Below are 55,381 nucleotides of genomic sequence, written 5' to 3' on the forward strand. Positions count from 1 at the left end.
AGCAAGTCCCATGGGTGAATGAACTCTCGGAAGGTCTGTCGCCAGATGATATTGCGACAGCGCAAAATGTTGTTGACCGTCTTAAATCACGTCTCGAAGAAGCATCAATGCGACAAGATCAGAGCCCGTCTCAAAGCGGACGTTCATAGAGAGCGCAGCATCGGTCATTTTGGGCTCGAAGCAGTCATCCGACGGCATTAGCGATGAGACTGGTTTGTGGTTGCGAGCGGTCATTGGGGCCGCTCTCAGGATTGGTCCGACATCGGCCCTCCCAGCAATATTCAACGAGTTTTCAAGCTTGACGCTGAGGTTCTACCGCCGTCTGACCCTCTCTCGATTGCGCTCCCGACGTTCGATGTTGATCCGGTGGTCCCGGCCCAATGCCCGGTAGAAGCCCGGTCCCTTGGACCAGTTCAGAAAATGGGCAAAGCTGTCGACCTGATCGTCGTTGCGCCCGCGTGGAAAGGACTGAAGCTCTCGTTTGAATACCGGCAGCCAGGGTGCGTCTGCAGGCAGATACACCTTGCCCTCTTCGACAGGACCGCAAGCGGACTGGAACCGGGTTTCCTTGTCTTTGTCGGGTTTAATGCGTTCGTAGCGCCGACGGTTATCACGAAACAATTCGTCCAGAAGCGGTTTGCCGGAGGCCGCATCTTCGATCAGAACACGATCGGGATCCCAACGACCGACAAGCTGCAGTGCCTTGGCTTTTAGGTCTTGGTAGTCTACCTGCCCGCGCCAGACGTCGAGAAGGTACCACGCGTTTTCTCGGAACCCCCAGGTCGTACAGGCCGAGAAGTCGGATCGCGGATCCGCAGACATCCCCGTATCCCAGCTTTGAACAACCAGTTGGAACCAGCGACGATCTTCGACGGTCTCATAGGTGCCGAACCACTCCCAGCGCAGCGGCGAGCCATCTGGCGCAATCGGGTTCTGCTGATACTGGCAATTGAACACAGCTGCGCCCATTTCACGACGTTTTGTATCCAGCGTGTTCTGATCCAAACGGGACGGGCACAGGAGATCACCCGGTTTGCGGCACATGACCCTTCCACGCCCGAGAGGCACCTTCTCATGTTCTTCGGCGATGGCAGGCAGATTCAGGTGCCGATAGGTCCCACGTTCAAGCAGATAACCCGGCGGATCCATCTCGTGCAGCCGTTGTGCAACCATGACCACGCGCCCTTCGGCCGGGTTGTCGAAGCGCGACAGCAAGGTCCCCTCAATGAACTCCTGTGCCTTGACCAGCTCGGCCTCGGAGCCCGCATCTCCAGCTTTCAGCAGGTCATCGATGATGATGTAATCAGCGCCATGACCGGTGACAGAACTTCCGATGGAGACAGCCTTACGGCTGCCTCCCTTTGTGGTGCGGATTTCTTCTGAGGTGTTGCCCTTTTTAGCCAAGACCGTTTCAGGGAACATTTCCCGGTACCAGCGCGCAGACATGATCCGACGACAATCCTCGGAATGTTTACGCGCCAGATCCAGCCCGTAGCTGGCAACAATGATTTTGGCGCTCGGTGAGTGCCCAAGAAGATAAGCGACATATGCAACGGCAACGGTGACCGATTTCAGGCAACGCGGCGGAATGTTGATGATCAACCGCTTGTTCTCGCCGACGCGAACGTTGTCCAACTCATGGCACATAGCACGCACATGCCAGGCCGGATCAAAGCCGCGGTCAGTCCCCTGGTGCAGCGTGCCAAACACACGCCACACGAAGGGAAAGAAATTATCCCGGCAAACCTCGCGAGCGACCTGCTGGACCATTTTGGGATCAGGAGCTGACATCATTGGCCTCCTCATCTTCCGGACCGCCGTCACCATCCGGGTGACTGGAAAAGAAATCCCGGAGGATGTCGTAGTCGACAGCGTCCGGCTCAACCGCACGGACGGTTTCTTGCGCGTCCATGTCACTTGTGTTGAACAGATCTGCGTCCAGCTTCAGCAGCGCCATCAACAATTTCGTGTCGCCCTTCAACGCGCCAGCCGTGAGCCGCTTGGCAATTGCCTCCGCCTTGGAAATCCGGATTTCGTGGCTGCCTTCGCGAACCGTAATCTTGGTTTCCAATTCACGTTTCAAGCTGGCATTCACCCCTTTGGCACCTTTCGGCCGCCCTTTCGGATTGCCGGATCGGCCTTTCTTGAATTGGGTTGCTTTAGGCGGTTTGCCGTAGCCCACTTCGTAATCTTTCGTATCGTCAGACATGATCCGCCTCCTGCTTCGAGGCGGTGTCGCTGGCCGCAGAACGCGCATCGAACGTTTGCCCCGTGACGGCATGCACGGCGCTCTCACCGGTCATCTCCTGCCAACGACGGATGGCGACGTCGACGTAAACAGGGTCGAACTCAATAAGCCGCGCCCGGCGTCCGGTTTTCTCAGCGGCCAGCAAGGTTGCACCGGACCCGCCAAAGGCGTCCAGCACGACATCGCCGCGATGACTCACATCCATGATGGCATCCGCGACCAGGGCCGTTGGCTTCACCGTGGGATGATCAGCGAGATCCGCTTCACGCCCTGCCCCAAAGCTGTTCACACCGGCATAGTCCCAGACATTGGTCCGGTTGCGACCATGTTTTCCCAGTTCGACATTGTTGACATGTGGCGCACCGGGCTTCTTGAAGATGCAAACCAGCTCGTGCTTGGACCGATAAAGGCTGCCCATGCCTCCGTTGGTCTTATTCCAGACACAGAGATTGATGAGTTCCAATCCACCTGCCTTGCCGGCCGCAATCAACTCTTCAATGTGACGCCAGTCCATGCAGATCATCGCGATGCCTCCGTCCGGCAAGCAGTCAAACAGCCGGTTGATCACGTCGGTGAGAAAGTTGCGGAACTCGCTGTCCGACATTTCTCCCGACGCCATGGCAAATTCGCGATGATCGCCGCCGGTGCCACAGCGGACATGCCCATTGACCGGTACGTTATAAGGAGGATCGGTGAACACCATCTGCGGGCTCTCGCCATCCAGGAGCATCTCATAGCTCTGAGCTTGCAAAGCATCCCCGCAGAAGATGCGGTGATCTCCAAGAATCCAGAGGTCGCCCGGCTGCGTAATTGCCGGTACCGCGGGGTCAGGCGTCTCAACAGATTCCGCTTCAGTCTTCGTGGCCTCATCCGTGCCATCGATGATAATGTCGATCTCCGGCGTTTCGAACCCGGTGATATCCAGATCAAAGTCCAGTTCACCATCAAGGCTGAGGTCCGTCAGCTCGGCAAATTCGATCTGCAGCGCTGCTTCGTTCCAGTCCGACAGTTCCGCCAGCTTGTTATCCGCGATGCGCAAAGCACGAACTTCTGCATCTGACAGGTGACCCGCGACAACCGTCGGCACGGACGTCAACCCCAGAGCCTTGGCGGCCTCATAGCGGCCATGGCCCGCGATGATTGTGCCCGAACCATCCAACAGGATCGGGGTGACAAACCCAAACTGGGCCACCGATGCCTTCAGTTTGTCGACATTCTTGGCCGCGTGCACGCGGTTGTTGTTGGCGTAGGGCTTGATCTGGCTGATCTGGGATTGGATAACTTTTTCGGCCATCCAGATAGGCGTATTGGACGCCTGAACGTCGCTGTGTGTGTTTTTGGCAGGCATAACCGCCTCCTTTTGCGTGACGCCGCGCGGACGTCGAGATGGAGGGATCGCGTTGGAAAATCGGAGAGAGCACAAATCGCAACTCCCCGGACCAATCGATCCGAGACGTTGCTCCTTTGAATGCTCTCTGCGGAAACCTGTGTTCCAATGAGTGCTGCCTGCGGGAGCAGTTTCCCGCCCTGATAGTACGGGCGATTAGGTCGAATGTAGGTGCCATCAATACGAGACGCAACCCCCCAAACTAAAAGTAACCAATTAAGATTGTTGCCGAATAATCGGGGGTACGGCAGCGTCGCACTTCAAAACACACGCCTCCAGTAATCGTTTCAGAAAGAGCTGGACTGTTGACGTAAACCACGCATCACTGAACCTACGCCCGAGCCATTCGGGCGCTCCTCAGTACCAGGGTTCGGCATTCCGCCAGCCCCAGATCAGAGGAGACAATATATGTCCAAATCCAATCAAACCAAAATTGACCGGGTGCAAGCTTTGTTGCGTCGCCCGAGCGGCGCCAGCCTTGAGGCGCTCTGCAAAGCAACGGAGTGGCAGCCTCATTCGGTCCGAGCAGCTCTAAGCGGTCTGCGGAAAAAAGGCGCAACGATTGAACGGCGGACATCCGACAAACCAAATGGACCATCCATATATCACCTGACGGCGGGAACAGGAGAAGAGACATGACCAAGACCAGCGATGTCGCCGATCTCGCCGCCATGGGTCGATCGGCTCTGGTCACGCTTTGGCAGCAACTGTTTGATCAACAAGCCCCCGCCATGCTCAGCCAACCCTTCATGCGCCGTTTCATTGCCTTTGAGATGCAGTCCCGCCGTCATGGCGGGCTACCCCGGCAGGTCAAAGTCACGCTGGAAAAGGGCTCTATGAAGAAGCCCCGGCCTACATGCCCTGCCCTAAAACCCGGCGGGCGCCTACTGCGCGAGTGGAATGGCGTGACCCATGTAGTCGACGTTACAGATGACGGCTTCACTTGGAACGGTCGGTCCCATCGCTCGCTCTCGGCCATCGCCAGAGAGATTACCGGCACGCATTGGTCAGGGCCGCGTTTCTTCGGACTCTCTGGCAAGGGGGCCAAATGAGCCCGCGCCGCAAAACCCGATGCGCCATCTACACGCGCAAGTCCTCCGAAGATGGTCTGGATCAGGACTTTAATTCGCTGGACGCGCAATTTGAGGCCTGCGCAGCCTATGTCGCCAGCCAGCGACACGAAGGCTGGACCCTACTGCCCGGGCGCTACGATGACGGCGGCCTGTCCGGCGGTACACTCGAACGCCCTGCCCTTCAACGCCTGCTTGATGAGATCGATGCCGGGCGTATTGACATGGTGGTGGTCTACAAGATTGACCGGCTGACCCGGTCGCTTACCGACTTCTCCAAGCTGGTCGACCGGCTGGAACAGGCAAACTGTTCCTTTGTTTCGGTTACACAGGCCTTCAATACCTCATCTTCCATGGGCCGGTTGACCCTGAATATGCTGTTGTCCTTTGCTCAGTTTGAACGGGAAGTCACCGCCGAACGTATTCGCGACAAGATTGCAGCGTCTAAGAAAAAAGGGGCTTTGGATGGGTGGCAACCTGCCTCTCGGCTATGACCGCCACCCCAATCCAAAAGCAAGAACGCTGGTGGTGAATGAGGAGGAGGCCAGAACGGTCCGACATCTCTTTGGGCTTTATGACGAGCTGGGTTGCCTGCGCAAAGTAGAAGAACGGGCAACAGCAGAAGACCTGCGATCAAAACGGGCTGTTCGGTCGGATGGCAGCATAAAAGGGGATTATCTGCTGTCACGGGGTCAGATCTATTACCTGCTGCGCAACCCGGTTTATCTCGGAAAAATTCGCCACAAGAATAAGATCTGGGACGGACAACATACGGCGATCATCGACCAAGGCGTTTGGGACCGGGTACAGGAAAAAATGCGACAGGCCTCCAATCGCTCCCGTGCACGCGGCGGCTCCGATACGCGCCAACACTCCAATGACCCCGGCGCCTGGCTCACCGGTCTGCTGCAGGACGAAACAGGTAATCGGTTGACGCCAACCCACACCACGCGCAAAGGCCGACGGTTGCGCTATTACGTCTCCAATCGACTGATCTCGGGTGGCAAGGATATCTCCGGCTGGCGACTGCCCGGCCCGGCGCTGGAACACGCAGTCATTGATGTCATCGTCAGACATCTGCAAGACGCCGCCGCCGCGCACCAGGTGCTGGCGCAACCGGAGGCCGGGTCAACGGAGGCAGTTCAGACTTCAGCTGCGGATTTAGTAACTCGGCTTCGAGGCCAAGGCGCTCAGGTCGGTGCTGATATTCTGGCCAACGGCAGAATTGCACGCGGACAGATCGACCTCGAATCGAACCCTAAAACTCTGGCAAGCGCACTTGGCATCGCGGCCGATCATCTGAACCCGGATCTCACACACATCACCTCATCCTTCGATCTGCGACGACGCGGCGTCGAGGCCAAGGTCATCGCTGGAGACATGGCACCCCAACCCGATCCCCACCTCCGGTCCATGCTGATCCGCGCTCATGGCTGGGCGCGTGATCTAAAAGCCGGCGTTCAACTGATGGAAATTGCCCGCCGCAAAACCTCCCCGGCGCCTTCATCCGTACCCGTGCTCAGCTCGCGTTTCTTTCACCGAAGATTCAGGTCGCGATTCTCGACGGCGCTCAGCCGACCGAATTCACACTCAAGCGTCTTGTCAGCATGACCCACCCACTAGACTGGTCTGAACAGGAACGCCTGTTCGGCTTCTGACATCTCCAAGTCCTTCGTCCCTGTTACAGGGTTTGCCCTCCCTGATCCGTAGGCACAATTCCCTGTTCCCACGAGAAAATTCCCTGTTCCACCTTTTAGGGAATTTGCAACATAAACCTCTGGAAAACATGCAGTTCCGATAGGGGAAATGACGGAACTCAGACCTGTTTCACGAAAATTCCCTGTAAATTGCCGGGTATCAGGGAAATCCCGCCCAAAGCGACCCCGCCAAAATGCGACACAGAGACTGCGGCCGGAATTGCGCTCTGAGCGTGCGATCTGCTCCGTCTCTGATTGAAAGCGCATGCGCCAACTCGCGGGAATTACGGCACAATTCCGGGTCAGAAAACACAACTGAAGTGAGACAGGTATGAGTGGCGGGGAGACAGGGATTCGAACCCTGGGAACGCTCTCACGTTCAACGGTTTTCAAGACCGCCGCATTCGACCACTCTGCCACCTCCCCGCGTGAGGCTGGGTCTATGACGAGTTGAGCGCAGAGGCAAGCCATAAAGCGGGAAATCTTGCCGTAGCGAATGTAGCAGTCTTTCCATGGCCCGATGCCCGCGCTATGATCTGCGGGAAAGACCGCACAAGACTGGCAACAAGAACCAGCAATGACGCGGTGGGGCGCGGCCGGAATGGCCTTGTCAGGCAAGGGATTGAGAAAATGGAGCGAGCTACGGGCACACGCTTTGGGCCACAACGGCTGGCAATTTTGGTCGTGACGATGGCAGCATTGGCTGGATGCGAAGAAGGGCTACTTACTACAGAGGACCCGCCTGAGGATACGGCCGCCGAAGATGCGGACAACACAAACCGGTTCGAACTGTTCCCCGAGGCTGCCGCGACCAATCAGCGCGATGTTGAAGCCCCCGAGGTTTTTCAGGTCACCGAAGCAGGATTGTGGGACGGGCGGCCATCGCTGGGTGGTATCTGGGTGGCGCATCCCGATGTGACTCAACCCGAGCGGGTGCTGATCAAGAATACAGCCAACAACAAATCGGTAACGGGTGCCCTGTTCCGCCGTGAGCGGAATTTGCCGGGACCCGCGCTGCAGGTCTCGTCATCCGCTGCCGAGCAATTGGGAATGCTGGCTGGTGCTCCAACCAGGGTGCAGGTTGTCGCGTTGCGACGTGAGGCTATTGAAGAACCCCCTGCACCTGTCGCCGCGGAACCTGTCGAAGAGACAGATAGTGCAGAGAGTTCGGAAACAACCGACACCGCAGAAGCGTCGGAAACGGGCGCTGCTGAAAAGCCTCAAAAGCGGAAATGGTGGCAGAAAAAGCCAAGCGACGAGACTGCAGTCGCAGCAGCTGGCGCAGCAACCGCAGCTGCTGCCGAGACCGAATCCCCTTCGTCAGAAACACAGACGGCAGCATTGTCGGATCCCGAACTGACGGCACCGGCTGAAAAACCGGCCAAGCGCAAGTGGTGGCAAAAGAAAGACCCTAACGCTATCACCGAAACGCCTCTGGACCCGATTGCCGGAGCGGCAGCGGCCATCGAGGCCTCTGAACCAACGGCCGCGGCACCATCGACGGCGAGTGCTGCGACGACAAGTGGGTTGGCAAAACCTTTTGTTCAGGCGGGCACCTTCAGCGTAGAATCCAACGCCAAGAGCGCGGCGGACAAGATTCGGCGCAATGGCATGGCCGCCGAAGTCATGGAACTGAAAAGCGAGGACAAGTCGGTCTGGCGCGTTTTGGTTGGACCCGTTGCAACCCGCGCGGAACGCCGAGCGATGTTGAACGATGTGAAAGATCTTGGGTTTACCGATGCTTTCACGGCAAAGAACTGATCAAACAGGAGGCCCATGATGCTTTCCGCTTTGCGATCCACCACACTGGCCCTCGGGTTGGCGCTGTTGGCACTGCCCGCCCATGCCTTCGACACCACCGCGCGTGCGGCTTATGTGATGGACCAGAAAACCGGCACTGTGCTGTTGTCTAAAGACGCCGATCAGCCTCTGCCTCCAGCGTCCATGTCGAAGCTCATGACGCTTTATGTGGCGTTTGAAGCCTTGCGCGATGGCCGTTTGACGCTGGACGAAACTTTGCCCGTCTCGGAACATGCAATGAGCTATGGCGGCTCGACCATGTTCCTGAACACGCAGGATCGTGTCCGGGTCGAGGATCTTTTGCGCGGGATCATCGTGCTTTCGGGCAATGACGCCTGTGTCGTGATCGCCGAAGCGCTCAGCCCCGACGGAAGCGAAGCCGGATTCGCCCGTTTCATGACTCAGCGGGCGCAGCAGATGGGCATGAACAACTCGAACTTTGCCAATTCCAACGGCTGGCCTGCTGCTGGGCACATGATGTCAGTGCACGATCTGGCAGTTCTGGCCGACCGGCTGATCACCGATTTCCCCGAGTACTATCCCCTGTTTGCCGAAGAAGAGTTCGAATTCGATGGCCGCGCGCCCTCGAACGCGCGGAACCGCAATCCGCTGCTGAAGCTGGATATCGGGGCCGATGGCCTCAAGACTGGCCATACCCAAGAGGCAGGATATGGTTTGGTCGGTTCTGCCAAACAAGGCGACCGACGGGTTGTCTTTGTACTTTCAGGGCTCGACAGCACTGCCAAGCGCGCAGAGGAGGCTGAGGCCGTGGTTAACTGGTCGTTTCGAAATTTTGTCGAGAGGACAGTTGCCAAATCAGAAGAACCGGTAGCCCAGGCCAAGCTTTGGATGGGGGCGGAAAAGACTGTGGGATTGGTGCCCGAGGGTGATCTGACCTTGCTGTTCCCCGTTTTGGGCGACAAGGACATCAAGGCCGAGGTTGTCTATGACGGCCCTATCAACGCACCGGTCAGCAAAGGCCAGCAATTGGCCGAGCTTGTGATCCAACCCGAGGGATTGCCCGAAATCCGCCGCCCGCTGGTGGCGGAAAAGGATGTTCCCTTGGGCGGGTTTGTCGTGCGTATGTTGACCGTGGGTGGCATCGTTCTGAAAGAAGTGATCAACACCCCGCTGGAGCAAATGTGACAGCGCGCGGAACGTTTCTGACCTTCGAAGGCATTGACGGATCAGGCAAGTCCACGCAGGCGCGCCTGCTGGCCGAGCACTTGCGGCATCAAGGCCGCGACGTCGTTCTGACGCGCGAGCCCGGCGGATCGGACGGGGCAGAAGAAATTCGCAGCCTTGTGCTGCAGGGTGATCCGGACCGCTGGTCGGCCGAGACCGAGATCCTGCTGTTCACCGCTGCCCGGCGCGATCATCTTGAGCGCACGATTGAACCCGCGTTGGCAGAGGGCAAGGTTGTGATCTGCGATCGCTTTGCCGACAGTACCCGGATGTATCAAGGTCTGTCGCGCGGCGATCTGCGGGGTTTGGTGGATCAGTTGCACAGCTTGATGATCCGGCGAGAGCCAGATATGACCTTGCTGATCGATATGGACCCGGAAACAGGCCTGTTGCGCGCCAAAGGTCGTCAGGGCACCGAAGAACGGTTCGAAGATTTCGGTTTGGATCTTCAACAACAGATGCGGGCAGGTTTTCTGGGTCTGGCTCAAGAATTCTCTGACCGTTTCCACGTGGTCGACGGCAATCGGGACATGGACAGCGTTGCGCGGGATGTGACAGATATTGTCATGACGTCCCTGCAATTGAGCTGACATGAGCGACGATATCCAAACACCGGATCAGGCCCCTGGTGCCCCGCATCCGCGCGAAACTCTCAAGCTGTTCGGACAGGATGCGGCCCAAGAGGCGTTTTTAACCGCGTATAACTCGGACCGGCTGCACCACGGCTGGTTGCTAACGGGGCCGCGCGGCGTGGGCAAGGCTACCCTTGCCTGGCGCATTGCACAGTTTTTGTTGGCCACACCTCCGGCAGATGAAGGCGGGTTGTTTGGTGCCCCTCCTGCGCCTGAGACGTTGGACATCGACCCGGACCACCCCGTCGCACACCGTATCCAGGCGGGGGCCGAGCCCGGCCTTTCCGCAATCACCCGGTCCGTCAACGATCAGGGACGGCTGCGCAACGAAATCGTTGTCGATGACATCCGCAAACTGGGCAAGTTCTTCGGCCTGTCCTCTGCCGATGGTGGTCGCCGGGTTGTTATCGTCGATTCAGCGGATGAAATGAATGTCAGCGCCGCCAATGCGCTGCTGAAAATGCTCGAAGAACCCCCAGCGCGCACGACGCTGCTGCTGGTTTCACACCAACCTTCGCGCCTGCTGCCGACCATCCGTTCGCGTTGCCGCACGCTGCGGCTTTCACCCCTTGGCGCAGATGACATGCAGGCCGCGCTAGCGCAGACCGGCACAGAAATCCCTAGTCGGGCCGAGCATTTGGCAGCCCTCGCCGCCGGTTCAGTGGGTGATGCCGTCCGCTTGATCAATCTCGGCGGGCTAGAGCTTTATGCCGAGCTGATTGCAATTCTGGGCTCCCTTCCCCGGCTCGACCGCCAGCGCGCCCTGAAACTGGCAGAAGCGGTTGCTCAGCGAGGTGCTGCGGAACGGTTTGATCTGCTGCTTTCGCTGATCGACGTTGCGCTCTCGCGTTTGGCGCTGACAGGTGCAAAAGGTGCCGCCCCCATACCCGAGGCCGCCCCGAATGAGGCTGAAACTCTGTCGCGCCTCTCTAACTCGCAGCACAAGGCCCGCCAATGGGCGGAGGTCGCCGCGCTCATCACGGCGCGCGCACGACACGGGCAGGCGGTGAACCTTGACCCTGCCTCGCTTGTCCTAGATACGGTGTTCAAGATACAGGAAACCGCCGGTCACAGCTGATGAGCCTCACCCCCGAAATTACCGACAGCCACTGCCATCTGGATTTCCCTGATTTCGACGGTCAGTTGGATGATATCGTCGCCCGCGCTGCCGAGGCTGGCGTGACCCGCATGGTGACCATCTGCACCCGGCTGCGCAACGAACCCGCTGTGCGCGCCATCGCCGAGGCTCACGCCCCAGTCTTCTACGCTGCAGGCACCCACCCGATGAGCGCCGCTGATGAGCCGATGGCCACGGTCGATGAGCTGGTCGCATTGGCTAAGCATCCCAAGTTCGTGGGCATTGGGGAAAGCGGGCTTGATTATCACTACACGGCCGAGTCGGCAGATGTTCAGAAACAATCGCTGCGCATCCATATCGAGGCCGCCCAGCGCACTGGCCTGCCATTGATCATCCACGCGCGCGCTGCTGATGACGACATGGCCCGCATTCTGACCGAAGAGCATCGTAATACGCCCTATTCCTGTGTCATGCATTGTTTCTCTTCATCGGCTGAACTGGCCCGGGCCGCGCTTGATCTGGGCTTTTACCTGTCCATGTCCGGCATCGCGGCCTTCCCAAGAAGCCAAGAACTACGCGATATCTTCGCTTCAGCTCCGGTTGATCGTATTCTGGTCGAAACCGATGCGCCCTATCTTGCCCCCCCACCATATCGCGGTAAACGGAATGAGCCCGCCTATACCGCACACACCGCCCGTAAAGGGGCTGAGGTCTTCGGATTGGATTACGCAGATTTCGCCGCAAAAACGCAGGCCAATTTTGATCGGCTCTTCACTAAAGCCGCCACATACAAGGCGGCTGCATGAGCGAGCTGCGCCTGACAATTCTGGGCTGCGGGTCATCCGGTGGCGTCCCCCGTCTCGGGGGACATTGGGGCGATTGTGATCCGGAAAACCCGAAAAACCAGCGTCGGCGATGCTCGTTACTGGTCGAACGGGACGGGCCGGACGGGACTACGTCGGTTCTGATCGACACCTCACCGGATATGCGTAGCCAATTGCTGGACACCGGGACTGGGCGATTGGATGGTGTCGTCTATACGCATTCCCACGCGGACCACATGAATGGGATCGACGATCTGCGGATGATCGTTTTCAATATGAAAACCCGCGTCCCCGTCTGGGCCGATGGTGACACGCAGAACGATCTGCTCAGCCGGTTTGGCTATGCCTTCGTTCAGCCCGAGGGATCGCCCTATCCGCCCATACTCGACCTCAAGACAATCAATGGGCCGTTCGAAATTCCCGGCCCAGGCGGCACGATCCCGCTTCGGCCATTTCGCGTGAACCACGGATCGATTGATGCGCTTGGTTTCAGAATGGGAAACATCGTCTATCTGCCTGATGTAGCAGAGCTTTATGATGAGAGCATGACTGAACTGGCGAATCTGGACTGCCTGATTATTGACGCTCTGCGTCGTTCCCCGCATCCGACACATGCCCATCTGGAAAAGACGCTGGAGTGGATCGACCAATTGAAACCAAAACGCGCCGTTTTGACCAACATGCATATCGATCTGGATTATGCGACGGTCGATGCGGAAACACCGGATCATATCACGCCTGCCTATGATGGCATGGTGATCCGGCACGCCCTGTAAGGCATGCTGCTGCACGCGCTTACGATACCCCGTATGGCGCCGCCATGTTACAAAGCCTGATTGATGTCATCCTGCCGGTGTTTCTGGTCATCGGTGCCGGATACACGGCGACGAGGTTCGGCTATTTTCGCGAAACCCATATCGATGGGTTAATGAGTTTCACGCAGAACTTTGCCATTCCCTGCCTACTGTTTCTCGCCATTGCCAATCTCGATCTCGGCACCAGCTTCGATCCTCGGCTTTTGGTCAGTTTCTATTCAGCAGCTGGTCTGTGTTTTGTCGCTGGTATGATCGGTGCGCGCCTGATCTTCGGACGAGCGTGGGAGGATTCGGTTGCTATTGGATTTTGCTGTCTGTTTTCAAACTCGGTCCTCTTGGGGTTGCCTATTACCGAGCGCGCCTATGGGGTCGAAAATCTAGTTGGCAACTTCACAATCATCGCGTTCCACTCACCCTTTTGCTATTGCCTCGGCATCACGGTGATGGAGGTGCTTCGAAACCGCGGAAACGGCGGAGTGCGGATGTTGAAATCCGTGCTGTCGGCCATGTTCAAGAATGCACTCATTCTTGGGATCTCGTTGGGGTTTGTCGTAAACCTCACTGGACTGGCCATACCCGGAGTTGTGGACGAAGCCTTGAACCTGATCACCCGCGCGGCCTTGCCCGGTGCCCTGTTCGCGCTGGGGGGCGTGCTGGTTAAGTACCGACCCGAGGGCGATCTGCGTACCATTATTTTCGTCTGCTGTATCTCATTGATGCTGCACCCGAGCCTGGTTTGGTTCTTCGGGTCATCTCTGGCGTTGCCGCAAGACCTGTTCCGCTCGGGCGTTCTTACCGCAGCGATGGCGCCGGGGATCAATAGCTACATCTTCGCAAACATGTACGGACATGCCAAACGTGTGGCCGCGTCGTCGGTTCTGATCGGAACGACCGCGTCAATATTGACGGTCTGGTTGTGGCTGACTCTACTGGGATGACGAAATTGCCAACACCGCATTGACTCTGCCCACCAGCAATACATCTATCGCAGAACCTATCCGGAGCCCTGCATGACACACGCCGTTATCGTCGCCCATGGCCAACCCTCGGACCCTGCACCTGCAGAAGCTGCGCTAGCAGCCTTTGCGCGAGAGGTAGATGAGTTATGTCAACGGGTTTCGGTATCGTCGGCCACATTGGCAGCCCCGCAGGCGTTGGAAAATTGCCTTGATGGATTGACCAGCGACACGGTTATCTACCCCTTATTCATGGCGCGCGGCTGGTTTGTCACCAGCGCTCTGCCAAAGCGGATTGGCCAGCGTTCTGTCACGATTCTGGACCCCATGGGTATCGATCCCGAACTGCCTGCCCTGATTACAGCGGCCATACATCAGGAACTGACGAACAGGGTTTGGAGCGCGGCGGACACAGATCTTGTGATCGCTGCACATGGCTCGGGCCGCAGCGCCAATCCGGCCATTGTCGCAAAGGGTTTCGCCGAGAATCTGGGTCGGCTTACCGCGTTCAATAGCATTCGCACCGGGTTCGTTGAGCAAACCCCATCAATTGCGGACGCCGCCACCGGGTGCGGTGGCAAGGCGCTGTGCCTGCCGTTTTTTGCCTGCACCGGAGGCCATGTTTTGGAAGATGTACCCGAGGAACTTGCCCGCGCCAGCTTTCACGGACACGTAATGCCCGTGATTTCAGAGCTTCCTCAGGTCAAGCGACACATCGCGGTGATGTTGGATACACTGTAGCGAAGCAAAGGGGGGCCACCTGCGTCAACCGGAATGCTGCGCATCCGATAGCTCGCAATAGAAACGGTGGCAGGATCGCCCGCTTCGTTTCGCTGCGTATAAAGCCAGATCGGCGGCATGAAGAATATCTTCGGCCTTGGGCACTTCGAATTGTGTCGAGAGTGCTGTACCAATACTTGCCGATATTCGGCAGGTTGCCCCATCGAACTGCATCGGCTTGCACAGGCGTGAAATCAGGCGCCCTGCAATACCATCAAGCTTTGTACGATCGTTCATGCCCTTAAAAATCAAGACAAACTCATCACCCCCGACTCGGGCAACTGTGTCGTCGCTGCGTGTGACGTCCAGCATGATCTTTGCAGCTTGCTGCAGAACATAGTCCCCTGCAGCATGCCCCAATCGATCATTGACTGATTTGAAGAAATCCAGATCCAGATGCATCATTGCAAAACTCGATTTCGCCGAAATCAAATGCCCTAGAATATGATCCATCGCACGTCGATTTTTCAGCCCGGTCAACGTATCCGTGTAGGCTTGTTCTTCTGCCGCCAGCATCGCACCTTGCAGACGCAAGTTCAGCGAGCGTGACGCTTCCATCGCGGCAGAATTTGCCTCGACCAGATACAACAATTCTATGGCCAGATCAGTGCCCGGGAAATCGGTGCTGGTCAGAGAATAGTCGCGTACCGCATCCAGTATCGAAATTCCAAACGACAGGTTGATGACCGCCCCGCTTCCGCCAGGAAACGGCGCGATCAGACCTTTGAACGCCGTCTGCGGCTGGTCTTGAAACCTGAGATGCAATTTTCGGTCCGGCACCGTCATTAGCGCAGCAATTGTCTTGATGGATCGGGGGCGCACCAGTTCAAAGATATCCAGAAAATTTTGGCCCGCCATCGGTTGATCCGGGCGCAGTTTCTGCAGGGTTGGTCCAACCTGCTCGACCCGACCCTTGCCATCAACAAGAACGAACATCGGGCACAAGGTGTCCAGCAACTGTCCAAGCTCCGCGGTCTTGATCATGATTTACGTGCCCCGAGATCAAAGTGACGCCCTTCGGCAAACGCGCTTTCGATCAATGTGATCGAAATCACCTCGGCCCCGCTTTGGTGACCTTCATTGGATAGGATCACCAGCGCGCCGTAGTCATCCGCCATGGCGCGCAGCACACCGGTCATGACGCTGGAATATCCCGGCAAATCAGCAGAGCAGTGCAAGTGATATTCTCCGGGTGAATGTTCCTGCAATTCCAAATCAGGCAACCTCAGATCCGACACGGCAAGGCGGACACGATCCGACAGGTCATCAAGCGAATGCAAAAATTCCAAATAGGTTACCCCGCCAAAACGCAATAACCTGCGTAGATCTTCCATGTTCGAGTGTGAGACCAGATAAGTGCCCAAATCCTCAAGAAATTCGGATTTTGGGCGGTTCAAGTCAGCGCACAAAGCGTCGAGCACTCGGGTCGATATCTCCGTGTCATAGATCAACATCGCCTCGAACTCGTCAAATCCCAGCCCGGCCGTATGAGTCGCGCGCAACCAGCATTGACGCCCGTAGGTGGCGCAGACAAAGGATTGGATCGCCCTGTTGATCAGCCCGTGCATGTGTCGCCTCAGATTGAAAGACACTCTCAAGTGATCGCAGAAAGCTTAACAAACACCCAAAATCCGATACGGGATTATGAGAATCCGATCTAATCCCAAACTGAAGGGCGGATTGGGCAGCGATCAGAAATCGGTCGGCGCACCGCCTTCGGCCTTGCGGCGCTCAACAAACTCGGCCAGCTCCTCGCGGATCGCCTCATCCATCTTCGGGGCTTCGAAATTGTTCACGATCTCCTTGAACATCCGATGGGCACGTTCCGCAGTCCAGATACCACCAGCTGCTTCCCAGGCTTCGAAGTTTTTCCAGTCACTCAGGAACGGCTGATAAAATGCGGTGGTATAGCGATCTTGCGTATGTTGGATGCCAAAGAAATGCCCGTCGTTTCCAACAGACCGGATCGCTTCAAGGGCGATGTCATCCGGGCCCGTCGCTGTCAGTTCCGGCTGCATATACCTCTGAATCTGCTGAAGGATTTCGCAATCCATGATAAATTTCTCGGGGCTTGCGATAAGGCCTCCTTCCAGCCAGCCTGCCGCATGATATACCATGTTGGTGCCTGACTGCACCGCCGCCCAAAGGGAATTCGAGGTTTCCCAAACCGACTGCCCATCGGGCACATTTGCCGCGCAAACGCCCGAGGACCGCATAGGCAAGCCATAATACCGTGCCATCTGCCCAGTCATCTGGGTCGAGCGCATGTATTCCGGTGTCCCGAATGCAGGCGCACCGGATTTCATATCGACATTCGAAGTAAAGGTTCCGATCACGCATGGAATACCCGGGCGAACGTACTGAAACAACGCAATCGCGCACAGCGCTTCGGCAAGCGATTGTGCCACTGCGCCAGCCATCGTCACAGGGGCCATCGCCCCGGCCAGAGTGAAAGGCGTCACGACAATTGCCTGCCCACGCCGCGCCAGCCGTAGGCAGCCATCGATCATTGGATGGTCGTGTTTCAACGGTGAGGTCGAGTTGATGTTAGTGTACATCCGGGGCGTGGCCTCGAATTCCTCGTGGCTCAGGCCACCCGCGATACGCACCATCTCCATCACGTCTTCGACGCGCTCTTTCCCCAGCGAATAGGCATGCATTGCCTTATCAGTCAGGGTCAGCTTGTCATAAAGCACATCAAGGTGCCGTATGCTGGCGTGGATATCGACCGGCTCAACCGGATATCCACCTGCAAAGTGGATACAGTTGAAGTATTGCGTCAGCTTCAGCAGGTCCTGACACATCCGCCGGGTGCCGGGCACTTTTTTTCCGATTTCCATGTCCCAATAATTTGGTGGGGATGAAACATTGCCGAACAGAATGGTCTTGCCACCAATCTTGATCTGATGCTCCGGGTTGCGCGGCGTGATGGTAAATTTGCTGGGCGCCTTGCCCACCATTTCCATCACGAAATCCCGGTCCATGCGGACGTTGTCGCCGGAAATTGTACAGCCCGCCTTGCGCAGGATCCCGATGGCTTCCTGATTGTAGAACTCGATGCCGATCTCTTCGAGAATCCGCATGGCACCTTCGTGAACCGCTTCGATCCCCTCGGGTCCCAACGGCTCGATTGGCTTGTCGATGTTTGTGGGCGGGTTCCAGGGCATCTGCTCGATCACCGCCGCGCCGCGCCTTGCGGCTGCACCCGCGCGTCCACCACCGCGACGTTTGCGTGTCTTGCTCTCAGCCATCACCATCCTCCGCGCTTTCACTCCTATGAAAGCCCCGAAGATTCAGTATCGCCGTTCTGTCTGCGACAACAGTTGTCGGTTTTATTATCCAACCCGGCGATTTGGAACCGAGGTTATTCGGTTTTCGACAACCAGCCGGGAATGTGCCCGATGTTGGGCAAGACGACATCCGCCAGCGGTTCGAGTGTTTTGGCCGTCGCCATGCCGGTCAGAACCCCGATGGTGACCATCCCTGCGGCGCGTCCCGCCTCTAGATCGTGAAGACTGTCACCAACCATCGCAACACGAGATGGCGCGACCTCGACATGCTGAGCAAAGGCCAATAGCTGCCCCGGACCTGGCTTGTAACCATGTCCGCTGTCATATCCGGCTACAAAATCAAAATGGTCTCGCACACCAACGGACTGCAGGTGCTGCAGGGCCGGCATTTCAGCATCGTTCGTCGCAACGCCCAGTTTCAGCCCGGCGCGACGCAGCTCGGCAAGGAATGGTGCCAAGGGAACGGCTTGGATCTGCTCTGCGTTCGCTGACGCCCGGTTGAGTGTTTCGATCAGGTGCCCCAGAGATACCTCAGGCAAATGCGGTGTCAGAGCTGCAGCAACCTCATCGACCGTTCCGGCGATGACTACGCTATTCGGGTCGTAGCTCTCTTGTTCAAAATCAAATCCGATGGCCTTCCCCAACTCGGTCGCGCGCTGCACATCTCCATCAGAGAGCTGCAGCATCGCGATACGCCCGAACGCACCCCAAGTGGCTGCAAAATCAAAAAGAGTACCGTCCTTGTCGAACACGAGGGCGTCGATTGCCATGAAACAAATTTCCTTTGGGTTAGGTCCAGTGCATATCCGAAATTCCGGACAACGCGGCACGGGCTTGACCCGGCTCTTCGTAGAGCACGGAATTGGCGTCACAAAAAGCGATCACCCATGAATCGTCAAGCAGCAGAAAGTCCAACACAGACCCAAGAAATTCAGCCTCACCCGCACGGTCGCGCAAATCTTGTTCCGAGGCACCTGTCGCCCCCAGGAAAACGGGCAGCAACTCATCATTTCCCACCAGCCAGCCCAGCACATTCAGGGCCAGAGTTTCAGCGGAATTGGCGGAGATCGGCATAAACTGGCCTCGGACACTGTGTTGGAAAGGGTTTGTTAACCAGACTCATAAACACTTTAGCAACGCATGCAATCAAACGGTGAATGGCTATGTCTGTACAAGGCACCATACTCGTCCTCGACGGTGTTTCGACCAATCGCATAATGCTCAAGGTTCAGTTGACGGCCGCCTGGTACCATGTCGTGCAGGGTGAGAAACTGGCCGGGCTTGGTGCATTGCTGCGGCGGACACGGCCTGATCTGGTTCTTACAGCGCAAACTCTGCCCGACGGAAGCGCTGCGGATGTTAAGAAAGTGATGGCGGCAGATCCTGCTCTGATCGATGTGCCGATTGTTGCGATTGCACCGCAAAACGACAAAGCAGCGCGTTTGAAGGCACTGTCGGACGGGCTGGATGATGTGCTTGGCTATCCGTTCAAGGATACACTTCTATTGGCCCGCGTGCGCAGCTTGTTACGTGCGCGCGCCGAACGGCAGGAATTAAACATCGAAAGTTCGGCCCAAACCATTGGCTTTGGCGAGGCGCCACAGGTGCTGATCGCCCCGCCATCGACGGCAGAGATCGCGATCCTGACGCAAACAGTTCGAACCAGCGCGTTGTGGAGTAATGCTCTGACCCATCAAACCCGGCATCGTGTGACCGGCCATACTCTGCCTGATCTCAAAGGCATCCTGTCCGGGACGATCCCGGACGCGATTGTTGTTGAGCTTGCACCGAATAGCTCGGGGCGGAACCTACTGGCAGATCTTCGGTCGCGCGGTGCGACACGAAATACGGTGCTGATCGGTGTGTTGCGGGATTATAATCCCGCACTTGCGGCCGAGGCGCTGGACCGAGGCGCTGATGCGGTCTGCATGGGCGGGTTTCAGACAGATGAGATATGCTTGCGGCTTGAAACTTTGATCGCCCGCAAGACCCGAGACGACAGATTGCGAGCGACATTGCGCAGGGATTTGGCCGAATCCCTGATCGATCCGCTGACGGGACTGTTCAATCGCCGCTATGCGATGCGCGCGCTGGACCAGATCGCGCATCAGGCCCCAGAAACGGAACACGGATTCGCCGTGATGCTGGCCGATCTGGACCACTTCAAGGCAATCAATGACCGTTACGGTCACGCCGCGGGGGATTTGGTTCTGACCGAAACCGCGAAAAGGCTGCGAGTCGTGATAGGAAAAACCGGTTTTGTCGCGCGTATCGGCGGCGAAGAGTTCATGATCGGGCTACCGAATACCTCAACCGACCAAGCGCTGAAGCAAGCGAAACAGATTTGTGAAACAATTTGCGAAAAACCTTTTCAGCTGCCGGATCGTCCGGCCCCAGTACCCGTAACGATCAGCGTGGGGGTGAAATTATGTACCCCGCCCGAACTCTCTCATCCAGGCGAAGCAGACCCGGTCGGTCGATTGATCAGCTCGGCGGACAAAGCACTTTATGCCGCCAAAAAAGCGGGCCGCAACCAGGTACAGATTCGGCAAAGCGCAGCGTGACTAGTCAGTCCCGTTTTTTGTGTTTGCGCGGGCCGCGTTTAACCACGTCCTCCAGCCGGTCCGCGTAAGCGGCACGTTGGTCATCATTCATGGCCGAGATCTGGGCCAGCCATTGCTGATGAAGCGCAGTCTGCAGATCAGCAGTTGCTTTCGACTGCTGTGCCAAAAGACTCGCAACCGCTGCGGGATCGAAAGGCACGGCCCTAAGCACTTGACTGAGAGCAGTAAAATCCTGCTTGCGCCGATGTGATCCTTTTCCGCGCAGGTCCGACAACTCACCCCTCAGAGCCTTTCGATCCGACTTTGGCAGCGCATAATACAGCGCCGGGCCAAATCCCGGAGGCGCATCGGCATGAGCGCTTCCTTTAAAGCGCAATGCCGCACCCAAAATGACTCCGACAATCAGCAGATTCAAAGCAAGAGAGACAACCAGCAATATCGGCATCCATTTGCGTTTGGGTGCGGGATGATCGCTCATTCTGCATCCTCCAGATAGTTTTCGTCTAAATTCAGATCGGCCATCAGATAGGTCGTCTCTTGTGAGATGAAATAATCAACAGGGTCCGGCAAGAAGGTCGGCGCGGAGAACCCGATCCAGACGCCAGCTGCGCTTGCCGCCACAAGACCGCTCAACCCTTGCCACCCCCCGATAACGCCTATCTTTTGCCGCCATGTCCGCCGCTGCGGTCTTGCAGTCCGGGCCAGACGTATGGCTTCGGCATCCGTTTCGATGCGAACAGCCAGATCGTCGGGAAGCACATCCCGCGCCGCACGCGCCTGTGCAAACAGATGGTCGAGTTCGTTATCTTGATCAGCCATGTTCGTACCCCAGTTCATCCCGACGCCCCGCCAGTATCGCGGTAAGAGATCGTTTGCCACGCGCGGTCAGGCTTTCAACCGCCTCGACCGAAATATCCATGATCCCCGCGATTTCGGGATTGGACAATTCTTCGATGTGCCGCAGAACCACAGCCTGCCGCTGCCGGTCCGGCAAATGCTCCAATGCAGCCTGCAACGCGTCCTTGCGGGCACTCTCCTGCATCTGGTCGACCACACTGGCAGTCTCATCTTCGGGTTCGGCCACATTGTCCAACGCTTGAGGCCGCTTTTTCCGGCGCAAGTCCACACATAGATTCAGTGTTACGCGATAGAGCCAAGTCGATAACTGCGCCTGCCCCGGCACCCAGTTAGGCGCCATTTTCCACAGGCGCATCATCGCTTCTTGCGTTACGTCCTCTGCTTCGGCTGGGTTTCCCAGCATTCGCAAAGCCACGGAATAACTTCGCGGCCCCAACCGCCCGGTCAGCAGGCGGGCCGCCGTAGCATCGCCATCAGAAAACCGGCCCAGCAACTCTTCGTCGCTGGGCTCGGGCATGGCAGATGTTCCGCCATGCTCGATGTCGGGATAAGAGGTCAGATCCTCCATCCCGTATCAGTTGTTGTCGGTGTCCGACTTCTGATGCCGCTTGTGTTTCCGGCCCATTTTGTCTTTTGCATCCGCGTATTCCTGTTCTGAGATCGAACCGTTGCCGTCGGCATCGATGCGCTCGAACATCTTGGAGGCGCGGCGCGGTTTCGGCAATTCATCTTCGCTAAGGAAACCATCCGCATTTGCGTCGTGCTTTTCGAACATCTTGGTGACACGCTCGTTGGCCTTGGTCTGCGCCGCAGCCTGCATTTCTTCGACGCTCAGTTGGCCGTCGCCATCCGTATCGGCAGCGGTGAATTTCTGGTTGCGATGTGTCTCGATCTCGGCCTGAGTCACCTGCCCGTCCCCGTCGGCATCCAGTTCCTGAAATGTCGCACGCGGGCCCTTGGCCAAAGCGGAAGTGCCGGTCACAGTAACTGCAGCTACGACGATTGCCGAAATGAAGCTTTTGGTTTTCATTACATAGTTCCCTGAATTTGGCGGCCATTTGCCGCTGTTGATACCTATTCAAACGCGGCTTGGGCGGGTTTCCGTCGCTTCCGGCACAACTTTTTTTGCTTTATTTGAAACGCCAATAGAAAATGATACGCTAAGCAGCAGCGCCACAAAGCGACGCACCCCCCTTTTCCGTTGGGTCTGATCCTGCCTATATGCCTCCAGGAAAGATGTGCGAGATACATATGATTGACCAAACTATTGACAGTTCGCTCGAAGAAGACCGCCCAACAAAACCCGCATTGATCCGAGGGTTCCGGTGCAAATGCCCGAATTGCGGTGAGGGTGCGCTGTTGCACAGCTATCTCAAGGTGAATGACACCTGTTCGGAATGCGGGCAGGAATTGTTCCATCATCGCGCTGATGACGGCCCGGCCTACCTGACGATCCTGCTGGTGGGGCACCTTCTGGCACCCGCCCTTCATGTCTCTTATGTGCAGTGGCGTCCCGATCCATGGACCATGGCGATTGCATTCTCGATCGGCTGCGTCGCGCTATCCCTGTTCCTTCTGCCCCGTCTCAAAGGGGCCGTTGTCGCCTATCAATGGGCGCGGCGGATGCACGGGTTTGGCAAGGCCGGATGACGGCGGATAAAACCGCAATCCGGGATGCTGCTACCGTAATCGTATTGCGTGATCGGTTCACAGACCCGTCGATCCTGATGGGCCAACGCGGTGCCAAGGCTGCGTTCATGCCGAACAAATTCGTGTTCCCGGGCGGCGCGGTTGATGCTTCCGATGCGGGCATCTCGCTCAGCACGCCATTGCCCGATCTATGCACCGATCGCCTGTCACAACAATCAGCGCCAAACTTGCAGACCTCTCTGGCTGTCGCGGCGATCCGAGAGTTGTGGGAAGAAACCGGGCTTGTTCTGGGGCAACAAGGGGATTGGCAAGGCGCGATCCCGGCCGATTGGCAAAGCTTTGCGGCGATGGGCTACCTGCCGTCTGCAGAAGCACTGCAATTTGTCTTTCGCGCAGTCACACCACCGGGGCGACCCCGCCGGTTCGACGCCAGGTTCTTTCTGGTCGATGCGGACGCGATTCAGGGGGATCTTGACGACTTCACCCATGCCTCGGACGAGCTATCGCATTTGCAATGGGTCAAGATCAGCCAAGCGCGAGAGTTCGACCTGCCCTTCATCACCGAAGTTGTTCTGGCCGAAGTCGCCGCCCGTGCAGAGGACCCGAACCCGCCTGAAACTGTTCCCTTCTTTCTCAACAACGAAGAGGCCAGCCTTTTCCTGCAGCTTCGGGGCTATCCGATGCCCTATGCAGATTAACGCATTCGGCTAACAACCACTGTTACCTCGGGTTTCTTGCCGATCTCGGCCTGCGCGGTCTGACGTGCGATCCGGCGCAACCCTTCTTCCAGTTTGTCGTCATCACGCAGCGTCTTTGCACCCGCACGCATCAGGAACTGGTTCAGGTCCTCTTCCAGCACCTCAATCAGCCCCGCGCGGGATGATCCCATTTCGGGCAGGCCCATCGTATCGCACCACGGCTCACCCAGCGGTTCGTCTTCTTCGTCCAATATCACGGTGATGATGATATGGCCGTTCAGCGCCATCCGAATCCGGTCGCGCACCACGCCGTCCAAGGCGCCGATTTTGACTGTACCATCCAGATAGGTCCGGCCAGTCTCGATATAATCCGCCACTTTGGGCGCATTCCCAGTCAGATCCAGCATAGTGCCGTTAACAGCGAGAATCCCAGTGCGACCACCCGTTTCGGCCAGTTTGGCATGCTCACGCAAGTGGCGGTGTTCGCCATGCATCGGGATAACCATCTGCGGATCGATCAGGGCGTGAACCTTCTCAAGATCAGGCCGGTTGGCGTGACCCGAGACGTGATACAGACCAGAGCTGTCATCGACCACATCCACGCCCTTCTCACTGAGCTGGTTCATGATGCGGATCACGCCACGTTCATTGCCGGGAATAGTCTTGGACGAGAACAGAAACAGATCGCCCTCTTTCGCTTCTAGTCCGCGATACTTACCGCGCGCCAGTTGGGCGCTGGCTGCGCGGCGTTCGCCTTGGCTGCCAGTCACAATCAACATCAGGTTCGCGCGCGGCACGTCGACGGCCTCTTCGGCGCTGATAACCTTTGGAAAATCGGTCAGGATGCCGGTCTCGGTCGCCGCCTCGATCATACGCCGCATCGCACGACCCAGCAGAACGACCGAACGGCCGGCTTTCTGTCCCGCCTCTGCCAGCGTTTTCACGCGTGCCACGTTCGAGGCAAACGTGGTTGCGATGACCATGCCGCTGGCCTCTTGAACCAGACGGGTGATCTCGGGGCCGACTTCGGATTCCGAACGCCCGGGATGGCTTGAGAACACATTAGTACTGTCACAGATCAACGCTTTGACGCCGGGCTTTGCCACCTCGGCCCACAGATCGGGATCGAATGGTTCGCCCACGACCGGGTTGGAATCGAGCTTGAAATCCCCCGTATGCACCACGCGCCCGGCAGGAGAGTCGATAACGAGCCCTGCACTTTCAGGGATGGAATGCGAAACCGGCAGGAAACCAACGGTAAACGGGCCAGCCTTGATCTGTTCGGGCCATGGAGACGCAGTTTGCACCGCCTCGGTCGGGTGGCCGCGTTCGTCCATCTTGCGACGCGCGATATTGGCGGTAAAAGCGCGCGCGTAGACCGGCGCGCCTAAAGCCTCATAACAGTGGGCCACCGCCCCGACATGATCTTCGTGCGCGTGAGTGACAAAAACTGCTTCCAGCTGATCGGCGCGCTCTTTCAACCAGGTGATGTCTGCAAAGATCAGATCCACGCCGGGCGAGGTGTCCATGTCCGGGAAGGCAACGCCAAGATCCACAAGGATCAACCGCTCTTGCCCCGGCTTACCGTAACCATAGACATAGGCATTCATGCCGATTTCGCCTGCACCGCCCAGCGGCAGATAGATCAGTCGTTCACTGCTCATGTTGAGCCATTTTCCTTGTTATAGCGATGTATCACGGTCAACCCGTGCATCGTCAGATCATCCTCGATAGCGTCAAAACCCACGTCAGCCTGATCAAACAGAGGCGCCAGGCCCCCGGTACCGACGACTTTCATCGCCATTCCGTATTCAGCTTTCACGCGCGAGATCAGCCCTTCGATGAGGCCGGAATATCCCCAATACACGCCAGACTGGATACAGCCAACCGTGTTTGTTCCAATCACTTTTTCGGGCCTCGTGATGTCGATATGCGGCAACGCCGCGGCACCCTGATGCAGTGCCTCAAGGCTCAGGTTCACGCCAGGGGCGATGATACCACCGACGTAGGCGCCGTCGGCTGCGACTACGTCGAAATTCGTAGCCGTCCCAAAGTCAACCACAACCACATTGCCGCCATGGCGGTCGAACGCCGCCGCCGCGTTGGCCAACCGGTCCGGACCGGGCACGGTGCCTTCGTCCACGCGCGGATTGACCGGCAGCAGGCAATCTGGCTTGCCAACAACAATCGGCCGGCATCCAAAAAAGCGATCAGCAAAGACCCGCAGGTTGAACACCACGCGTGGCACGGTTGAGGCGATGATCACATCCGAGATATCAGCTTCGATACCGTAGTGTTTCACCAAGGTTGAATACCAGGTGAAATAGGCATCCGCTGTGCGGGCATGATGAGTTGAGGTGCGCAGGGTGCACAGAAACTTTTCGCCATCCCAGATCGAGAAAACGGTGTTGGTATTGCCGCAATCAATTGCCAGAAGCATCCCGCGCCCCTTTCAGAAGTACACATCCGCAGCCGGAATGCTGACCCGGCCCTTGGCGGTGTTTAGGACAAGGCTGCCACCCACGTCTACCGTTTCGAAGGTTCCAACCGTTTCGGACGTGGCTGTACGAGCGGTTATGACTTCGCCCAACCGCGCTGCTCGGGATAGCCAGGCGGTGCGGATCGGTTCGAACCCGTAGGTCATGAACTGGGTCTCATAATGCGCATAAGCTACCGCCAGTTCGGTCAGAAAATCCTCGGGGGTGGTGAGCGCGCCGGTTTCCGAGAGCAGAGAAACAGGTCGCACCGCTCCGGCTTCGACGCGATCAGTGCCCGGTGCCTCGGACAGGTTCACCCCAATCCCTATCGCCAGATGTGACACCCCCCGGCCCTGCCCCGTGCTTTCTAGCAGGATACCCGCTAGTTTTCCGCCGTTGAGCAGCACGTCATTGGGCCATTTCAGTGCCAAACCTACTGCGCGCCCCGTTACCGCCACACACGCATCATACAGGGCGAGCGCTGCGACAAAACTTCGAAGGGCCGCCTGTTCCGGATCACCCGGCGGGCGCATCAGCAAAGTCACTGCCAGATTACCTTTGGGGTTGGCCCAGGCTCGCCCGCGCCGACCACGCGCGGCGGTCTGATGATGTGCCATGATCCAGACCGGACCGGTCGCTGTTGGCGCAAGCCGCACCGCCTCATTCAGAGTGCTGTCGACTTCTTTCAGTATATGCAGGCCATATCCCCGCGGCCATTCGCTCATGTCAAAAAGGCCCGGTCGCGCGACCGAGCCTCGGTTGATCGAAACGCGGCAGTATCAGTTGACAAGCGTCGCCGCAGCAGCTGCAGCTGCCCCTTCCACACCGAACTGATAAAATACGCCAATCAACATCAGAGCCGCAGAGCCCATCAGCGCTGCCCACAAAACCGGGGTCGAGCGGATCTCGATCGGGTCTTCATTCTCCGCCCCGAAATACATGTAGAACACGATCCGCAGATAGTAGAACGCACCGATGACCGAGGCGATGGCCGAGACGATCACCAGCCCGAACAGGTCGGCATCGATACCCGCTTGCCAGACGCCGAACTTGGCGAAGAAGCCCAGCATCGGTGGCACGCCCGCCAGACTGAACATCAGGATCAGGACCGCCAGAGCTTTACCCGGATCGCGCTTCGAGAACTGACGTAGCGCATCAATATCAGTGACCGGTTTGCCATCACGCTCCATCATCAGGATGAATGCGAAGGTTCCGATATTCATCGTCACATAGATGGCCAGATACATCAGCATTGCCTTGATGCCCATCTCGGTCCCGGCGGCCAGTCCGATCAGAGCATATCCCATATGGGCAATCGACGAAAACGCCATCAGCCGCTTGATGTCCCGCTGCCCGATGGCCGCAACCGCGCCCAGCAGCATCGACAGGACCGAAAGCAGCACGATCACTTGCTGCCAATCCTTGATCACGCCTCCGAATGCGTCATGCATCAGGCGCGCGAACAAGGCCATCGCAGCCACTTTCGGAGCGGTGGCGAAGAACGCGGTAATCGGGGTCGGTGACCCTTCATACACATCCGGCGTCCACATGTGGAACGGCACGGCCGAGACCTTGAAGGCCAGACCCGAGATCATGAACACCAGGCCAAACAGGAGGCCAATCGAGACATCTCCATGATGCACCGTTTGGATGATGCCCGAGAACAGCGTGGTGCCAGTGAAGCCGTAAACCAGCGACGCACCATAGAGCAGCAAGCCAGAACTCAACGCGCCCAGCACGAAGTATTTCAAACCGGCTTCGGTGGATTTGGCACTGTCGCGCCGCAAGGCGGCCACGACGTAAAGCGACAGCGACTGCAGCTCAAGCCCCATATAAAGCGACATCAGATCGCCTGCGCTAACCATCATCATCATGCCTACAGCCGCAAGTGCGACCAGCAGAGGATATTCAAAGCGCAACAGATCGCGGCGCGCCATATATTCCTGGCTCATCAGCAATACCGCAGCGGCAGACAGCAGAATCGCAACCTTTGCAAATCGAGCAAAGCCGTCATCCACAAACATGCCGTTGAAGGCCACGTTGGTACCTTCGCCATTCATCGCAATCCAGATTGCCAACACTGCCATCAGACCTGAAGTGGCCCAGACCAGCATGGGAGCCAGAGCATCCTTGGTGGTGTAGACAGCCCCGATCAGCGCCGCCATCGCATAAATTGCCAGAACAATTTCCGGCAGGATGATTGTCAGATCAGCCTGGATCATGTCTCCAAAGCCCCCTTAATGCGAAGCGGCTGTCTGGGTTGCGGCTTCAGCCGCGGCCAGAGCCGTGTCATAGTTCGAGATTAGCGCTGCGGTGGATTGCCCGATCACATCGGTCACCAGCGAGGGATAAACCCCAAGCAAAATGGTCATCACGATCAACGGCGCGAAGATCAGCCGCTCGCGCGAGCTCATGTCTGTGATGGCCTTGAGGCTTTCCTTGATCAGATCTCCAAAGACTACCCGGCGATAGAGCCATAGCGCATAGCCCGCCGAGAAGATCACACCGGTTGCAGCCACAGCCGTCACCCAGGTGTTGACCTGGAATGCGCCCATCAGGGTCAGGAATTCCCCGATGAAGCCTGATGTACCAGGCAAGCCAACATTGGCCATGGTGAACAGCATGAAGACCAGAGCGTAAGCAGGCATCCGGATGACCAAACCGCCATACGCCTCGATATCGCGGGTGTGCATCCGGTCATAGATCACGCCAACACACAGGAAGAGCGCTGCGGAAATGAACCCATGACTGAGCATCTGGAAGATCGCGCCATCAATGCCCTGCTGGTTCGCTGCAAAGATACCCATGGTCACAAAGCCCATATGCGCGACCGAGGAATAGGCGATCAGCTTCTTCATATCCTCTTGCACCAGCGCGACCAGAGAGGTGTAGACAACAGCAATCGCCGACATCCACAGCACCACATCGGTCATCACCGCAGACCCCACCGGGAACATCGGCAGGCTGAAGCGCAGGAAGCCATAGCCGCCCATCTTCAACAGGATCGCCGCCAGCACGACCGAACCTGCCGTCGGCGCCTGAACGTGCGCATCCGGCAGCCAGGTATGCACCGGCCACATCGGCATCTTCACCGCAAAGGATGCGAAGAAGGCCAGGAACATCAGCGTCTGCATGCCGCCGACGATATAGATGCCCAGCACGCTAAACCCTTCGGACGAGAACTGATGGCTCATCAGCGCCTCGATATCCGTGGTGCCCGCATCCGCATACATCGCAACCATCGCCACCAGCATCAGCACCGAGCCGAGGAAGGTGTATAGGAAGAACTTGAAGCTGGCATAAATGCGGTCTTTGCCGCCCCAGATACCGATGATCAGGAACATCGGGATCAGGCCCGCCTCGAAGAACAGGTAGAACAGCACGAGATCCAGCGCCATGAACACGCCCAGCATCAGCGTTTCCAGCAGCAGGAATGCGATCATGTATTCCTTGACCCGGTCCGTGACCTGCCAGCTGGCCAGAATGGTCAGCGGCATGATGAAGGTGGTCAGCAGCACGAAAAGAACGCTGATACCATCGACACCCATCTTGTACTTCAGGCCCAGCAGCCACTCGCCCTCTTCCACCATCTGGAAGCCGGTGTTGGACGGATCAAAGCCGGTATAGATGCCGATTGAGACCAGAAAGGTCACGGTTGTGGCAACCAGCGCAACCCATTTGGCGTTACGCTGCGCGGCTACGTCCTCGCCATGCAGAAACAGGGCCAGAATGCCTGCTGCGATGGCGGGGATGAAGGTGACAATAGATAGGATATTGTCCATTAGTTTGCGCCTCCGCCGATCGACATCCAGGTGACAAGAGCGGCGATGCCCAAAACCATCCAGAAAGCGTAAGTAAAGATGTAACCCGTCTGAGCTTTGCCTGCGAGGCGGGTAAAGAAGGGCACCACGCCCATCGAAACCCCGTTCAGGAAGCCATCAATCGTGTTGCCGTCACCGCGTTTCCACAGGAACCGACCCAGCGCAACGGTAGGTTTGACAAAGATCGCGTCGTAGATCTCGTCAAAGTACCACTTGTTCTTGAGAAACAGGTACAGCGGCCGCTGGTTCGCCGCCAGACGTGCGGGCAACGACGTGTTCACGATGTAGAACCAATAGGCGACGACAAAACCCAGCAGCATGGCAACAAAAGGCGATACTTTGACCCATTTCGGAGCCTCATGCGCGTCGTTCAGGACATTGTTGTCAGGTGCCATATACAGCGCGCCTTCGCCCGGCTCACCGCCAAAGCTGGCATGCTTTTTGTCCGCCTTGTAGTCACCCTCGCCTTTATCAGCCTTCGCGTCGACTTGGTCGTCATCTGCCTTGGCCTCACCATGAGATGCGTCTGCGGCAACTTCGCCATGACCGCCGGTCTCTTCCGCCAGCGGAATACCGTAGAACTTGGCCACTTTATCGGTGTAGCCGAAGAACTGGTTGTACCACAGCATCCCCGAGAATACCGCGCCCAGAGACAGTACCCCCAACGGGATCAGCATGACCATCGGACTTTCGTGCGCGTGCTCATGCGTATGCTTGTCGCCACGCGACTCGCCATAGAAGGTCAGGAATATCAGACGCCAGCTGTAGAATGAGGTGAACACCGCTGCGATTACCAACATCCAGAAGGCATAACCTGTGCCACCTACAAAGGCGCTTTCGATGATGGCATCCTTCGACAGGAACCCGGCGAATCCAAACGTGGTCAGCGGGATGCCCACACCGGTAATGGCCAGCGTGCCGATCATCATCGCCCAGAACGTATAGGGGATTTTCTTCCGCAGACCGCCGTACTCGGTCATCTCCTGCTCATGATGCATCGCATGGATCACTGAACCGGCACCAAGGAACAGCAGCGCCTTGAAGAATGCGTGCGTCAGCAGATGGAACATCGCGGCTGAGTACATGCCAACGCCGGCGGCGACAAACATGTAACCCAATTGCGAACAGGTCGAATACGCAATGACCCGCTTGATATCGGTCTGCACCAAGCCCACGGTTGCAGCAAAAAACGCAGTCGAAGCGCCAAGGAAAGCTATGAACCCGGTGGCCCCCGGTGCGAACTCCATCAGCGGCGACATACGGCAGACCAGGAACACACCTGCGGTAACCATGGTCGCAGCGTGGATCAGCGCGGACACAGGGGTCGGACCTTCCATCGCATCCGGCAGCCAGGTGTGTAGTATCAACTGCGCCGATTTACCCATCGCGCCGATGAACAGCAGAACACAGATCACCTCAATCGCAGTCCACTCACCCCAGAGGAAGCTCAGTTTTTCCTCCGCCAATGCTGGGGCCGACGCGAATATGTCTGAGAAATTGATGCTGTCGGTCAGGAAGAACAGCGCGAAGATCCCCAGCGCAAAGCCGAAATCGCCCACTCGGTTCACGATGAACGCTTTCATCGCCGCTGCATTGGCGCTGGGCTTGCGATAATAGAACCCGATCAGCAGGTACGAGGCGACACCCACGCCTTCCCAGCCAAAGAACATCTGAACCAGATTGTCCGCCGTCACCAGCATCAGCATGGCGAAGGTGAAGAACGACAGATAGGCAAAGAAACGCGGCTTATAGCTTTCGCCTTCACGCCATTGCGGGTCGTGATCCATGTAGCCGAATGAATACAAGTGAACCAGCGCCGAAACGGTCGTCACCACGATCAGCATGATCGCCGTCAGACGGTCCAGACGAATGGCCCAGCTTGTCGACAGCGAACCACTTTCGATCCAGCGCATGATCTCGATCTGCTGGGTGTGGCCGTCAAATGAAAGGAAGACGATCCAGCTGAGCAGGCAGGCCAGAAACAGCAGGCCCGTTGCGGTCCACATGGCGGCTTTCTCACCAATGAAGCGCCAGCCAAAACCGCAGATCAACGCACCCACGAGCGGGGCAAAGAGGATGGTGGTTTCCATATTCTCTTACCCCTTCATCATATTGACGTCTTCAACCGCGATGGTGCCACGGTTGCGGAAGAAGCAGACCAGAATGGCAAGACCAATCGCCGCCTCAGCCGCCGCAACTGTCAACACGAACAGCGTAAAGACCTGCCCGACCAGATCGCCGAGGAAACTAGAGAACGCCACGAGGTTGATATTCACCGCCAGCAGCATCAACTCGATGCTCATCAGCAGGATGATGACGTTCTTGCGGTTCAGGAAGAGACCGAAGATGCCGATGACGAATAGCGTCGCCGCGACCGTAAGATAGTGTTCAAGTCCGATCATCGTCTCAAAGTCCCTGCCCCGGTTTCACGTCCTTCAACTCCATCGCTTTGGCCGGGTCGCGCATCATCTGGCCGATGATGTCCTGACGCTTGATGTCCTGACGGTGGCGCAGTGTCAGCACAATGGCACCGATCATGGCCACCAGCAGGATCAGGCCCGCCAGTTGGAACAGAAGGAAGTATTGATCGTATAGAATGACGCCGAGCGCCTCAGTGTTGTGGCGGTCGCTCGGTACCGGCTGCGCCAGATTGGCGGCGGCACCCTGCGCGCTGTCCCATGCTCCGATGGCCATGACGAACTGCATCAGGATCACCAATCCGATCAACAGCGCCAGCGGCATGTAGCGCGCCATCTCGGCCTTCAGCTCGGCAAAGTCCACATCCAGCATCATCACCACGAAGAGGAACAGAACCGCAACCGCGCCGACATAAACGATAATCAGCAGCATCGCCACGAACTCGGCCCCCAGCAGCACGAACAGGCCCGCAGAGGACAGAAAGGACAGGATCAGCCACAGCACCGAATGCACCGGCTGGCGGCTGATCACCGTGAACAGCCCGCCGGTGATGGCGCTGATGGCAAACAGATAGAAGGCAAAGACGGTCATTGATCCTCATCCTCGTTATCACCCATGACCTCTTGCGCCAGATCCAGCGCACGGGTCATGGCCGGGATGCCGGCAAAGACCGACATCTGACCGATCGTTTCCACGATCTCTTGTTTCTTCGCGCCAGCTTCCAGCGCGTGGCGCACGGTCTGACGCACCGCCGAGTCTGCCTGAGCGCCCTGACAGGTCAGCCCGGCCAGCGTCAGCAGAAGGCGAGTTTTGGCGTCCAGCCCGTCCTTGTTGACGGTATTGCCGAACATCATCTCCATGACCTCTTTGGGCATGGTTGGCCACAGCGCCTCGAACCCTTTGGGCGAGAAATTCTCCATCGCCGGGTTCATCGCCTTGGCCATGTCCTGAGCTTGCTTCATCATCAGCTCGAACGGATTTGTCGGACTGTCACTCATCTGTACGGCGCGTCCATTTCCAGATTGCGAGCGATTTCGGCTTCCCAGCGTTCGCCGTTATCCAGCAGTTTCTGCTTGTCGTAGAACAACTCTTCCCGGGTTTCGGTGGCGAATTCGAAATTCGGGCCCTCGACGATGGCATCAACCGGACATGCCTCCTGGCAGAAACCGCAATAGATGCATTTGGTCATGTCGATGTCATAGCGCGTGGTGCGGCGGCTTCCGTCTTCGCGCGGCTCGGCATCGATGGTGATGGCTTGTGCAGGACAGATCGCTTCGCACAGTTTGCAGGCGATGCAGCGTTCCTCACCGTTCGGATAACGGCGCAGGGCATGTTCACCCCGGAACCGCGGGGACAAGGGCCCCTTTTCATGCGGGTAGTTCACGGTGGCTTTTGGGGCGAAGAAATACTTCAAGCCCAATTTCATTCCGACCCAGAAGTCCTGCAGCAGGAAATATTTGGCGGCGCGGGTGTAGTCGATTTGAGTCATATCAGCCTCCTACGCTCCAACGGGCAAACGCGCCCCAGAACCAGTCGAATTTCGCCGCGAAGGCCACGAAGACGACCCAGACGAGGCTGAACGGCAAGAACACTTTCCAACCCAGGCGCATCAACTGGTCATAGCGGTAGCGGGGTGTGATCGCCTTGACCATCGCGAAGATGAAGAAGAAGAACGCCATCTTGGCAACCATCCACAATACGCCGTCAGGCAGGCCTGGGATCGGGGACAGCCAGCCGCCAAAGAACAGCAGTGTGGTCAGAGCACACATCAGGAAGATGGCGATGTATTCACCAGCCATGAAAAGCAGGAAAGGCGTGGCCGAGTATTCGACCTGATAGCCTGCAACCAGTTCCGATTCCGCCTCGGGCAGATCGAAGGGTGGCCGGTTGGTTTCAGCCAATGCCGAGATGAAAAACAGGAACACCATCGGGAAATGCGGCAGCCAGTACCAGCTGAAGAACCCGAACGAGCCATCCTGTGCGCGGACGATATCACCAAAGTTCATCGAACCGGTCGAGATGATGATGCCGATGATGATCAGACCGATGGATACCTCGTATGAAATCATCTGCGCGGCAGAGCGCAGCGACCCAAGGAATGGATACTTTGAGTTCGACGCCCAACCACCCATAATCACGCCATAAACCTCAAGCGAGGAGACTGCGAAGACATAGAGGATGGCGACGTTGATGTCCGACAGGACCCAGCCATCGTTGAACGGGATCACCGCCCAGGCGATCATCGCGAGGACAAAACTGGTCAATGGTGCGAGGATAAACACTGTACGGTCGGCACCTGCGGGAATGACGACCTCTTTCACCACATATTTCAGTGCGTCCGCCACCGATTGCAGCAGGCCGTATACGCCGACAACGTTGGGGCCGCGACGCATCTGGACGGCGGCCCAGATCTTGCGGTCGCCGTAAACGAGGAACAACAGCGAGATCATCACGAACGCAACAACAGCAAGCACTTGCGCCAGAATGATGATGGCTATTCCGCCTGGGGTGTTAAAGAAGTCAGCCATTGGTCCTCACACCGTGGGTATTTTGGTTTCCGCGTGCGATGCAAAGGCCAGATGCCTGCGCAATCTGCGGCTGGGTCGGCGCGTTGGTGTAAACAGCATCTGCCGTCTGTACGCCACCCTTAATCTTCAATTTCACACGCAAATCCGGCGCGGCTATCTGCCACCCGGGCACCGCGTACGTCTGCGATATGAAACGTTTCTGGTTCATTCAGCCGCAATCTTCTCAGTCTTGCGGGTCTGCGCCTGTGCCGATAGTTCGGCCATCAATTGGGAGGCGCGGGCAATCGGGTTGGTCAGGTAGAAATCCTTGATTGCATTGCGGAAGCTGGCTTCACCCAATTTTCCGGCTTGTAGCGCCGCTGCTTCATTCTCAATCACCTCATCAATGCGCGCCAGATGCGGAACAGATTCGAGCAAGGAGGTGCGCAATTGAGCCAATGTATCGTAGGGCAGAGTAGCCCCCAGCTCGGCAGACAACGCCCTTAGGATTGCCCAGTTTTCCTTGGCCTCTCCAGGTGCAAAGCCTGCGCGCATGGCGAGTTGAGGACGCCCTTCGGTGTTTACGAACAGACCGTTTTCTTCTGTGTAAGCCGCCCCCGGCAGGATCACATCTGCGCGGTGCGCGCCACGATCGCCGTGACTGCCCTGATAGATCACAAAAGCACCCTCGCCGATCTCGACTTCGTCAGCACCGAGGTTATAGATCACATCGGCCGCGTTGACCGCCTCCATGCCACTTTCGTTGGTCGCATCCACATCCATCGCACCTACGCGCGATGCCGCGGTGTGCAGAACGATCAGCCCACTTTCGGTATTGCTTGCAATGGCTTGCGCGGCGGCCAGAACGGCAGAGCCATCGGCCTCCTGTAGCGCGCCCTGCCCGACGATGACAAGAGAGCGCTTGCTCTTGATCTCATCATCACCACCCATATCAACGATGGTCTGCAGCGCGGCACGGTCGCTGCCTACATGGTGATACTCATAGGTCAGATCGACGGCAGGCCCGACCAAGGCCACCTCGGCGCCGTGTGCCCAGGCCTTGCGGATACGAGCATTCAAAACCGGAGCCTCGTCACGCGGGTTGGTCCCGATCAACAGGATACGTTCAGCTGCATCAATATCTTCGATTGCCGCGGTCCCGGCATAGGCTGCTCGGTTACCCGCAGGCAGTTTGGCGCCGTCGGTGCGGCACTCAACGATACCGCCTTGCCCTTCGATCATCTGTTTCAGCGCATAGATGGCCTCAACCGAAGCCAGATCACCTACGATCCCAGCCGGTTTCTCGGCCCCCTTAAGAACCTCAGCAGCTTTGTTCAGTGCTTCTGGCCATGTGGCAGGACGCAGCTTGCCGTTTTCGCGCACATAAGGCCTGTCCAGTCGCTGACGCCGTAAGCCGTCCCAGACAAAGCGGGTCTTGTCGCTGATCCATTCCTCGTTCACACCGTCATGGTTGCGCGGCAGAAAGCGCATCACTTCACGCCCTTTGGTATCTACACGGATGCTTGAGCCCAAAGCGTCCATCACGTCGATACTCTCGGTTTTGGTCAGTTCCCAAGGGCGAGCGGTGAATGCATATGGCTTCGAGGTCAACGCCCCTACCGGGCACAGATCGATGATGTTGCCCTGCAGGTTCGAATCCAGCGTCTGGTTCAGGTACGAGGTGATCTCGGCATCTTCGCCGCGTCCGGTCTGACCCATCTGGGTGATCCCGGCGACCTCTGTGGTGAAGCGCACGCAACGAGTACAACTGATGCAGCGAGTCATCGCGGTGCCAACCAGCGGACCAAGGTCCAGATCATCCACGGCACGCTTGGCTTCTTTGAAGCGCGTCCCTGACAGACCATAGGCCATGGCCTGATCCTGCAGGTCACACTCACCGCCCTGATCGCAGATCGGGCAATCCAGCGGGTGGTTGATCAGCAGAAACTCCATCACCCCTTCGCGGGCCTTCTTGACCATGGGCGAGTTCGTCTTGACCACCGGTGCCTGCCCTTCCGGACCCGGACGCAGATCGCGCACCTGCATCGCGCAGGAGGCCGCCGGTTTCGGCGGGCCGCCCACGACCTCGACCAGACACATCCGGCAGTTCCCGGCAATCGACAGACGCTCGTGATAGCAAAAGCGCGGCACCTCGACCCCGGCCTGCTCGCAGGCCTGGATCAGTGTCATCGCGCCATCGACTTCGATTTCCTGCCCGTCGATATTGACTTTGCGGAGGTCAGACATCGCTAGTTCGCCCTCAAATACACGCCTATGGCGCTGTTTCTTTCAATCTCTTTCCGCCCTAACGTGCAGAAAGAATTGGGATTTTCATAAGACACGCCGTTTTGGATCAGATACGCCTCACCTTTGGCGCGCATCCTGTCTTTTTCGGCATCCGAGTCCACATAGGCGCGGATTTCCTTGTCCGAATATCCCAGTTTGTTCGCCTTGGACCGCAGATCCCACATCACCCCAATCGCCTTAAGTCGACGCCCGCTGATCGACGGACAGTACTCCGAAATCTCATTTGCGATCGCGATGTAGTAGAGTTCGTTGTCGATCTCTTTGACATCCCTCAAGGGTGGTTTGGCTTCGGCCATTACAGGCATCGAAATCGCGCAAATCGCGGCCAGAAGTCGTACAACAGTCATGACATTTCCTTTCGTCTTGGGATTCCCAAGACGGCGGTCAGCCGGGCTGCTATGCAATAACAGCCCATGGGTTTTGCCGTGATATGCGATACGGTGGCTCATGGTCGCTGACAGCTTCCGGCATATGTCAGCTTATCGTTTTCGATCCGTAGATTTTGCGGCTCGGTCTCCGGCCCAACCTTCCATACAATTCTGGACGATCCAAAATTCTGGATGCAGAATTTTGTGCCCTCATAACGGCCTGCTTCGCGTGCGCCTTCCAATGACTGCGAAACGCCATTCACAGTCACAGTGAAATCGGTAGGTGTCGTCTTCTTATCCACGTGTTTAGCGTTGGCGTTGAAGAAAATGCCGTCAAACGCCACGCGGGTCGCCCTCGATTTCGCTGTACCGCAGGCAGATACAAGTAAGCTTCCCACCAATACCATTGTCATTACGAATACGCGTTTCGCCATCATGACCACTCCTGTTTCGTGGCTGGCGCTTGTGGCATCCGCTGATGCGCAGGAGAAAGCGTATGAAACAACATCCCGCTCACTCCGCCGCGACCTGTACGCAACGATTGTCGCGCCACTTGCTGGCCTGTTTCAATTCTGCCCACCCAAAGGCATGCTCGCTGGGTCCTTCCGAGCGCAGCTTTTCCAGACGATCCAGCGCTTCGGCCAAACTGGGGCAATGCCCTTCCCGCACCCACCACATGACAAAATGTTGTTCGCCAAGGATTTCGAACCACTCTTGCCGACGCTCGTAGAACTGTTTGTGGATAGTCCCCCAAACAAATTTCTCAAGGCTGGCGACGTCTTCCCAAACCGTCAGGTTCGCGACGAATTGCGGATCATCCCCGATGCTGTTTTCGGTGTTGCCTGTTCCCGGTTCTCCGGACCCTTCCATCATCCAGACAAAGCCGGACATCCGCTTGCCAAGCCCGTTGACGCGATCCAGGTTGGCCATGAATTCAGCCACGCGCGGATCGTCTGTTGGCGCCAACAAACGGCCGACATTCAACTCGGCCAGATGATATCCTTCGGGCTGGATCAAAACGCGGCCACCAAAGCAATAAGGCCAAGAATGAACATGCAGGCCCATCCAACCACATAAGCAACAGACCGGACCCCGCTATGCGGTTTGCCGATCCCGCGCAGGTGAATCACCAACATAACAACCCGCGCCAGCAGCGCTATTGAGGCCAGCAGGTTCACCCAGAACGGGCTGGCCCCCAACAGGATCGCCGCGACTGTAACAGTCAAAAAGGCAGGCAGAGTTTCAGTGCCGTTCAGATAAGCGCGGTTCAAACGATAGGCCCTGTCCGAATAATCCTGATCCGGAGTGGCCCCCGGTGCCAGCCCCTTGCCCGCTTTTGCAAGCGCCGAGAACGGCGACATGAACAGAACGATCAGGGTAAAGATCACCAAAGCGGCGATCGCGTGGGAATATTCGGCATAGACTTCCATCGATTTTACTCCGCTGCCATCGCACCCATGCGGCCCGATTTCTGGGCCTTGATGCGGTCCTCTATTTCTTCTCGGAAATTGCGGATCAGACCTTGGATCGGCCAGGCCGCCGCATCGCCAAGGGCGCAGATCGTGTGGCCTTCAACCTGTTTGGTGACGTCAAACAGCATGTCGATCTCTTCCAGTTCGGCTTCACCGCGTACAAGACGATCCATCACGCGCATCATCCAACCAGTGCCTTCACGACATGGCGTACACTGGCCGCAACTTTCGTGCTTGTAGAACTTCGACAACCGCCAGATTGCCTTGATGATGTCGGTGGACCTGTCCATCACGATGACCGCTGCCGTGCCCAGACCCGAACCCAGTTCTCCGCGCAGATAGTCAAAATCCATGATCGCGTCGCGCATGTTCTCACCGCGCACGCATGGCACCGAAGACCCGCCGGGTATTACCGCCAGCAGATTGTCCCAGCCGCCACGAATGCCGCCGCAATGGGTTTCAATCAGCTCTTCGAAGGAAATCGACATCGCCTCTTCGACGACACAGGGGTTGTTCACATGGCCCGAGATCGCAAACAGCTTGGTGCCCGCGTTGTTCTGACGGCCAAAGCCTGCGAACCAGTCGGCACCACGCCGCAGAATCGTGGGCACAACGGCAATCGATTCCACATTGTTCACCGTGGTCGGGCAGCCATAAAGACCCGCACCCGCCGGAAACGGAGGCTTCATGCGCGGCATACCCTTCTTGCCCTCAAGGCTTTCGATCAGAGCAGTTTCCTCGCCGCAGATATAAGCCCCAGCGCCGTGATGCAGGAACAGGTCGAAATCCCAGCCGGAACCAGCAGCATTCTTCCCGAGCAGACCCGCGTCATAGGCTTCGTCAATCGCGGCCTGCAGAGCCTCACGCTCGCGGATGTATTCGCCGCGCAGGTAGATGTAGCAAGTATTCGCGTTCATTGCGAAAGACGCGATCAGGCACCCCTCGATCAGCGTGTGCGGATCATGACGCATAATCTCACGGTCTTTGCACGTCCCGGGTTCGGATTCATCCGCGTTCACCACCAGATAAGCCGGGCGACCATCGCTTTCCTTGGGCATGAAAGACCATTTCAGACCGGTCGGGAAACCCGCACCACCACGGCCGCGCAGCCCTGAATCCTTCATCGTCTGGATGATCCAGTCGCGGCCTTTCTCGATCAGGCCAGCGGTGCCGTCCCAATGCCCCCGGGCCTGCGCGCCTTTCAAAGTGCGCTCGTGCATCCCGTAGATGTTGGTAAAGATCCTGTCCTGATCCTTCAGCATCGCTCAGTTACCTTTGGCTGTCCTGACGCATGCGCCAGAGTTGAAATATGTTGACGCCCGCATAGATGAATCCTGCCAAAGCGGCAAAATCAAACAGCAGCGCATAACGCCCCGGCAATCCGATTGCAGGGCCAATGAACAAGGTCATTCCAAGCCAAATCACCATCGTCACCGCAATGACGATGCCGATATGTCGGCCCTTGCGGGCTATGGCCAGTTCCTTGTCCGTATCCATCTTGTCCTGATGCCCTAGGCGGGCACTCGTTTAATCTTCGTAAGTGCCGTCTTCTTTGGCACGTTTGGCAAACTCGGTTTCTTCACCTGCAGCCAGTTTCGCGGCTTGTTCGATCCACCCGTCCCGCTCGATCCGGCCTTTGAATTTCAGCCGTGCATCGACCCAGGCCACCTGCTCAGGCGTCCATGCAGCGATCTGGTCATAATGATAAAAGCCCAGCCCGTTCAGGGTTTCTTCCAGCTTCGGACCAACGCCCTTGAGCATCTTGAGATCATCCGGCTTGCCACCCCGCGCTTCTTTCAGCGTTTCCGGCTGATCCTCTTTCGCTGCTTTCGCTTCTGCGGCCTGTTTCACAGCAGGTTTCGCGGGGGTCGGCGCTTTGGGTGGCTTCGGCGCGGCTTTGGTCGCTGCTGCTTTGCCATCCTTGCCCAGCCACGGGGTCAGGATCGGAACCTCGGTCCCGTCGATGCGCTTGACGGTATCACCCAGATCGCTCGCTAGCTGGACGCTGGCGTTATACTGCGTTCTGCCGCTGTCATATTCTGTCAGGCTTGTCAGCCCTTTGAGGGGTTCTGCCGCATAGCGCCCGTTCTGAGGACCCGGAGTCGGCACTTTGCCCGCCACCAGATCATCGAGAATCTTGCCAAAGCTCTCGGTCGTTAGATCTTCGTAGTAATCCTTACCGATCTGCGCCATCGGGGCATTGGTGCAAGATCCGAGGCATTCCACCTCTTCCCAGCTCAGCTTGCCATCAGCAGACAGTTCATGCGGCTTTGCAGCGATCTTTTCCCTGCAAACCGCAATCAGATCTTCGGCCCCGCAGATCATACAGGAGGTCGTGCCGCAGACCTGAATATGCGCAACCGAACCAACCGGCTGCAGTTGGAACATGAAGTAGAACGAGGCAACCTCAAGAACGCGGATATAGGCCATACCAAGCATGTCGGCGACGGATTCGATCGCCGGGCGGCTCAGCCATCCCTCCTGCTCCTGCGCGCGCCACAGCAGCGGGATGACCGCACTGGCCTGACGCCCCTCGGGATATTTGGTTATTTGCGCTTCGGCCCATTGCTGGTTAGCAGCGGTGAAGGCGAAGCTTTCGGGTTGTTCGGCGTGAAGACGGCGGAGCATTAGCGGTCAATCTCTCCAAATACGACGTCCATGGTGCCGATAATCGCGGCGACGTCGGCCAGTTGGTGGCCTCCGGCGACGTGGTCCATGGCTTGCAAGTGCAGGAACCCCGGCGCGCGGAGTTTGGCGCGGTAGGGTTTGTTAGTGCCGTCGGCGACCAGATATACGCCGAACTCGCCCTTGGGGGCTTCGACAGCGGCATAGACCTCGCCTGCGGGGATGTGGAAGCCTTCGGTGTAGAGCTTGAAGTGATGGATCAGACTTTCCATCGAGGTCTTCATGTCCGAACGTTTCGGCGGGGTGATCTTTCCGCGCGCCAGAACGTCTCCGGGACAGTCGCGGATTTTGGCGATGGCCTGACGGATGATCAGCAGCGACTGGCGCATCTCTTCCATGCGCACCAGATAGCGGTCATAGCAATCGCCGTTCTTTCCGACTGGAATCTGAAACTCGAACTCGTCATAGCATTCATAGGGCTGCGCGCGGCGCAGGTCCCAAGCCAGACCCGAGCCACGGACCATCACGCCCGAGAAGCCGTATTTCTGGATGTCATCCTCGGTCACCACGCCAATATCGGCGTTGCGCTGTTTGAAGATGCGGTTTTCGGTCAGCAGACCGTCAATGTCATCCAGAACGGCGGGGAATTCGTGGCTCCACGCCTCGATATCATCCAGCAGTTCCGGCGGCAGGTCCTGATGCACGCCACCGGGGCGGAAATAAGCAGCGTGCAGGCGGGCGCCGCAGGCACGCTCATAGAACACCATCAGCTTTTCGCGTTCTTCAAAGCCCCACAGAGGCGGCGTCAACGCGCCCACATCCATCGCCTGCGTCGTGACGTTCAGCAGGTGGTTCAGGATACGGCCGATTTCGGAATACAGCACCCGGATCAGCGAGCCCCGGCGTGGCACTTCTACACCGGTCAGCTTTTCGATGGCGAGGCACCAGGCGTGTTCCTGGTTCATCGGCGCCACATAATCCAGACGATCGAAATATGGCAGGTTCTGCAGATACGTCCGGCTTTCCATCAGCTTTTCGGTACCACGGTGCAGCAGGCCGATATGCGGGTCGCAGCGCTCGACGATCTCCCCGTCCAGCTCAAGCACAAGACGCAGAACTCCATGCGCCGCTGGGTGTTGCGGGCCGAAGTTAATGTTGAAGTTGCGGATCTTCTGTTCTCCGCTCAGCGCGTCCGTGCTGCCGTCATCGTATCTTGAGCCGTCCATCAACGCCCTCGTTTCTTCTTCGCTTCGGCCCGGACCCGGACCTTTTCCGCCTCAGCCGCCTTGGCAGCGGCTCCGGCCAGCAGAACCCCAAGCGCCCCCAACGCAATCAGTTCCCCCAGACCCATCAGCGGCGCTCCATCTCTTGCAGTTTCATGGCCATGATCCAGATCAGGATCAGCGTTCCAATGGGGATGACGCAGGCGACAACCCAGTATTTCTCGATCCCGAAGTGCGGTAGCAGTTTCAGCATCGGGATGATCGTGGCGACCGTGACGGCAATCCAGATCAGGAACTCCATGACTTACGACTCCTGTTTTTCATCCCCCGGAAGAATGTAGTTCGCACCTTCCCACGGGGACATGAAATCAAATTGACGGTATTCCTGAACCAATGAGACCGGTTCGTAGACCACGCGCTTTTGCGCTTCGTCATAGCGGACTTCAGTATAGCCAGTGGTCGGGAAATCCTTGCGCAGCGGATAGCCGCGGAAACCATAATCCGTAAGGATGCGTCGCAAGTCTGGATGACCTGAGAACAGGATGCCGAACATGTCGAACACCTCGCGCTCGAACCAATTGGCAGAGGGGTGCACGTCCACGATTGAAGGCACCATGTCATCTTCTCGGATCGAGACTCGCAAGCGAATGCGCTGGTTCTGATACATTGACAGGAAGTGGTAGACCACATCGAACCGTTTGGCCCGTTCGGGGTAGTCGACGCCGGTGATGTCAACCAGGGTCGAGAACTGGCAGGTTCGCTCACTTTTGAGAAACTCAATGAATTCCACCAGATTCGAAGGAGCCACATCGACGTTCAGCTCGCCATGGGTCACATCCCAGGCCAGAACGCAATCTGCACGTTTCAGCTCCAACTGAGCGCCGAGTTCTTTGAGTGCTTCGCTCATCTGCCCTCTCCCTTAGCGTACAATCGTGCCGGTGCGGCGGATTTTGCGTTGCAGCTGCATCAGTCCGTACAGAAGCGCCTCGGCGGTCGGAGGGCAGCCGGGCACGTAAATGTCAACCGGAACAACCCGATCACAGCCACGAACGACCGAATAAGAATAGTGATAGTACCCACCGCCATTCGCGCAGGAGCCCATCGAGATCACATAGCGCGGCTCGGGCATCTGGTCATAAACCTTGCGCAGCGCCGGGGCCATCTTGTTGGTCAGCGTTCCAGCGACGATCATCACATCAGACTGGCGCGGAGACGCACGAGGAGCGATGCCGAACCGTTCCGCGTCATACCGTGGCATCGACGTGTGCATCATCTCAACCGCGCAGCAGGCCAGACCAAAGGTCATCCAATGCAAGGATCCGGTCCGCGCCCAGTTGATGATGTCCTCGGTCGAGGTCAGCAGAAACCCCTTGTCCTGCAGTTCCGCGTTCAGGGCCTGGGTGGCGACTTCCTTGTCGACGCCGGCGGTGTTTGCGCCCGTCATCACTCCCATTCCAGGGCCCCTTTCTTCCATTCATAGGCAAAGCCGATGGTCAGCACCGCCAGGAACACCATCATCGACCAGAACCCAACATCGCTGATGTCTTTGAAGCCAACGGCCCAGGGGAACAGGAAGGCGATTTCCAGATCAAAGATGATGAAGAGAATCGCGACCAGATAGAATCGGACATCAAACTTCATTCGCGCATCGTCGAAGGCGTTGAAACCACATTCATAGGCGCTGACCTTTTCGGGGTCGGGATTGCGGACAGCCAGGACCACAGCAGCCAGAATCAGTACGATTCCAAGGCCTACGGCAACGGCCAGAAACACCAGAATCGGGAGGTACTCCCGCAGCAGGTCTTCCACGTATAGCTCCTTTCCTGCGCAAGTCCCGAAAGGGTGCGCCGTCAATTGGCGATTTGACTGGACATTCTCTATCCCTGTGGGGTCAGAGGGTCAACCGAACAGAAACGCGCAGGTCGGCATTGTTACAATCATCCAGCGGGCTATTGCGGAGAACACTTCTGGAACAAAGTGATCGGCTAAACCTAACTAATCCATGCAGGTTTTCGTTTGTCGAAAAAGGCGCCGATTCCCTCTTGCGCCTCATCAGTTTCCCAACGCGCGACAAGCTGTCGAATGGTGTGGTCAATCACCGCGTCATCAATTCGCGGCCCAAGTGACTGGATCAGCTGCTTGGCCGAAGACACCGCACCGGGTGCACAGGACAGATAGGGAAGCACTTCAGCTTCGACCGCGTCGGCCAACGCCACAGCGGGCACCGCGCGGGTCAACAGGCCCAGTTCGACCGCTTCCGCCGCTTCGAACAGGCGGGCAGACATAAAGACGCGCCGCGACCGTGCTTCGCCCATTCGGGCAATGACATAGGGTCCAATCGTCGCCGGGATCAGGCCAAGCCGCGTCTCGGTCAGACCCATCTTCAGGCTTTCCACACCGATCGCCACATCGCAGACCGAGGCCATCCCGACACCTCCACCAAACGCGTTTCCCTGCAACGCGCCGATCAAGGGTTTGGGCAGCGTATTTAAGGCATTCAGCATCTCAGCCAGCTTGCGCGCTTCGGCAAAACGCGTCTCGGGATCGGCAGCCATCTGCGCCTGCATCCAACCCAGATCTCCCCCGGCGCAAAAGCTCTTGCCCGCGGCGGCCAGAACCACCACCCGCACCGCATCATCATTTGCCAATTGCCCAGCGGCCTGGGTTAGCTCTGCAATCATCTGCGCCGACAGTGCGTTGTGCTTCTCGGGTCGATCCAGCGTCAGAGTAGCCACGCCACGCGCGTCTGTGTTCAGCGTAATGGTCTCGAACATATCTTATTCCGCCCGCATTGCCCGCGCCATGCGCGCCGCCTGTTCCAGAACCGGCACATCCAGACCGGTCTCATATCCCAACCGTTCCAGATGTGCGGTCACGGCTTCGGTTGCGACATTACCGGCCGCACCCGGCGCATAAGGGCAACCACCCAGCCCGCCCACGGCGGTATCAAATACCCGCACACCCAAGGCAAGCGAAGCGTCTATGTTGTCGATTGCCCGCCCGTTGGTATCATGAAAATGTCCTGCAAGCCGGGTAACCGGCACTCGTTCGCGCACGGCCAGCAGCATATGAGCAATCTTGTCCGGCGTTCCCTGCCCAATTGTGTCCCCCAGCGAAATCTCATAGCAGCCATGGGCAAACAGCGCGTCCGCCACCTCGGCCACCTTCTCGGGCGGGGTCGGGCCGTCATAGGGACAGTCGGTCACGCACGAGACATAGCCCCGGACGGGCAGATCAATATGTCGTGCTGCTTCGAGAATGGGCACAAACCGTTCGATGGATTCGGCAATCGTTGCGTTTATGTTCGCTTTCGAGAACCCCTCGGACGCCGAAGCAAACACCGCGATCTCATCTGCCTTGGCTGCCAACGCGTCCTCATATCCGCGCATATTCGGCGTCAGCGCAGCGTACCGCACGCCTTCGGTCCGTGTGATTCCAGCCATAACTTCACCGCTGCCCGCCATTTGCGGGACCCATTTCGGTGAGACAAAACTGGCAACTTCGATCCGGTTGAAACCGGCCCGGCTGAGGCAATCGACCAAGGCGACCTTCTCGGCCACCGGGATCTCGCGCTGTTCGTTCTGCAGGCCGTCGCGTGGCCCGACCTCGAATATTTCGACCCGTTCTTTCATCAGCGCATCCCTTCCCGGTTTCTTATCGTTTCAATTGCGGATGGCCCGACTTTGCCACGCAATCCGCGGGCCGAACAGATCAATCCTCGGCCAACCGAACCAACGCTGCACCGGCCTCGACCTGTGCCCCCGCCTCGGCCAGCACTTCCGCGACCACCCCATCTCGGGCGGCCAACAAAGAATGCTCCATCTTCATGGCTTCCAGAATCGCCAGCCGGTCGCCCTCTTTCACCGCTTGCCCTGCTGCGGCAAAGACGGCCTTGACCAAACCGGGCATCGGCGCCTCGATCACGTTGGTGTCGCCCGCCGCACTTGCATCGCGATCCAGAGGATCGATAACGTCAAACACCTGCCCGTAGTCGTCGAACACGGTGACCTGAGATCCTGCGATGGCGACGTTGGGCATTGGCTTTCCGTCAATAATCCAACCGCCATTTCGCTGCGCAATCACCTGCGCGCCGTTAACAGTCCAAACCTGCCGATGCGGGTTTTCAACCTGCACGTCCAAATCAATGACCTCTCCGTCGCGCATTAGCTGCACAGCCCGGTGCAATGCCCCCCAAAGGGTGAAGCCTGTCTCAGAGGCAGTCTCTATCAGGCCCAGCGCCGTCATCGCCGCAGCCACCGTTGACGCATGACCTGAATCAGCGACCTCTACCAGAGCCTCAAGATCGCGCCCGATCAGCCCGGTATCCACGTCGCCCGACGCAAACCCGCTGTGCCGCGTCAGAGCACCAAGGAAGGCGAGATTTGTGACAGTCCCGGCGACCTCGGTCTGGCGCAAGGTCCGGTGGAGATTTTCCAAAGCGACCGCGCGTGTCGGGCCATGCACCACGACCTTGGCGATCATAGGGTCGTACCATGGGCTGATCGTATCCCCGGCGCGCACGCCACTGTCGGCACGGCAGCCTTCCGGGAACTGTAGATGAGTCAGCGTACCCGTCGCAGGCAGAAAGCCTTTGGGCACATCTTCGGCATAAAGCCTCGCCTCAAAGGAATGCCCGCGGATCGACAAATCGCCCTGCCGCTTCGGCAGGCTTTCACCCGCTGCTACGCGCAACTGCCATTCGACCAGATCGACGCCGGTAATGGCCTCGGTCACCGGGTGCTCGACTTGCAGGCGCGTGTTCATCTCCATAAACCAGAACCGATCCGGGCGTAACCCGTCCGAGGCATCGACGATGAACTCAACCGTCCCTGCGCCCTTGTATCCAATCGCCTCAGCCGCACGCACGCCCGCCTGCCCCATCGCCTCACGCATCTCGGTAGTCATTCCAGGGGCTGGGGCCTCTTCGATCACTTTCTGATGTCGCCGCTGCAACGAGCAGTCGCGTTCAAACAGATGCACTGCGTGGGTGCCGTCACCGAATACCTGCACCTCGATATGGCGGGGCTTGGCGACGAATTTCTCGACAAGTACAGCATCATTACCGAACGCCGTCTTTGCCTCACCGCGCGCGCTGTCCAATGCAGCCGAGAACTCCTCGGGCGCCTCGACCAGCCGCATCCCCTTGCCACCACCACCTGCAACGGCCTTGATCAAAACGGGGTACCCGATGGTATCTGCCGCGCCAGCCAGATGTTCGGGGTCCTGATTTTCGCCATGATAGCCGGGGACGACGGGAACTCCTGCGTCCTCCATCAACACCTTGGCTGCATCCTTAAGGCCCATCTTGCGGATCGCGTCCGCCGATGGCCCGATGAAGGTCAGACCTGCAGCCTCGACTGCATCCACAAAATCCGGGTTTTCGGACAAGAACCCATAACCAGGATGGATCGCCTGCGCTCCTGTATCCAGCGCCGCCTGAATGATCACATCACCCTTCAGATAGCTTTCGGCTGGGGCCGCGCCACCAATATGCACCGCTTCATCCGCCATTTGCGCATGCTTGGCCGATGCATCAGCATCCGAATACACAGCCACACAAGATACGCCCATCTTCTGAGCAGTTTCCATGACCCGGCAGGCGATCTCGCCGCGGTTGGCAATCAGGATTTTGTTAAACATGGCTTACCCCTTAACCGCCAGATCTTCGACAAGGCTGAAGCGTTCGCACAGCAATTCCATCTCGGGATCGAACCCGCCATTGCGTTCGAAATACCGGCGATGATCCTCGCGCCATCCCTCAAGCGTTTCATTCTCACCCTCGGCCAACGCAAAGTCTTCGGTCACATCGCAATATCGGCAGGTCGAGACCTCGATAGTTTCGATCACCAAAGCCGGGCGATCATCCCATTCCAGTGCAATATCCTGCCGCCCAACGACCGGGGTATCAGCACTGCCTTCTGGGTAGTCTCGCAAAGCACCACATGTCGCCGTTTTTCGGCCTGATCTTACCAACGCCAGCAGCTCGGCGCTTAGCGATGCGCTGTCTCCAAACTTGAAGGTCTGCGCGCCCGGGTAGCGGGCCATTACTTCATTCAATGAAACGCTCATCTTACATCCTGAACACGCCGAAACGTGTCTCCTCAATCGGGGCGTTTAGCGCGGCGCTCAGCGATAGGGCCAGCACGTCGCGGCTTTTGCGCGGGTCGATGATGCCGTCATCCCAGAGCCGGGCCGAGGCATAAAGCGGGTGGGATTGCTCCTCGAACATGTCCAGCGTCGGGCGCTTGAATTCAGCCTCTTCCTCGGCGGACCATGTGCCGCCCTGTCGTTCGATCCCGTCACGCTTGACGGTGGCAAGAACGCCCGCAGCCTGCTCGCCCCCCATCACGGAAATGCGCGAATTCGGCCAGGTCCACAGGAACCGAGGCTGATAGGCGCGTCCTGCCATGCCGTAGTTTCCAGCTCCGAAGGACCCTCCGACAAGCATTGTGATCTTTGGAACGCTCGTCGTCGCCACCGCCGTCACCATCTTGGCCCCGTGCCGCGCGATGCCTTCGTTTTCATATTTCCGACCAACCATGAAGCCGGTGATGTTCTGCAGGAAGACCAGCGGGGTTTTGCGCTGCGAGCACAGTTCGACAAAATGCGCACCCTTCTGCGCGGCCTCAGAAAACAACACACCGTTGTTGGCAATGATCCCGACCGGGCAGCCTTTGACATGGGCAAAACCGGTCACCAGCGTCTCACCAAATCGCGGTTTGAACTCGTCGAAGCGCGAGCCATCGACCAGCCGCGCAATCACCTCGCGGATGTCATAGGGCGTCCGCAGATCGGCCGGAACTACGCCCAAAATTTCCTCGGGATCATAGGCAGGCTCTTCCGGTGTTTCGAACTGTAGGCCAGGCTTCAGCCCGGCACCCCCCAACGACCCGACGGCCCGCCGAGCCAAGGCCAACGCATGCGCATCATCCTCGGCCAGATAATCCGCCACGCCGGACAGGCGCGTATGCACATCGCCGCCACCCAGATCTTCGGCTGTCACAACCTCCCCCGTCGCGGCCTTGACCAAAGGCGGTCCGGCCAAAAAGATCGTCCCCTGCTCTTTCACGATGATCGTCACGTCGGACATCGCCGGAACGTAAGCCCCGCCCGCCGTACACGACCCCATTACAACGGCGATCTGAGCAATCCCCTTCGCGCTCATCCGCGCCTGATTATAGAAGATGCGGCCAAAGTGATCGCGGTCGGGGAAAACCTCATCCTGATTGGGCAGGTTCGCACCGCCACTGTCGACCAGATAGATGCAGGGCAGATGATTTTCCTCGGCAATCTCCTGCGCGCGGAGGTGTTTCTTGACCGTCATCGGATAATAGGTGCCGCCCTTTACTGTGGCGTCATTGCACACCACCATGACCTCGCGCCCTTGCACCCGGCCAATCCCGGCGATCACCCCAGCACAGGGCGCGGCATCCCCATACATCCCATGCGCCGCCGTCGCGCCGATTTCCAAGAACGGAGAACCCGGATCGAGCAGGTTCGCCACCCGACGACGCGGCAGCATCTTGCCCCGCGATTCATGCCGCGTCCGCGATTTTTCACCGCCACCCATGCGGGCCGCTTCGGCGGCATCCGCAATATGTGCCAGCGCATCCAGATGTGCGGCTCGGTTCGCCTTAAACCCCTCAGAGGTTGGTATGGCTTTGGATTTTAATTTCATTCCATCTTCCCCAAGTCGCGCAATTCCACAGCGCGTTCAGCGGTTTCGGTCAGCAGGCAATTTGCGGCAACAATCGAGCGTATCGTTCCATCAGACCATATGCCGTAGGCCAGAGCACATTCAGCATCCCGAAATCCGATCCACGCGCGTTGAGCATCTCGCAACTGGTCCGAAAGTTCGGGACTTTGTTCAGCCAGTTCTGCTCGACGCAATTTATACTGTTCGTTTAGAAATGAATCCCAAATTTGGGTTTCGGCTTGAATACACTCGGTGATGCCAAGGGTTGTTTCATTTCCCGGTATAGTTTGGCAGGCATTGGCAGCTGTACCGAGACATGATGACAAGCTATCGCCATGCTGCGTCTGAGAAAAACATTGTTGAATATACGACTGGTCTACCCAAGCGCCCTGAGCGGAAACAAGCGATGGTACTAGCATCGCAGCAAATGCAATTCGCATCATGTAATTGCCTCCCCTGCAGCCCGCGCCTTCAATTCCTTCCGGATCACCTTTCCCGTCACCGTCATCGGCAACTCTTCCAGAAAGGACACCTCACGCGGATAGGAATACTGCGCCAAACGGTCCTTAACCCAATTCTGCAACTCAGCGCCCGACGCCTCAGCCCCCGGCTTCAATACCACATAGGCCTTCACGATCTCGGTCCGCAGCTCATCGGGCTTGCCGACCACGCCCACAGTTGCCACTGACGGATGGGTCAGCAGGCAATCCTCGATCTCAGCCGGGCCAATCCGGTATCCTGCCGAGGTGATCACGTCATCATCGCGACCGACAAAGCGCAGATAATCGCCCTCCCACACGCCACGGTCACCGGTGATAAGCCAATCACCTCGGAATTTCTCAGCCGTTGCTTGCGGATTATTCCAGTATTCCAGCAGCATTGAGGCCGAACCGCGCCGGATGGCGACGTCACCTTCCTCCGTCGTCGGTTGGCCATGATCGTCAATTACCGCCACCTCATGACCCGGCACCGGTTTACCGATACAGCCGGGGCGAACGGGGAAGTCCTCGGCGCAGGAGGATACGACCATGTTACACTCGGTCTGGCCATAAAACTCGTTGATCGTCAGACCAAACGCCTGCTGGCCCCAAGCCAACATCTCCGCGCCCAAAGGCTCGCCCCCAGACGCCACCGACCGCAATCCCGGTATCGACTGATCCGCAGCTTTGAGCATCCGTAAAGCCGTCGGTGGAAAGAAGACGTTCCGCACCCCCGCCCGCGCGATCACATCGGCGCAGGCCTGTGGGGTGAATTTGTCCAACCGCGTGGCGACCACCGGAACGCCCAGCGCAAGCCCGGGCATCAGAACGTCGAACAAACCGCCGATCCACGCCCAGTCTGCTGGCGTCCACAGGCAATCCCCATCGCGCAAGTGATTGTGGCTGATCGAGACGCCCGGCAGGTGGCCCGTCAGCACGCGATGGCCGTGCAGCGCACCCTTGGGGCTGCCAGTAGTGCCGGACGTGTAGATTAGGACTGCCGGATCCTCGGGGCCGGTATCAGCAAAGGGCACCGGTTCCCCTTCCTGCCTAATCTCATCAACCAAAAGCGGTTGGGCCAATTCACCCAGTAACGCAGACCCTTCCGCATCGGTCAAAACGATCCGCGCACCTGCATCTCTGACACGCGACGCCAGCGCATCGTGCTTGAACAGCTTGAACAGCGGCACCGAAATCGCGCCGATCTTCCAGATCGCCAGATGCGCGGCGGCACACCACGGCGACTGGCTGAGCAAGACGCCAACCCGGTCTCGTGGCTGGACCCGAGCTATCAACGCGCGAGCGATGCCATCAACCATAAGCTCCAGTTCGCCAAATGTTACCACGCTCGGATCGCCCCGGGTCAGATCCAGCAAAGCAACCCGATCGGATTGTTGCGACAGGCATTGCTGCGCCATGTTCAGCCGATCAGGCATCGCCCAGCTTTGGTCGCCGCGCAAACCCGGTATGCGCTCAGCGGGATGCATGCTGATTTTCCCTTATTTCATTAGCGGTTGCAGCTAGCCTCCCCGCTTCAGCAATTTCCGGAGTTTGATGCAGATCAGAGCATTTCTGCGCCGCGGCATCCAAAACATCGGCATCAACGCAAGCAAAGGCACGAATATGACAAAGAAACTCGCCGCTTTGACCCTTTCTACCGCACTTGTCGCTCTGGCTGCCCCAGCCTTCGCCCAATCCCAAGGCGATTGGACAGTCGGTGTTGGTGTCGGCTATCTGGACCCCAAATCCGACAATGGGACTCTGGCCGGGTTCGACGCCGAAATCGACTCGGACACCCGTCCGATTTTCACCGTCGAATACTTCGTTCAGGACAATCTCGGGATCGAGCTCTTGGCCTCGACCCCCTACAAGCATGACGTCACTCTCGGTGGCAGCGTTGACGCGGGCAGCGTCAAGCATCTTCCGCCTACTCTGTCGCTGAACTATCACTTCCCGACCAATAGCGCGTGGAAGCCCTATGTCGGCGCCGGTCTGAACTACACCATCTTCTTCGAGGAAGACTCGCCTTTGGGCGATCTCGATCTGGACAACTCCTTCGGCGTTTCTCTGCAGGCCGGTCTGGATTACATGGTCACGGAAAAAGGCGCGGTGCGTCTGAACGTGCGCTGGTTCGACATCGACTCGGACGTCAAACTTGACGGCAACGACATCGGCACCGCCGAAATCGACCCGTTCCTGATTGGCCTGTCCTACGTTCATCGTTTCTGATCCAATCGCAAAAAGCCCCGTGGTTCAATGAACTGCGGGGTTTTCCATCACAACATCTCGTTCATCATTTCGCGCCCAATCAGCATGCGGCGGATTTCGCTGGTGCCCGCGCCGATCTCCATCAGCTTTGCATCTCGGAAAATCCGGCTGACTGGCGAATCCGACAGGAATCCGGCACCACCCAACGCCTGAACGGCTTGATGCGCCTGCACCATCGCCTGTTCCGAGGCATATAGGCAGCACGCTGCAGCATCCTGACGGGTTACATCCCCGCGGTCGCATGCCTTGGCAACTTCGTAGACATAGGCCCGCGCCGAATTCATGGCTGTGTACATATCCGCGATCTTGCCTTGCATGAGCTGGAAGCTCCCGATCGGTTTTCCGAACTGCTTACGCTCGGCCAGATAGGGCATCACTTCATCTAAGCAGGCGGCCATGATCCCGGTTCCAATACCCGCAAGAACCACACGCTCATAGTCCAGACCGGACATCAGAACGGCTACACCCCGCCCTTCTTCGCCCAGAACATTCTCGAACGGCACTTCAACATCTTCAAAGATCAACTCAGCGGTGTTCGAGCCGCGCATGCCAAGCTTGTCGAAATGAGGCGAAGTCGAAAACCCGGTCATCTCTTTCTCGATCAGAAAAGCCGTGATCCCCTTTGACCCGGCGTCCGGATCGGTCTTGGCATAGACGACCAGAGTGTCTGCATCCGGCCCGTTGGTGATCCAATATTTGTTGCCATTCAGCCGATAGTGATCGTTTCGCTTTTCTGCACGTAGCTTCATGGAAACCACATCCGACCCAGCCGAGGGCTCGGACATAGCCAACGCCCCGACGTGTTCACCCGAAATCAGACCGGGCAGATATTTTTTCTTCTGCTCTTCTGTTCCGTTCAACTTGATCTGGTTCACGCACAAGTTCGAATGCGCCCCGTAGGACAAAGATACCGAGGCCGAGGCGCGCGCCACTTCCTCAACTGCCACCGTATGCGCCAGATAGGACATACCGGCCCCGCCATATTCTTCAGGGACTGTAACGCCCAACAAACCAAGCTCACCCATCTCTTTCCACAGCTCATTCGGAAAGGCATTGGACGCGTCGATCTCGGCCGCCATCGGCTTGACCCGTTCCTGAGCCCAGCGGTGCACCATCTCACGCAGGGCGTTCACGTCCTCGCCCAGATCGAATTGCATTGTGGCCATAAACATGCAGGGCTCCTCCGATTGCATTAATGAACAAGCGTTCAATAATCAGATAGCAGCGTTTCCTCCTCGGGTCAATGACGACACGCAGGCCAACGCAAAACGCCGCCCGGCAAGGGGCGGCGTTTTCAGATAAATCGAGCGTGCGCTGAGAGCGCACTCCGCTGGACTATAACTGATAGACCGCGCTGACTTCAGCCCGGATAATGCGCGCAATTTGGGCACAATCTTCCAGCGAAAAGGTCAGTGGAACGCGCATATCCATGATCCCTGCCAATATCCGATCACTGACCGGCATCGGGGCGCTGTCGGCATAACGCCAACTGTCATAGCGTGAGGTAAAGCCCGACGGTTCAGCCCCCCCGAACCACTTCAGTTCGACCCCGCGCGCGGCGCAACGCTGGATTACCTCGGCAATGCGCGCGGGCGTCCAGTCCAGCAACAGGAATTGTATCGATGAACCGACATAGGTCTCAGCATCAGGCCGCTCCACCATCGTCAAACCCGGCGTTTCACGCAGGCCATGCTCAATCTCAACATAACGTTCATTCCAACGCTGCACCTGCCGATCAAGATCACGCAACTGCGGACGTAAGATCGCTGCACGCAAATTATCCATCCGACCCGAGACATTGGGGGTTGTGTACTTGATCTGCTCGAACACCTCCGGCCCAGGCGCGGCCAGATGGCGTTCATACAGCATATATGAGCCAGAGAGCATAGTTGCCTTGGCCGCCAGCTTCGGATCATCCGTGATCAGCAACCCGCCCTCGCCCGAATTGACATGTTTATAGGTCTGGCACGAGTAACATCCGATGGCCCCCTGCCGCCCAGACAACTGCCCGCGCCAGGCGGCACCCATGGTATGGGCGCAATCTTCGATCACGATCACACCCGCCGCATCACACGTCTGCATCAGGCGATCCATATCGCATAGATGCCCTCGCATGTGGCTCAGCATCAACACCTTCGCCTGATCCAGCTTGGCCTCAAGATCATCCAGATCGATGGTCAGGGCTTCG

62 protein-coding genes and 1 tRNA gene (1 of these 63 cut by a window edge) are annotated in these 55,381 nt (G+C 57.8%); 16 read left to right on the forward strand and 47 right to left on the reverse strand.

Annotated features, from left to right (window positions below; translation table 11 throughout):
* Positions 1-312: 312 nt before the first annotated feature.
* The 3 genes from terL to ACR0EN_RS11790 are packed head-to-tail and all read right to left on the reverse strand — an operon-like array spanning position 313 to position 3,596.
* Positions 313-1,791, reverse strand: coding sequence for a phage terminase large subunit (gene terL / locus ACR0EN_RS11780; RefSeq protein WP_480586894.1), 1,479 nt, complete (start codon positions 1,789-1,791; stop codon positions 313-315).
* Positions 1,778-2,209 (reverse strand): DUF5681 domain-containing protein, encoded by a 432-nt coding sequence (locus ACR0EN_RS11785; RefSeq protein WP_170612267.1) that lies wholly within the window; start codon positions 2,207-2,209, stop codon positions 1,778-1,780. Before ACR0EN_RS11785 ends, terL begins: the two co-directional genes overlap by 14 nt.
* Positions 2,202-3,596 carry a site-specific DNA-methyltransferase gene (locus ACR0EN_RS11790; RefSeq protein WP_480586897.1) on the reverse strand — a complete coding sequence of 465 codons (1,395 nt, stop codon included), beginning with the start codon at positions 3,594-3,596 and terminating at the stop codon, positions 2,202-2,204. Before ACR0EN_RS11790 ends, ACR0EN_RS11785 begins: the two co-directional genes overlap by 8 nt.
* 447 nt (positions 3,597-4,043) lie before the next feature.
* Here ACR0EN_RS11790 and ACR0EN_RS11795 point away from each other — a divergent pair, with 447 nt between their 5' ends.
* From ACR0EN_RS11795 to ACR0EN_RS11810, 4 genes are read left to right on the forward strand one after another with little or no spacing between them, the layout of a single operon-like run.
* Positions 4,044-4,274: a DUF3489 domain-containing protein gene (locus tag ACR0EN_RS11795; protein ID WP_170612265.1), complete on the forward strand. Its 231-nt coding sequence runs from the start codon at positions 4,044-4,046 to the stop codon at positions 4,272-4,274.
* Positions 4,271-4,687, forward strand: a complete 417-nt coding sequence (locus tag ACR0EN_RS11800; protein ID WP_170612263.1) for a DUF2924 domain-containing protein — start codon at positions 4,271-4,273, stop codon at positions 4,685-4,687. Before ACR0EN_RS11795 ends, ACR0EN_RS11800 begins: the two co-directional genes overlap by 4 nt.
* Positions 4,684-5,199: a recombinase family protein gene (locus ACR0EN_RS11805; RefSeq protein ID WP_480586901.1), complete on the forward strand. Its 516-nt coding sequence runs from the start codon at positions 4,684-4,686 to the stop codon at positions 5,197-5,199. Before ACR0EN_RS11800 ends, ACR0EN_RS11805 begins: the two co-directional genes overlap by 4 nt.
* Positions 5,171-6,316, forward strand: a complete 1,146-nt coding sequence (locus ACR0EN_RS11810) for a recombinase family protein (RefSeq protein WP_480586905.1) — start codon at positions 5,171-5,173, stop codon at positions 6,314-6,316. The genes ACR0EN_RS11805 and ACR0EN_RS11810 overlap by 29 nt, the downstream gene beginning before the upstream one ends.
* A gap of 422 nt (positions 6,317-6,738) precedes the next feature.
* Here ACR0EN_RS11810 and ACR0EN_RS11815 read toward each other — a convergent pair.
* A tRNA-Ser gene (locus tag ACR0EN_RS11815) sits at positions 6,739-6,828 on the reverse strand.
* Positions 6,829-7,032: 204 nt separating this feature from the next.
* On the opposite strand from ACR0EN_RS11815, the gene ACR0EN_RS11820 reads away from it, so the two are divergent.
* The 8 genes from ACR0EN_RS11820 to ACR0EN_RS11855 all read left to right on the forward strand — a co-directional run bounded on the left by ACR0EN_RS11820 (position 7,033) and on the right by ACR0EN_RS11855 (position 14,433).
* Positions 7,033-8,163, forward strand: a complete 1,131-nt coding sequence (locus ACR0EN_RS11820) for an SPOR domain-containing protein (RefSeq protein ID WP_480586908.1) — start codon at positions 7,033-7,035, stop codon at positions 8,161-8,163.
* An 18-nt stretch (positions 8,164-8,181) separates the two neighbouring features.
* Positions 8,182-9,348, forward strand: coding sequence for a D-alanyl-D-alanine carboxypeptidase family protein (locus ACR0EN_RS11825; RefSeq protein WP_170396992.1), 1,167 nt, complete (start codon positions 8,182-8,184; stop codon positions 9,346-9,348).
* Entirely contained in the window at positions 9,345-9,977 is a 633-nt protein-coding gene (gene tmk / locus ACR0EN_RS11830; RefSeq protein ID WP_170612259.1) for a dTMP kinase, read from the forward strand. The genes ACR0EN_RS11825 and tmk overlap by 4 nt, the downstream gene beginning before the upstream one ends.
* Before the next feature lies 1 nt (position 9,978).
* Positions 9,979-11,097 carry a DNA polymerase III subunit delta' gene (locus ACR0EN_RS11835; RefSeq protein WP_480586911.1) on the forward strand — a complete coding sequence of 373 codons (1,119 nt, stop codon included), beginning with the start codon at positions 9,979-9,981 and terminating at the stop codon, positions 11,095-11,097.
* Complete coding sequence (locus ACR0EN_RS11840) at positions 11,097-11,903, forward strand: TatD family hydrolase (RefSeq protein WP_170424075.1); 807 nt, start codon at positions 11,097-11,099, stop codon at positions 11,901-11,903. The genes ACR0EN_RS11835 and ACR0EN_RS11840 overlap by 1 nt, the downstream gene beginning before the upstream one ends.
* Positions 11,900-12,697: an MBL fold metallo-hydrolase gene (locus ACR0EN_RS11845; RefSeq protein ID WP_170396999.1), complete on the forward strand. Its 798-nt coding sequence runs from the start codon at positions 11,900-11,902 to the stop codon at positions 12,695-12,697. The genes ACR0EN_RS11840 and ACR0EN_RS11845 overlap by 4 nt, the downstream gene beginning before the upstream one ends.
* Positions 12,698-12,741: 44 nt before the next feature.
* Positions 12,742-13,674: an AEC family transporter gene (locus tag ACR0EN_RS11850; RefSeq protein ID WP_170403928.1), complete on the forward strand. Its 933-nt coding sequence runs from the start codon at positions 12,742-12,744 to the stop codon at positions 13,672-13,674.
* 72 nt (positions 13,675-13,746) lie between these two features.
* Positions 13,747-14,433 (forward strand): CbiX/SirB N-terminal domain-containing protein, encoded by a 687-nt coding sequence (locus ACR0EN_RS11855; protein ID WP_170818010.1) that lies wholly within the window; start codon positions 13,747-13,749, stop codon positions 14,431-14,433.
* A 24-nt stretch (positions 14,434-14,457) separates the two neighbouring features.
* Here ACR0EN_RS11855 and ACR0EN_RS11860 read toward each other — a convergent pair whose 3' ends face one another.
* The 5 genes from ACR0EN_RS11860 to ACR0EN_RS11880 all read right to left on the reverse strand — a co-directional run bounded on the left by ACR0EN_RS11860 (position 14,458) and on the right by ACR0EN_RS11880 (position 18,836).
* A complete protein-coding gene (locus ACR0EN_RS11860; RefSeq protein WP_170818011.1) occupies positions 14,458-15,456 on the reverse strand; it encodes a GGDEF domain-containing protein in 999 nt (332 codons plus the stop codon).
* The gene (locus ACR0EN_RS11865) at positions 15,453-16,040 is read right to left on the reverse strand and encodes a heme NO-binding domain-containing protein (RefSeq protein WP_170397007.1); all 588 of its coding nucleotides are present in this window, start codon (positions 16,038-16,040) and stop codon (positions 15,453-15,455) included. The genes ACR0EN_RS11860 and ACR0EN_RS11865 overlap by 4 nt, the downstream gene beginning before the upstream one ends.
* 123 nt (positions 16,041-16,163) lie before the next feature.
* The gene (locus ACR0EN_RS11870; protein ID WP_170612251.1) at positions 16,164-17,723 is read right to left on the reverse strand and encodes a trimethylamine methyltransferase family protein; all 1,560 of its coding nucleotides are present in this window, start codon (positions 17,721-17,723) and stop codon (positions 16,164-16,166) included.
* Positions 17,724-17,836: 113 nt separating this feature from the next.
* Positions 17,837-18,532 carry an HAD family hydrolase gene (locus ACR0EN_RS11875; protein ID WP_170424087.1) on the reverse strand — a complete coding sequence of 232 codons (696 nt, stop codon included), beginning with the start codon at positions 18,530-18,532 and terminating at the stop codon, positions 17,837-17,839.
* 19 nt (positions 18,533-18,551) lie between these two features.
* Positions 18,552-18,836, reverse strand: a complete 285-nt coding sequence (locus tag ACR0EN_RS11880; RefSeq protein WP_480586917.1) for a DUF3572 domain-containing protein — start codon at positions 18,834-18,836, stop codon at positions 18,552-18,554.
* 89 nt (positions 18,837-18,925) lie between these two features.
* Here ACR0EN_RS11880 and ACR0EN_RS11885 point away from each other — a divergent pair, with 89 nt between their 5' ends.
* Entirely contained in the window at positions 18,926-20,326 is a 1,401-nt protein-coding gene (locus ACR0EN_RS11885; RefSeq protein WP_480586921.1) for a diguanylate cyclase, read from the forward strand.
* 4 nt (positions 20,327-20,330) lie between these two features.
* Here the strand turns inward: ACR0EN_RS11885 and ACR0EN_RS11890 are convergent, their stop codons facing one another.
* The 4 genes from ACR0EN_RS11890 to ACR0EN_RS11905 are packed head-to-tail and all read right to left on the reverse strand — an operon-like array spanning position 20,331 to position 22,214.
* Complete coding sequence (locus ACR0EN_RS11890) at positions 20,331-20,804, reverse strand: periplasmic heavy metal sensor (protein WP_170397015.1); 474 nt, start codon at positions 20,802-20,804, stop codon at positions 20,331-20,333.
* Entirely contained in the window at positions 20,801-21,145 is a 345-nt protein-coding gene (locus tag ACR0EN_RS11895; RefSeq protein ID WP_170647710.1) for a hypothetical protein, read from the reverse strand. Before ACR0EN_RS11895 ends, ACR0EN_RS11890 begins: the two co-directional genes overlap by 4 nt.
* Entirely contained in the window at positions 21,138-21,752 is a 615-nt protein-coding gene (locus ACR0EN_RS11900; protein ID WP_170818013.1) for an RNA polymerase sigma factor, read from the reverse strand. The genes ACR0EN_RS11895 and ACR0EN_RS11900 overlap by 8 nt, the downstream gene beginning before the upstream one ends.
* Positions 21,753-21,758: 6 nt before the next feature.
* Entirely contained in the window at positions 21,759-22,214 is a 456-nt protein-coding gene (locus ACR0EN_RS11905) for an EF-hand domain-containing protein (protein ID WP_170403961.1), read from the reverse strand.
* 221 nt (positions 22,215-22,435) lie between these two features.
* Here ACR0EN_RS11905 and ACR0EN_RS11910 point away from each other — a divergent pair, with 221 nt between their 5' ends.
* Together ACR0EN_RS11910 and ACR0EN_RS11915 are read left to right on the forward strand one after the other, a co-directional pair.
* The gene (locus tag ACR0EN_RS11910; RefSeq protein ID WP_170397024.1) at positions 22,436-22,834 is read left to right on the forward strand and encodes a DUF983 domain-containing protein; all 399 of its coding nucleotides are present in this window, start codon (positions 22,436-22,438) and stop codon (positions 22,832-22,834) included.
* Entirely contained in the window at positions 22,831-23,532 is a 702-nt protein-coding gene (locus ACR0EN_RS11915; protein WP_170626401.1) for an NUDIX hydrolase, read from the forward strand. The genes ACR0EN_RS11910 and ACR0EN_RS11915 overlap by 4 nt, the downstream gene beginning before the upstream one ends.
* On the opposite strand, the gene ACR0EN_RS11920 is transcribed toward ACR0EN_RS11915, so the two are convergent.
* From ACR0EN_RS11920 to ACR0EN_RS12075, 32 genes are all read right to left on the reverse strand, one after another.
* Positions 23,529-25,196 carry a ribonuclease J gene (locus ACR0EN_RS11920; RefSeq protein WP_480586926.1) on the reverse strand — a complete coding sequence of 556 codons (1,668 nt, stop codon included), beginning with the start codon at positions 25,194-25,196 and terminating at the stop codon, positions 23,529-23,531. The two genes, ACR0EN_RS11915 and ACR0EN_RS11920, sit on opposite strands and share 4 nt — an antisense overlap.
* Complete coding sequence (locus tag ACR0EN_RS11925; protein WP_170397028.1) at positions 25,193-25,972, reverse strand: type III pantothenate kinase; 780 nt, start codon at positions 25,970-25,972, stop codon at positions 25,193-25,195. Before ACR0EN_RS11925 ends, ACR0EN_RS11920 begins: the two co-directional genes overlap by 4 nt.
* 12 nt (positions 25,973-25,984) lie before the next feature.
* Positions 25,985-26,734, reverse strand: coding sequence for a biotin--[acetyl-CoA-carboxylase] ligase (locus ACR0EN_RS11930; protein ID WP_170818015.1), 750 nt, complete (start codon positions 26,732-26,734; stop codon positions 25,985-25,987).
* Between the two features lie 54 nt (positions 26,735-26,788).
* Positions 26,789-28,231, reverse strand: coding sequence for an NADH-quinone oxidoreductase subunit NuoN (nuoN, locus tag ACR0EN_RS11935; protein WP_170397032.1), 1,443 nt, complete (start codon positions 28,229-28,231; stop codon positions 26,789-26,791).
* Between the two features lie 15 nt (positions 28,232-28,246).
* Positions 28,247-29,791, reverse strand: coding sequence for an NADH-quinone oxidoreductase subunit M (locus ACR0EN_RS11940; RefSeq protein ID WP_170403976.1), 1,545 nt, complete (start codon positions 29,789-29,791; stop codon positions 28,247-28,249).
* Positions 29,791-31,920 carry an NADH-quinone oxidoreductase subunit L gene (nuoL, locus tag ACR0EN_RS11945; RefSeq protein WP_170626405.1) on the reverse strand — a complete coding sequence of 710 codons (2,130 nt, stop codon included), beginning with the start codon at positions 31,918-31,920 and terminating at the stop codon, positions 29,791-29,793. The genes ACR0EN_RS11940 and nuoL overlap by 1 nt, the downstream gene beginning before the upstream one ends.
* 6 nt (positions 31,921-31,926) lie before the next feature.
* The gene (gene nuoK, locus ACR0EN_RS11950; protein ID WP_005984024.1) at positions 31,927-32,232 is read right to left on the reverse strand and encodes an NADH-quinone oxidoreductase subunit NuoK; all 306 of its coding nucleotides are present in this window, start codon (positions 32,230-32,232) and stop codon (positions 31,927-31,929) included.
* Between the two features lie 4 nt (positions 32,233-32,236).
* A complete protein-coding gene (locus tag ACR0EN_RS11955; protein WP_170397038.1) occupies positions 32,237-32,839 on the reverse strand; it encodes an NADH-quinone oxidoreductase subunit J in 603 nt (200 codons plus the stop codon).
* Entirely contained in the window at positions 32,836-33,246 is a 411-nt protein-coding gene (locus tag ACR0EN_RS11960) for a carboxymuconolactone decarboxylase family protein (protein ID WP_010442761.1), read from the reverse strand. The genes ACR0EN_RS11955 and ACR0EN_RS11960 overlap by 4 nt, the downstream gene beginning before the upstream one ends.
* A complete protein-coding gene (gene nuoI, locus ACR0EN_RS11965) occupies positions 33,243-33,737 on the reverse strand; it encodes an NADH-quinone oxidoreductase subunit NuoI (protein WP_170397042.1) in 495 nt (164 codons plus the stop codon). The genes ACR0EN_RS11960 and nuoI overlap by 4 nt, the downstream gene beginning before the upstream one ends.
* 1 nt (position 33,738) lies before the next feature.
* Positions 33,739-34,776 carry an NADH-quinone oxidoreductase subunit NuoH gene (gene nuoH, locus ACR0EN_RS11970; protein ID WP_039534288.1) on the reverse strand — a complete coding sequence of 346 codons (1,038 nt, stop codon included), beginning with the start codon at positions 34,774-34,776 and terminating at the stop codon, positions 33,739-33,741.
* Positions 34,777-34,980: 204 nt separating this feature from the next.
* Positions 34,981-37,002, reverse strand: a complete 2,022-nt coding sequence (gene nuoG / locus ACR0EN_RS11975) for an NADH-quinone oxidoreductase subunit NuoG (RefSeq protein WP_223117776.1) — start codon at positions 37,000-37,002, stop codon at positions 34,981-34,983.
* 2 nt (positions 37,003-37,004) lie between these two features.
* Positions 37,005-37,409 (reverse strand): DUF5333 domain-containing protein, encoded by a 405-nt coding sequence (locus tag ACR0EN_RS11980; RefSeq protein ID WP_255612031.1) that lies wholly within the window; start codon positions 37,407-37,409, stop codon positions 37,005-37,007.
* 98 nt (positions 37,410-37,507) lie between these two features.
* Positions 37,508-37,867 (reverse strand): hypothetical protein, encoded by a 360-nt coding sequence (locus ACR0EN_RS11985; RefSeq protein ID WP_170403988.1) that lies wholly within the window; start codon positions 37,865-37,867, stop codon positions 37,508-37,510.
* Positions 37,868-37,943: 76 nt separating this feature from the next.
* Entirely contained in the window at positions 37,944-38,447 is a 504-nt protein-coding gene (locus tag ACR0EN_RS11990; RefSeq protein ID WP_170403991.1) for a DUF3291 domain-containing protein, read from the reverse strand.
* On the reverse strand, positions 38,444-38,860 hold the full coding sequence (locus ACR0EN_RS11995) for an MAPEG family protein (RefSeq protein ID WP_170397051.1): 417 nt from the start codon (positions 38,858-38,860) through the stop codon (positions 38,444-38,446). The genes ACR0EN_RS11990 and ACR0EN_RS11995 overlap by 4 nt, the downstream gene beginning before the upstream one ends.
* Before the next feature lie 5 nt (positions 38,861-38,865).
* Positions 38,866-40,164 carry an NADH-quinone oxidoreductase subunit NuoF gene (gene nuoF, locus ACR0EN_RS12000; RefSeq protein ID WP_170397053.1) on the reverse strand — a complete coding sequence of 433 codons (1,299 nt, stop codon included), beginning with the start codon at positions 40,162-40,164 and terminating at the stop codon, positions 38,866-38,868.
* Positions 40,165-40,171: 7 nt separating this feature from the next.
* Positions 40,172-40,399, reverse strand: a complete 228-nt coding sequence (locus tag ACR0EN_RS12005; protein ID WP_170404000.1) for a DUF5337 domain-containing protein — start codon at positions 40,397-40,399, stop codon at positions 40,172-40,174.
* Positions 40,400-40,429: 30 nt separating this feature from the next.
* Positions 40,430-41,530, reverse strand: coding sequence for an NADH-quinone oxidoreductase subunit NuoE (gene nuoE, locus ACR0EN_RS12010; protein ID WP_170818019.1), 1,101 nt, complete (start codon positions 41,528-41,530; stop codon positions 40,430-40,432).
* The gene (locus tag ACR0EN_RS12015; RefSeq protein WP_480586933.1) at positions 41,530-42,753 is read right to left on the reverse strand and encodes an NADH-quinone oxidoreductase subunit D; all 1,224 of its coding nucleotides are present in this window, start codon (positions 42,751-42,753) and stop codon (positions 41,530-41,532) included. Before ACR0EN_RS12015 ends, nuoE begins: the two co-directional genes overlap by 1 nt.
* Positions 42,753-42,878 (reverse strand): hypothetical protein, encoded by a 126-nt coding sequence (locus ACR0EN_RS12020; RefSeq protein WP_010442774.1) that lies wholly within the window; start codon positions 42,876-42,878, stop codon positions 42,753-42,755. The genes ACR0EN_RS12015 and ACR0EN_RS12020 overlap by 1 nt, the downstream gene beginning before the upstream one ends.
* Positions 42,878-43,051, reverse strand: a complete 174-nt coding sequence (locus tag ACR0EN_RS12025) for a hypothetical protein (RefSeq protein ID WP_170397057.1) — start codon at positions 43,049-43,051, stop codon at positions 42,878-42,880. The genes ACR0EN_RS12020 and ACR0EN_RS12025 overlap by 1 nt, the downstream gene beginning before the upstream one ends.
* A gap of 3 nt (positions 43,052-43,054) precedes the next feature.
* Positions 43,055-43,657, reverse strand: coding sequence for an NADH-quinone oxidoreductase subunit C (locus ACR0EN_RS12030; protein ID WP_170511208.1), 603 nt, complete (start codon positions 43,655-43,657; stop codon positions 43,055-43,057).
* Positions 43,658-43,669: 12 nt separating this feature from the next.
* Complete coding sequence (locus ACR0EN_RS12035; RefSeq protein WP_010442777.1) at positions 43,670-44,203, reverse strand: NuoB/complex I 20 kDa subunit family protein; 534 nt, start codon at positions 44,201-44,203, stop codon at positions 43,670-43,672.
* On the reverse strand, positions 44,194-44,559 hold the full coding sequence (locus ACR0EN_RS12040; RefSeq protein WP_010442778.1) for an NADH-quinone oxidoreductase subunit A: 366 nt from the start codon (positions 44,557-44,559) through the stop codon (positions 44,194-44,196). The genes ACR0EN_RS12035 and ACR0EN_RS12040 overlap by 10 nt, the downstream gene beginning before the upstream one ends.
* 182 nt (positions 44,560-44,741) lie before the next feature.
* The gene (locus ACR0EN_RS12045) at positions 44,742-45,524 is read right to left on the reverse strand and encodes a crotonase/enoyl-CoA hydratase family protein (protein WP_170465987.1); all 783 of its coding nucleotides are present in this window, start codon (positions 45,522-45,524) and stop codon (positions 44,742-44,744) included.
* Between the two features lie 3 nt (positions 45,525-45,527).
* Positions 45,528-46,382, reverse strand: coding sequence for a hydroxymethylglutaryl-CoA lyase (locus tag ACR0EN_RS12050; protein ID WP_170397063.1), 855 nt, complete (start codon positions 46,380-46,382; stop codon positions 45,528-45,530).
* 79 nt (positions 46,383-46,461) lie between these two features.
* Entirely contained in the window at positions 46,462-48,390 is a 1,929-nt protein-coding gene (locus ACR0EN_RS12055; protein ID WP_480586936.1) for an acetyl/propionyl/methylcrotonyl-CoA carboxylase subunit alpha, read from the reverse strand.
* 3 nt (positions 48,391-48,393) lie between these two features.
* A complete protein-coding gene (locus tag ACR0EN_RS12060; protein ID WP_480586938.1) occupies positions 48,394-48,819 on the reverse strand; it encodes an ASCH domain-containing protein in 426 nt (141 codons plus the stop codon).
* A 1-nt stretch (position 48,820) separates the two neighbouring features.
* Positions 48,821-50,428 carry a carboxyl transferase domain-containing protein gene (locus ACR0EN_RS12065; protein WP_480586941.1) on the reverse strand — a complete coding sequence of 536 codons (1,608 nt, stop codon included), beginning with the start codon at positions 50,426-50,428 and terminating at the stop codon, positions 48,821-48,823.
* On the reverse strand, positions 50,425-50,889 hold the full coding sequence (locus tag ACR0EN_RS12070; protein ID WP_170612227.1) for a lysozyme inhibitor LprI family protein: 465 nt from the start codon (positions 50,887-50,889) through the stop codon (positions 50,425-50,427). The genes ACR0EN_RS12065 and ACR0EN_RS12070 overlap by 4 nt, the downstream gene beginning before the upstream one ends.
* Entirely contained in the window at positions 50,886-52,412 is a 1,527-nt protein-coding gene (locus tag ACR0EN_RS12075; RefSeq protein ID WP_480586944.1) for an AMP-binding protein, read from the reverse strand. The genes ACR0EN_RS12070 and ACR0EN_RS12075 overlap by 4 nt, the downstream gene beginning before the upstream one ends.
* A 136-nt stretch (positions 52,413-52,548) precedes the next feature.
* Here ACR0EN_RS12075 and ACR0EN_RS12080 point away from each other — a divergent pair, with 136 nt between their 5' ends.
* Positions 52,549-53,154: an OmpW/AlkL family protein gene (locus ACR0EN_RS12080; RefSeq protein WP_170404039.1), complete on the forward strand. Its 606-nt coding sequence runs from the start codon at positions 52,549-52,551 to the stop codon at positions 53,152-53,154.
* A 47-nt stretch (positions 53,155-53,201) separates the two neighbouring features.
* Here ACR0EN_RS12080 and ACR0EN_RS12085 read toward each other — a convergent pair whose 3' ends face one another.
* Positions 53,202-54,365, reverse strand: coding sequence for an isovaleryl-CoA dehydrogenase (locus ACR0EN_RS12085; RefSeq protein ID WP_170404042.1), 1,164 nt, complete (start codon positions 54,363-54,365; stop codon positions 53,202-53,204).
* Between the two features lie 163 nt (positions 54,366-54,528).
* Positions 54,529-55,381, reverse strand: partial view of an aminotransferase class I/II-fold pyridoxal phosphate-dependent enzyme gene (locus ACR0EN_RS12090; RefSeq protein ID WP_170663814.1) — the 3' portion only. Its footprint extends 338 nt past the window's final position; the window shows 853 of its 1,191 coding nt (coding positions 339-1,191); its start codon lies beyond the right edge, outside the window; the stop codon is at positions 54,529-54,531.

It is taken from the genome of Ruegeria sp. AB7, assembly GCF_056542625.1.

Coding starts and splice junctions, on each gene's coding strand:
- ACR0EN_RS11810 (WP_480586905.1), top strand. CDS start 5,171: ATGGGTGGCAACCTGCCTCTCGGCTATGACCGCCACCCCAATCCAAAA.
- ACR0EN_RS11860 (WP_170818011.1), bottom strand. CDS start 15,456: ATGATCAAGACCGCGGAGCTTGGACAGTTGCTGGACACCTTGTGCCCG.
- ACR0EN_RS11795 (WP_170612265.1), top strand. CDS start 4,044: ATGTCCAAATCCAATCAAACCAAAATTGACCGGGTGCAAGCTTTGTTG.
- ACR0EN_RS11820 (WP_480586908.1), top strand. CDS start 7,033: ATGGAGCGAGCTACGGGCACACGCTTTGGGCCACAACGGCTGGCAATT.
- ACR0EN_RS11920 (WP_480586926.1), bottom strand. CDS start 25,196: ATGAGCAGTGAACGACTGATCTATCTGCCGCTGGGCGGTGCAGGCGAA.
- ACR0EN_RS11890 (WP_170397015.1), bottom strand. CDS start 20,804: ATGAGCGATCATCCCGCACCCAAACGCAAATGGATGCCGATATTGCTG.
- ACR0EN_RS11925 (WP_170397028.1), bottom strand. CDS start 25,972: ATGCTTCTGGCAATTGATTGCGGCAATACCAACACCGTTTTCTCGATC.
- ACR0EN_RS11930 (WP_170818015.1), bottom strand. CDS start 26,734: ATGAGCGAATGGCCGCGGGGATATGGCCTGCATATACTGAAAGAAGTC.
- ACR0EN_RS12025 (WP_170397057.1), bottom strand. CDS start 43,051: ATGGAGTTCCTGATCTGGATTGCCGTCACGGTCGCCACGATCATCCCG.
- ACR0EN_RS11835 (WP_480586911.1), top strand. CDS start 9,979: ATGAGCGACGATATCCAAACACCGGATCAGGCCCCTGGTGCCCCGCAT.
- ACR0EN_RS12030 (WP_170511208.1), bottom strand. CDS start 43,657: ATGAGCGAAGCACTCAAAGAACTCGGCGCTCAGTTGGAGCTGAAACGT.
- ACR0EN_RS11985 (WP_170403988.1), bottom strand. CDS start 37,867: ATGATGGCGAAACGCGTATTCGTAATGACAATGGTATTGGTGGGAAGC.
- ACR0EN_RS11875 (WP_170424087.1), bottom strand. CDS start 18,532: ATGGCAATCGACGCCCTCGTGTTCGACAAGGACGGTACTCTTTTTGAT.
- ACR0EN_RS12015 (WP_480586933.1), bottom strand. CDS start 42,753: ATGGACGGCTCAAGATACGATGACGGCAGCACGGACGCGCTGAGCGGA.
- ACR0EN_RS11800 (WP_170612263.1), top strand. CDS start 4,271: ATGACCAAGACCAGCGATGTCGCCGATCTCGCCGCCATGGGTCGATCG.
- ACR0EN_RS11905 (WP_170403961.1), bottom strand. CDS start 22,214: ATGAAAACCAAAAGCTTCATTTCGGCAATCGTCGTAGCTGCAGTTACT.
- ACR0EN_RS12050 (WP_170397063.1), bottom strand. CDS start 46,382: ATGAAAGAACGGGTCGAAATATTCGAGGTCGGGCCACGCGACGGCCTG.
- nuoK (WP_005984024.1), bottom strand. CDS start 32,232: ATGATCGGACTTGAACACTATCTTACGGTCGCGGCGACGCTATTCGTC.
- nuoG (WP_223117776.1), bottom strand. CDS start 37,002: ATGTCTGACCTCCGCAAAGTCAATATCGACGGGCAGGAAATCGAAGTC.
- ACR0EN_RS12045 (WP_170465987.1), bottom strand. CDS start 45,524: ATGTTCGAGACCATTACGCTGAACACAGACGCGCGTGGCGTGGCTACT.
- ACR0EN_RS12065 (WP_480586941.1), bottom strand. CDS start 50,428: ATGAAATTAAAATCCAAAGCCATACCAACCTCTGAGGGGTTTAAGGCG.
- ACR0EN_RS11915 (WP_170626401.1), top strand. CDS start 22,831: ATGACGGCGGATAAAACCGCAATCCGGGATGCTGCTACCGTAATCGTA.
- ACR0EN_RS11960 (WP_010442761.1), bottom strand. CDS start 33,246: ATGAGTGACAGTCCGACAAATCCGTTCGAGCTGATGATGAAGCAAGCT.
- ACR0EN_RS12055 (WP_480586936.1), bottom strand. CDS start 48,390: ATGTTTAACAAAATCCTGATTGCCAACCGCGGCGAGATCGCCTGCCGG.
- nuoE (WP_170818019.1), bottom strand. CDS start 41,530: ATGCTCCGCCGTCTTCACGCCGAACAACCCGAAAGCTTCGCCTTCACC.
- ACR0EN_RS11850 (WP_170403928.1), top strand. CDS start 12,742: ATGTTACAAAGCCTGATTGATGTCATCCTGCCGGTGTTTCTGGTCATC.
- ACR0EN_RS11870 (WP_170612251.1), bottom strand. CDS start 17,723: ATGGCTGAGAGCAAGACACGCAAACGTCGCGGTGGTGGACGCGCGGGT.
- ACR0EN_RS12075 (WP_480586944.1), bottom strand. CDS start 52,412: ATGCATCCCGCTGAGCGCATACCGGGTTTGCGCGGCGACCAAAGCTGG.
- ACR0EN_RS11910 (WP_170397024.1), top strand. CDS start 22,436: ATGATTGACCAAACTATTGACAGTTCGCTCGAAGAAGACCGCCCAACA.
- ACR0EN_RS11845 (WP_170396999.1), top strand. CDS start 11,900: ATGAGCGAGCTGCGCCTGACAATTCTGGGCTGCGGGTCATCCGGTGGC.
- terL (WP_480586894.1), bottom strand. CDS start 1,791: ATGTCAGCTCCTGATCCCAAAATGGTCCAGCAGGTCGCTCGCGAGGTT.
- ACR0EN_RS11790 (WP_480586897.1), bottom strand. CDS start 3,596: ATGCCTGCCAAAAACACACACAGCGACGTTCAGGCGTCCAATACGCCT.
- nuoI (WP_170397042.1), bottom strand. CDS start 33,737: ATGACTCAAATCGACTACACCCGCGCCGCCAAATATTTCCTGCTGCAG.
- ACR0EN_RS12070 (WP_170612227.1), bottom strand. CDS start 50,889: ATGATGCGAATTGCATTTGCTGCGATGCTAGTACCATCGCTTGTTTCC.
- ACR0EN_RS11900 (WP_170818013.1), bottom strand. CDS start 21,752: ATGGAGGATCTGACCTCTTATCCCGACATCGAGCATGGCGGAACATCT.
- ACR0EN_RS12060 (WP_480586938.1), bottom strand. CDS start 48,819: ATGAGCGTTTCATTGAATGAAGTAATGGCCCGCTACCCGGGCGCGCAG.
- ACR0EN_RS11855 (WP_170818010.1), top strand. CDS start 13,747: ATGACACACGCCGTTATCGTCGCCCATGGCCAACCCTCGGACCCTGCA.
- ACR0EN_RS11980 (WP_255612031.1), bottom strand. CDS start 37,409: ATGACTGTTGTACGACTTCTGGCCGCGATTTGCGCGATTTCGATGCCT.
- ACR0EN_RS11895 (WP_170647710.1), bottom strand. CDS start 21,145: ATGGCTGATCAAGATAACGAACTCGACCATCTGTTTGCACAGGCGCGT.
- nuoL (WP_170626405.1), bottom strand. CDS start 31,920: ATGGAAACCACCATCCTCTTTGCCCCGCTCGTGGGTGCGTTGATCTGC.
- ACR0EN_RS12035 (WP_010442777.1), bottom strand. CDS start 44,203: ATGGGAGTGATGACGGGCGCAAACACCGCCGGCGTCGACAAGGAAGTC.
- ACR0EN_RS11825 (WP_170396992.1), top strand. CDS start 8,182: ATGCTTTCCGCTTTGCGATCCACCACACTGGCCCTCGGGTTGGCGCTG.
- ACR0EN_RS12080 (WP_170404039.1), top strand. CDS start 52,549: ATGACAAAGAAACTCGCCGCTTTGACCCTTTCTACCGCACTTGTCGCT.
- ACR0EN_RS11880 (WP_480586917.1), bottom strand. CDS start 18,836: ATGCCGATCTCCGCCAATTCCGCTGAAACTCTGGCCCTGAATGTGCTG.
- nuoN (WP_170397032.1), bottom strand. CDS start 28,231: ATGATCCAGGCTGATCTGACAATCATCCTGCCGGAAATTGTTCTGGCA.
- ACR0EN_RS12005 (WP_170404000.1), bottom strand. CDS start 40,399: ATGGATACGGACAAGGAACTGGCCATAGCCCGCAAGGGCCGACATATC.
- nuoF (WP_170397053.1), bottom strand. CDS start 40,164: ATGCTGAAGGATCAGGACAGGATCTTTACCAACATCTACGGGATGCAC.
- ACR0EN_RS11840 (WP_170424075.1), top strand. CDS start 11,097: ATGAGCCTCACCCCCGAAATTACCGACAGCCACTGCCATCTGGATTTC.
- ACR0EN_RS11785 (WP_170612267.1), bottom strand. CDS start 2,209: ATGTCTGACGATACGAAAGATTACGAAGTGGGCTACGGCAAACCGCCT.
- ACR0EN_RS11940 (WP_170403976.1), bottom strand. CDS start 29,791: ATGGACAATATCCTATCTATTGTCACCTTCATCCCCGCCATCGCAGCA.
- ACR0EN_RS11805 (WP_480586901.1), top strand. CDS start 4,684: ATGAGCCCGCGCCGCAAAACCCGATGCGCCATCTACACGCGCAAGTCC.
- ACR0EN_RS12085 (WP_170404042.1), bottom strand. CDS start 54,365: ATGTTTATGGCCACAATGCAATTCGATCTGGGCGAGGACGTGAACGCC.
- ACR0EN_RS11955 (WP_170397038.1), bottom strand. CDS start 32,839: ATGACCGTCTTTGCCTTCTATCTGTTTGCCATCAGCGCCATCACCGGC.
- ACR0EN_RS11865 (WP_170397007.1), bottom strand. CDS start 16,040: ATGCACGGGCTGATCAACAGGGCGATCCAATCCTTTGTCTGCGCCACC.
- ACR0EN_RS12020 (WP_010442774.1), bottom strand. CDS start 42,878: ATGGGTCTGGGGGAACTGATTGCGTTGGGGGCGCTTGGGGTTCTGCTG.
- ACR0EN_RS11885 (WP_480586921.1), top strand. CDS start 18,926: ATGTCTGTACAAGGCACCATACTCGTCCTCGACGGTGTTTCGACCAAT.
- nuoH (WP_039534288.1), bottom strand. CDS start 34,776: ATGGCTGACTTCTTTAACACCCCAGGCGGAATAGCCATCATCATTCTG.
- ACR0EN_RS11995 (WP_170397051.1), bottom strand. CDS start 38,860: ATGGAAGTCTATGCCGAATATTCCCACGCGATCGCCGCTTTGGTGATC.